This window comes from Anaerobacillus sp. 1_MG-2023 (assembly GCF_030547345.1).
GTDB classification, from domain to species: Bacteria; Bacillota; Bacilli; order Bacillales; family Guptibacillaceae; genus Guptibacillus; species Guptibacillus hwajinpoensis_B.
Genome location: NZ_JAUORD010000012.1, coordinates 115,343 through 173,013, shown reverse-complemented (window position 1 = coordinate 173,013; position 57,671 = coordinate 115,343). Strand labels below are relative to the sequence as shown.

Genomic DNA, 57,671 nt, shown 5'->3' with positions numbered 1-57,671 from the left:
CTAATATGAAGAATCCTTCTCTCCTAATCCTCAAAATGTCACGCTATACCGGGAATTGTATCCACTTTACCAATCAGTATATAGACAGACGATGGAATTGAGTGAAGAACTAGAGAGATTTCGTTCCCATAAAACAGATGAGGGATCGGAGAATCACAAGAGCGTGTCTCATGATTCATTCCAGAGTGTAAAGTCTCTTACCTAAATAGGGTTAGCAAGGACTGTGCTTATGAATCTCTTGTAAGTTAAACATGATAAAAATATTAGAATTAAAAACAGGAAGCTATTACGTAGCTTACCTGTTTTTTTAGTGTGCCCGGCATGTGCACACGCTATAGGGTTCAAGTCCCGAACGGTGAAGGTTGTAGTAACCGTTAGCCAAAGGCAAGGGTCTCCAGGGCGACTTGGAATCTGAAGGAAGCTGAAGGCAAATCTCCGACCTGAGGAACACGAACCTTATAAAAGGCTATCATTCTTGGACGAAATGGCTAAACACATTAAAATCCATACAACCAAAGGGAATGGTAGTAAATAAGGCGGGTATATGGAGAGGAAGTTTGTGCACTTACCCGGGGAGATCTGATGACGAGCCGCACACTCGCGGTAACTGACTTTCAAGAAGCCACTTAGTTATCAGAAGTCAGCCGAGATCGTAGTACCACCCCAAACTCGAGATGGGACAGGAAAGACCGAATCATGAAAAGAGAACAGGTTTCTCCGATGTACGCATCATTCGATGACACAGAACATATCAGCTCAACTTATGAGGGAAGAGTGAAGTCTCGGAGGGCATACGGAGCGTGGAGAATCAATGTCACACAAGGAACGAAACCAGTCACGTGGAGGAAGAAAGCATGTTGGAAAAGATACTTCATCGAGACAATTTAAATGGAGCCTATCGACGAGTGGTGCGTAACAATGGAAGGCACGGGGTCGATCACATTCCCACGTCCGAACTGAAATCCCAGATCTCGGAGTCCTGGAACGACATCGAACCCCAACTCCTGGATGGAACCTATCAACCGTCACCCGTCCGTCGTGTCGAAATCCCAAAACCAAACGGAGGCAAACGGAAGCTAGGAATTCCAACCGCCATGGATCGCTTGATCCAACAAGCTATCAACCTTTATCTTCAACGGATCTACGATCCGTCGTTTTCCAACTCAAGCTTTGGATTCCGACCAGGAAAACGAGCGCACGACGCGGTTCGAGAAGCGCAAGAATATATCCATGACGGATTTCGGTGGGTGGTAGATATCGATTTGGAGAAATTCTTTGATCGCGTTCGCCACGATCGACTCATGCGTCCATTAAGTTATCGTGTTAAGGACAGTCGTGTCCTTCGAATCATTCGGAGATAACTACAAGCTGGAGTTATGGAGAACGGCTTAACATAGACGAACCAAACAGGAACACCACAAGGTAGTCCTTTAAGTCCCCTTCTCTCAAATATCGTGTTAGATGAATTGGATAAAGAGCTAGAGTCAAGAGGCATTCGGTTCGTCCGATACGCTGACGATTGTCAGATTTACGTAGGCTCAAAAAGGGCAGCCGAGCGCACTCTTCGAAATATCAGCCAGTTCATCGAGAAGACATTAAAACTGAAGGTTAATAAAGAAAAGAGTGCGATTGACCGACCGTGGAAACGAACGTTTCTAGGTTTTAGTTTCACCCCATACCGAAGCGCGAAGATCAGGGTCGCAAAGCAGGCGATTCACCGTGCGAAACAGGAATTCCGACGCCTAACGTCACGAAAGTGGAGTATAGCAATGGAAGAACGAATCAAGAAGCTCAACCGATTCATCGTGGGGTGGCGTAACTATTTTCAGCTCGCTGAGACACCTTCAATCTTCAGAGAATTAATGGCATGGTTGAGAAGAAGATTACGGATGATTCGATGGAAAGAATGGAAAACCCCAAAGACAAGGAGAAAACATCTTTTTTCTTTAGGTGTAAGAAAAGCGAAAGCTTTTGAATGGGCAAACACCAGAAAAGGCTACTGGCGAGTTGCCAGTAGCCCAATCCTCCATCGAACCCTAAATGACGACTATTGGCGCCAGTTAGGATTGAAGTTGTTAGAAGAAGAACGTTAAATTTTCATGAAACCGCCGTATACGGACCCGTACGTACGGTGGTGTGAGAGGTCGGGGGTTAGGCACCCCCTCCTACTTGATTTATGATAAATCCAGTAAATCAGTAGAACTATTGTTTATAAGATCTGAGCTTACGTTTTTAAGTGTAAAAATATAAATGATCGGAGTGGGATAATGATGATCGTACCCATTCAGACTAGGTAAATTTCTTATTAAACAAACGTTTGATTAAAATGCTTTTTAAACTAGCCCAACTAATTATATTCACAAAATCTAGGGAAACAATGAAATGAATCGCTTCAAGACGATTCTTCACTCTTACTCTCTACTTAGTAAGATGGCCGTTGTTAGGAGGGAATCACGGGGACGGTTCTCATGATTCACTCCCAATTAGGTTTACCACAGGGACAAGGGGACAGGTTCCTTGTCCCAATCAGTGAAGATAGGTTAAGACCCACCTCTGCCATCTATTTGATCCACTTAGGACAAGAAATTGATCCACTGGTGCCATAAGTGAGCCCTTATGACAAATGAGAGTAGCATTGGTACAACTGTTGTATGACGTGATTTATTCTCATAGACTCTAGCTGGTCCAGCAATTTGAGTGGATCTTGTTAACCAAAATGAGAATCACGGGGACGGTTCTCCTGATTCTATTTTGAAATAATAAAGTCAGGGTTTTATAGGAATGGTTTCGTTAACTAAAGAAATACATACCATAGATCCACCAAGGACAAGAAATTGTTCTCCTCGTGCCATAAGTGAGCCACTTAGGACATCGTCAAGACCAATAACCGTTGTATTAGACTCTCAAAACACCAATGTGCAAGTCTGTTACATCGGTGGTTTTTTGTTATAAAGTATTTAAGAACCATAAATACTACGAATCAAGTAGGTCGATATGATCATTCATTTTAAGTTGCATACAACCATATCGTTAAACAAACGTTTGATTAAATAGCTTTATAACAATCATTCTTAAATATGTAGTGTGGTGGTAATATAAAGAACAACACGAGGAAGGAGTATGAGAATGAAACGTAGAAAGATTAAAATGGATAACAACTACATTCCTCTTCCTAGTCATCTAGGAGATGAAACCTATCCAAACGGGATTTTCCATTTCAATATCTCCAGAATTGTCGAGGACATCGATTCTGGGATTCTTCATGTTGAACGGGAAACGATTGATGTGAAAAGGTGGTTCAAAACACATACACATGGAAAAATTAATGAAACCCATCTTCCAACGGTAGACGTAAGCAGTTCGATTATTCAAGCTGAAATCAGGCCTGGGAGGTTTGAAGTCATAGATGGGAACCATCGTATAGAGAAGGCATACCTAGAAAACATATCTACTATCCCATCTTATAAAGTTAAAGGGGAGCAGCTTATACCTTATTTTAAAGCAAAGGATGGATATATGGCTTTCGTTGAGTATTGGAACTCGAAATTATAGATTATCAAATATTAAATGAGCGAAAGTCAAGATATTCAATATTATGTCTTTGCGAATGAAGGAATTCTTACCGGAAAGAAGAATTAAATAACTAATCATAAAATTAGAAGGTTATTATTATTTATTCCTTGGGAGGGCGTCATGGACTTTATTGATTATCTGCAGATGAGACACACGATAAAAAAAGGAGAGAAACAAATAAAAGAGCGCTCTGCTAAGCAATATCAAAACCGCCTCACCAACTTGCAAAAGAAGAACATATATAATGGAGAAACACAAATCAGGGAAGATATGCATGAGAAAATCCAAAACCATTATAAAGATACAAGAAATCAATACCCCAGAACGATTCAATACTATATCGAATACCTTCAGTTTGATTCCACGAATAAACTTAGTAATTAGCATTTAATCTCTTTTCTATAAACACTTAAACTATCAGCTAGCCATAGTTTCAGCACTTCATTTATACCACCTCATACCAATCCACTTCCATCATTTTTAAGAGAAAACAAATCATCCTCATGCAAATGAATTTAATTGCATCTAGCAACCCTCAGCATTCACTTCGTTGGTGCAATATTTCCATTCATGCTCATTCAAGAAAACAAAATAAAAAGGAGATAATCCATGTCCGCAAAAGTCACAAGCATCGGATTAAAAGGTTTGGAAGGTTATCGTGTTCAGGTAGAAGCGCAGGTAACGGAAGGAATTGAGACGGTTATTATCGTCGGCCTACCGGACGCATCTGTTAAGGAATCGAAGGAGCGGGTGTCGGCAGCGCTTTATAGTATAGGTTTTCCATTAGTTGATTCCAAAGTCGTCATCAATCTCTCGCCATCGGAGCAGAAAAAGAATGGGCCGTTATTTGATCTTCCTATTGCGATTGGGATTCTGAAAGAACTTAAAGCGATCAGAGACAATATCCCTTTGAACACCGGATTTATCGGTGCGCTATCCTTAGACGGAACGATTTTACCAGTTGAAGGAATGATTGCCGCGATTTTGGCCACAAAAAAGTTGCGGCTTCAGACATTATTCCTTCCATTTGACCCCACAATTCCTGCGGTAGAAATTGACGACCTTGAATTGGTCTATGTTCAAACAATTCAGGATGTGATCGATCTTCTTTCCGGTCAACAGATCCTGCCAGTGACTAATCCAAAAGAATCGATAGATGAACTCATCCACTTTCAACGAAATTTCAATCAAGTAATAGGACATGACTTTGCGAAGCGAGCTTTAGAAATAGCCGCAAGCGGAGAGCACTATCTTCTCATGGACGGTCCACCAGGCTGTGGTAAAAGTCTTTTAGCTGAAACGTTCCCGTCTATCCTCCCATCATTATCAAAGGAAGCGCAGCTTGAAAAAATCAGCTTATACCAATTAGCTGGCGCACCATATGATTCTCTCACGTTGCCATCCTATCGCCACCCCCATCATTCGGCTTCATCCGTATCAATCATCGGTGGAGGAACCAACCCAAAGCCTGGGGAAGTTTCGCTAGCCCATCGAGGCGTGTTGTTTCTCGATGAATTAGGTGAATTCTCAAAGAAGACGCTCGATATGTTGCGGCAACCTATGGAGAATGAGAAAGTGACGATCAGTCGTGTGCATTCGACCGTTACGTATCCAGCGAAATTTATCTTCATCGCAGCCATGAACCCCTGTCCATGTGGCTATTGGGGCTCAAGTGACCACTACTGCACCTGCTCAGAAAAACAAATCAGATCTTACAAAAGCCGCGTATCGGGTCCAATTTTAGATCGGATTGACATTCTACTCTCGCTAAAGCCCGTTAATCTAAACGAACACAAATTTGATGGTATCGAATCATCTGAAGAAGTGAAAAAGCGGGTGATGGCTGCAAGAGAGCGACAGTATGCTCGTTATGGCAAAGAAGTTTGCAATGGGAGCGTTTCATTTGAAAAGCTCACAAGCAGTAGACCTCTCACACCACTCCAGCAACAAAACCTCCAATCCGTATCAAGTGCACAAGGTTTTAGCAATCGCGTCCAAATCAAAATCATCCGACTCGCAAGAACCATCGCTGATTTGAACGGCGACGACTTCATTTCAGATGAAGCCATTGAAGAAGCCCTTCTATTAAGGAAACTATCTCTCCGCTCAATCCAATCTTTCCACAAAAAATCACTCACAGGAGAAAATCATAATGTGCACTACCAATAGAAACGTCACCGTCATTTGTCATGCCTCGTAAAGCGAGACAAAAAAGCCGTACAGGAATCTATCATATTATCTATAGAGGAGCAAACAGACAGGAAATCTTTCACGATAATGAAGATCGGCTTCAATTCCTTCAAACCCTCGAAAAGTACTCAAGCCTGTACAAGGTGAAAATCTATGCGTGGTGTTTAATGAGCAATCACGTTCACCTTCTTATGAAAGAAGAGAACGAAGACATCTCTATCACCATCAAACGCATCGCCGTAAGCTTCGTCAAATACTATCATTTAAAATACAACACAACCGGCCATCTGTTTGAGGATCGGTTTAAAAGTGAGAATGTCGAGACAGTGGACTATCTCCTTACCGTCGTTCGCTATATTCATCAAAACCCTCTAAAAGCTAGAATTGTAAGGACTTTGGATGAATGGGAGTGGAATAGCTGTAGGGCGTATTATCAACTAACTTCTGTAACGCGTTTGGTAGATTGTAATTTGATATTAAACATGTTTGGAGAAGACCGAGCGGTGGCTATTGAGAGGTTCAAGGAGTTTAACGAGACAGTAAACGATGATCGGTGTTTAGAGGATTACGACTCTGACAGGAAAAGGTTGACCGATGATGAAGCGAGAGTTGTGATTAAAGGATTACTTGGAAAGGTGGAAATCGCTCAGGTGAAAAGTTTGGCGAGAGAGAAACGGGATCCGATATTGCGAAGGTTGAAAGGTGTAGAGGGATTATCGCAAAGGCAGATGGCGAGGATCTTGGGAGTTTCGCAGACTTTGATTTATAGGGCTTGAATTATTAAATAACTATTCAATAATAGGTGATGTTTAATGGTTGTGGTTTGGTATCTTTATTAATGATTAAAACACAATGAATCCATGTGATTATGTGCCAGTAAGTGAATCAGTAGAAGCTTCTCGGTGATTCACGTTTACTATTTCATGATTGAAATAAATTGAAGGTAAGTTATGGAAAGGGATAGAATACTCTCTAATAAATAAGGAGTAGTTTATTACGTTGTTCATTTAAAAGAACGGAGGAGTGTTTATTGAGAAATTTGTTTGTATCATTAATGGTTCTAGGTATATTTATTTCAGGATGTAGTGATGGAGGTGAAATATCCACCGAAGAAAGTGGTACATCAGAAACAAAGAAGGCAGAAATGCCGGAACAGTCTGTTGAACTTGTAGATAAGGATCAAATGGATACTACTAAGGAAGATGAAAATAAACTCATAAGTAAGGATGATCGAGAGTTTCATACCATTGGTGGTGACGAGAACGGCCCCTTTACAAGAGGGACATGGGGACAGGTACCTCGTCCCACTGGATCTGTTCAAGCAAGCGAAAATATTATACGCTGAAGAAGTAATGAAGGATACCCACTGAGTTGGCTGATGCAGCCGCAGCCGCTTGGTGGGCTTTTTTGTTGTTATGAAATTTTTATTTTGAGACAGGCCTTTTTATTGATATGGTAAAATTATCAAAAAGTTATGATTTATGCTGGGGAATAGATAATGAATGAAACGATCAAACATACTCCAAATGATATACAAATTATTAAAGTCCCTAAAGATGAAGCAGCTAAACTCATTAAACATTATGCTATCCAATATAAGGAGGGACATGGAGACCGATTTCTCGTCTCACCAGAAATCGCGGTACTAGTAATACAGTAATGCTTCAGTAATTGTAGAAAGGTTATGATTATGTCTGCAGTGTTGATCTATTAGTTATCTGCTGGGAAAAGGTACCTGTTTGGATGTCCACTCAGGAATTACTGAGCTAAAACACGACTATTAAGTTTAATCAGTACATGTTTCCCCTACTATTTGCTCATTTTTATGAAAAAAATTAGATTGGAAATAAATTGAATTGGGTAAATGGTAAGATAGGTATCGGGATAAATCCTTTTGTGAAGAGGAATTCATATTGAAGGTATTGAGGTGAACTCATGGGGATTTATGGAGAGTTAAGTAGTCTTCAAGGATTGATAAATGGAAAAGCAAGTGAAATAGCTGATCAATTGCGTAGGTTACGAGAAGCGAAAGCTGAAATTAATCGAGAGCAAAATTTGTTGCTTGGGGAAATTCGGAATTTGCGACGACCTGATTTATCAAATCAATGGGTAGGGCCACTTTCCGATAAATATGATGCGGATCGAGAGGGTTCGTATCAATCCATGGTTCAGATAGGGAATGAACAATATGATTTGTACCAAAGGGATATAGATTCACGTATTCACGCTCTTGAATCGCAGCAAAGTCACTTTAGCTTTCTCGGAAGTCTCGCACATGAAGCTGAATCTTTGTTACATAAAGGCGAAGATTATGCCGAGGACGTCACAGCGAAAATCAATCATATTAAAGGGAGGATTTTCTGATGTATAAAGCCGTTTCAGGAGGAGGATCTTCTACGGAGATTCAACTTCATTATTCAGAAGTGATCGCGAAATTGGAAGAAGCAAAAAATGCCGTTCAACATCTAACGTTACCCGAACCTCCGTCAGGTCAACTGGGTCGCAACAAATTGAACTATACAGATGCCTGGATCAATCGTGAACAAAACCTCCAAAGCTTATTGAAGGATTATGTGACGGTTGTGCAAAAAAACCTTGAAGATACGAAAGCGAATGTGAATTCACTTAAAGAGCAGGATGAAGCTATTACAAGATCTTAAAGAAGGGGTAGTCGTTATAAGTGAAAGTCTATGAAGCTTCAACCTTATTTGATACGATGTCGACAAGAAGAAGGGAATACGAGACGCTAAGAGAACAATTGATCACCCTTCAAAAGGCTTTTCAAGGCATCGTTGAACTTGATGAAGCCCTTAAAGGCAAAGGTGCCGATGCAATCAAAGGCTTTTATCAGGCTCAACTTGATGTGTTAAGTCTATGGCTTCAACTCGTTGATCGAAATATTGCTTTTCTTAGTGAAATTCCTGAAAGGGCTGCGTCAAGAAATCTTGAAAATGAAACAGTTGAGCTTCCTTTTTTAGAAGATGAGCTATCGAACAGCGAGAATAGAGCTAAAGAAATGATTGCAGATCAGCAGGAAGATCTGCAACGGATTTTCGATCGCATCAGCGACATTCAACCACTACAAGTGTTCTCTAGAAACGAAGTCGATCAACAACTTGATGAAGCAAAGATGAAACGAGAAAAGACGATCGAGAGCGTTGAACAATTTGATGAAGAACTAACGAGTAAATACACGATGATGGAAAGCGATGAGCAGGTTCTAACCGCTTTGTTCAGTGAATTAATGAATGCCTCGAGTCAAGGGAATCAGGTGTCATCGATCTACTACGATGCGGAGTCTTTTCATTCCAGTGATATTTATTCTGCGATCGCTGCGAGCCAAGCGGAAGCGACTGGTGTAAAGAAAGAGCAAACCTCACAGGAAGTTGAATCCGCTGTGGAGGAAAATGAAAATCCTTTTATTGAATCGGTTAATAGTTTCAAAGAGATAGGTTCTGATTTCTGGTCTGGCTTTCAAGAGCGTGGAGATAAGAAAATGGATTCTCTTTACGACTTCGGGAATTACCTCACATCTGGATTGTTCGACGGCGTAAGAGGTGCTGTTAATGCAATGGACGAACGATCTGATAAAGCTATGGATTCACCTTATGATTTTGTGAACTACTTGACGAATGGCGGAGCGGATCTTGTGAAAGGTGCAGTAAATCCTGAAGACGATTTTTCTAAAGAGCATTGGTTGAGTAGTTTTGGGCTGGCTGCTATGGTTGCTGGGGCGAAGGTTGGTTTTAGTAATGAGAGCTTGAGACACATTACACCTAATCATTACTCGGATATAAAAACAAAATTGAATATGAAGAGTATGTGGAATGAGATTAGATTAGGCAATAGGGAGATAGATAACAAGTTTCCAAGGAATACTGACAAAACATCTCTTACCATTTCAAACTTAATAGAACAAAATGGATATGAATTAGGAGAAGTAAAAAAATTATTAGATCCCGATCGCATTTTAGATACTAGTGAATTAAATATTGTTAATAATTTAAGAGAACAAATTGGTCAACCTTCTTCAAATACTGTAATGGCTAAAGTGATTCCTCAGAAAGATATTTATAATTATCTTTATAACCCTAGTTTCAAGGGGATTAGAGGCTTTACTGCAGTCAAAGACCATACTAGTAACTTAGTAACGTTAGAAGATAACATTAAAGGTGCTCGTTTGGATTACAACAATACGCCTTTTAAAATCACTAGAGGCATTGATGGTATATCTGAGTCGACTGGTGATCCAGATAGATATTTTGGTGTGATTAATTATAAAGTAAATAACCCTGAACTTTTATCAGTTCCAGACTGGAAAGCTACTCCTGACTCTTATCCTTATACTGGGAGAGGATTTACTGGAAGTAAAGAGATTATCCTTCCAGAATTCTACCAAAATGAGAGGCCTTTTTCTAAAGGGGATATTTTAAAAGTGGTTGATGCTAAAGACGGGCAAGTATCATCAATGTTTATATATGATAAGAAACTGGGCTGGTTGTTAGTAGAATAATTGGAGGATAAATATTATGATTACGAATTATGCAAAATATAATAACAATGTTTATAAGTTAGATATGGACGGTGATATTCTAGAATTAATGAGTGAAGATCCAGCAGATCTAGAAAATGGATTCTCTTTTTATGTAGATGTTTTAGGAAAAAAACACAATGACTTTTTTATAAAAAGGGTTAAAACGGAAGATTTAGATTTAGCATATAATATAAAAGTGAATGTCATTTATAAAGGAGAAGAATTTGAAACATTGTCTTTAGGACCTTTTAATAACCAAGAGGGAACAGTTTCGCTGTTTACAAATGATTATGTAGTGGCAAAAAAATTCGACTTTTATAAGCAAGAGCAGTTCGTATTTGTTAAAGAAGTTCCGCTTCAGGAAATTGAATCTTTAATTGAAATTCATATTCCAATACTCGATTTTAGAGAATTACCGACCTCTCGAAAGGTTATTAAAAGGACTGAAATTAAAAATTACTTAAAAAAATTGTGATTTAAAATCACTAATTTGTTTCATAGGGACTTGGGGACAGGTTCCGCGTCCCACTGAGGAAGGACATGAGTTTAGGTCCACTTCTGCCTCCATTTAGGACAAGTAAAAGATCCACTAGTGCCATAAGTGAGCCACTATCACAATGATAGTGGCTCTAATACTATTTTTGCTGTCCTCATGCCATACTAACTTATTATTGAGACGAGGTACCTTTCGCTCCGTCGGTTTGTCCATTGGTAAATATGGCGGCATAGCCTGGTAAGATTCATGGCGAACAGTGGTAATCAACTATGGGGACAGGTACCTCGTCCCACTATCTGCTGGATTGAACCTCCTACTTCTATTGAGATTATGTCATAATAAAGAAAACGTAAGATATTATGACTTAATCAAGGGAGAAATACCTATGAAAAAGTGTGATCGTTGTCAGAATAGAGAAGCTACAATTGTTTTATCAGATGTTAAACAGGAGCACCTTTGCAATCTGTGTTTTAACGAGATGGTTTCTGATGAAATAGGAGTAAGGTTAGAACCTATGCCTGAAGAATTAGAAGCGACCGATTACTTAGGAACTAGAAGAATCTTTAAGGTCCGGCCGCAACTTTATCCAAATGGGATATTCTTGGAGGCTATTGAGGATATAGCATATGGATACGAGTTTGCTGTGCATGGTGAGCTAGTGTGCAATCAAACAAAGTTAGTGGAGAGACTAATAGATAAAGTAAAACGTGGTGTTTCAACACGGTTTATAAAAGTAGGAGAATTTCCGAATGGTCAAAAATATCAATCCATTTTGGATGATGAAGTAGTTGGGCGTATTGATTACGATGAGATGAGCCCTTCTTCCCCTATGGTTGTGATTGATGGGAAACCTTATACCTGGGAACAGTTAGGTAAAATGGTGAAAAGCTTTGAAGGCTTTCAAGTTCAAATGAAATTTTTTGATAAGACTGCCGATGTGGAATAAGTACATAAAGATTGAAAGAATTTTTTCCTTTTTACAAAGGTGTTGACGGCACAAAGACACATACTCCAGCCGTCACCCTTCTTTTTACGTTTTTCATCATAAAATATGATTTTGTTGAAGGATTCTTTGCACTCGTGTCAAATAAATAAAAGTGCCCCAGTTTCGTTTTGATCATCTACTTTCCCCTTTTTAGAATTCCCTCGAATATGCCGTTACAACATTTGTATTTCACTTTCTGTTTCGGTGCACTATCTCCTTCCTTAGAACGCTAATCTCAATTTCGTTCTTTATAACAGATCTATAAGAGGTGATGTCATCCTGCCAAGAAAAGCTAGAAAGAAAAGTAGCTCTGGGATCTATCATGTTGTCTTTCGAGGGATTAACCGTCAGACGATTTTTGAAGATGAGGAAGACAAGGAAAAATTCTTAGAAGTCCTTGCTCGATACAAAATGAAAAGCGGCATTGAACTATACGCCTACTGCTTAATGGATAATCATGTTCATCTGTTGATAAAGGAGACAGTGGAGAGCATCTCGCTGTTTATGAAGAGGCTAAGCTCGAGTTATGTATATTGGTACAATTTGAAATACGAAAGATGCGGCCATCTATTTCAGGAGCGATTTAATAGTGAAAACGTAGAGAGTGATGCCTACTTTGTGACCGTTTTGAGGTATATTCATCAAAATCCCCTTAAGGCAAAGTTGGTTAGGAGTGTATGGGACAGTAAGTGGACAAGTATCCATGAATATGTACGTATGGTAAAACTAGTTGATATCGACCGGGGCTTACGATTATTTTCTGAAGATCCGAAGGTGGCTCGACAGCGTTTTATCCTTTATATGCAAGAGACAAATGAAGATCAATGTCTGGATATAAAAGAGATAACAAAGGTTACTGATGACCACGTTAGGGACTATCTTCGTACAATTGGCATTCTTAGCAACAGTATGCTCCAGCAAATGGATAGGGAAGAGCGGGATGCTGTTTTAGTAAAGATGAAGAAATTAAAAGGGGTATCCATCCGGCAGATCTCAAGGGTTACCGGAATCTCGAAAAGTGTGATTGATCGATTAAAGTGAGGGATTGAGGCCAGGTTTCCCGTCCCACTGAAGAAGGAAATAAGTTAGGACAAGACTATATTCTCGTAACCGTTATCCAAGTGAAAATGCTCAAGCTATTTGTTTTAACCTCTGAAAATATAATGTGACGAACACCCTCATTGAAAGAGTGACCTTTCGTAAAGTAGACACGATACATAACTTCTTCTCTATTCCCATAGAACAATCACTTCACACAATTTGTTATGAATTTCACTCCTTGCACACATGTCCGAAAAAACCAACGATTAATTGGAAAACAAGAAACCTAAATAAAAAGGAGCCAAACGATGTCCGCAAAAGTCATGAGCATCGGATTAAAAGGGTTAGAAGGTTACCGTGTTCAGGTAGAAGTGCAGGTAACGGAAGGGATTGAATCTGTTGTCATTGTTGGTCTACCAGATGCTTCTGTTAAGGAATCGAAGGAGCGGGTGTCGGCTGCGCTTTATAGTATCGGTTTTCCTTTAGTCGATTCCAAAGTTGTGATTAACCTTTCCCCATCTGAGCAGAAAAAGAATGGTCCGTTATTTGATCTTCCTATCGCGATCGGTATTCTGAAAGAACTTAAAGCGATCAACAACAAAATCCCTCCGAACACCGGATTTATTGGTGCACTTTCATTAGATGGCACCGTGCTACCGGTTGAAGGGATGATTGCCGCGATTCTAGCAGCGAAAAAGTTGAAGCTTCAAACGTTATTCCTCCCACTTGACCCGACAATTCCTGCGGTAGAAATGGACGACCTCGAATTGGTCTACATTCAGACGATACAGGACATAGTCGATCTTCTATCCGGTCAACAGATCATGCCAGTGACGATGCCAAAAGAACCGACAGATGAACGCTTCCATTTTCAACGAAATTTCAACCAAGTGATCGGTCATTCCTTCGCAAAGCGAGCTTTAGAAATCGCTGCAAGCGGTGAACATTACCTCCTAATGGATGGTCCGCCAGGCTGTGGGAAAAGTCTTTTAGCTGAAACATTCCCATCGATTCTCCCGCCTCTATCAAAGGAAGCACAGCTAGAAAAAATCAGTTTGTATCAATTAGCTGGTGCGCCATTCGACTCGCTCACTTTACCATCCTATCGTCACCCTCACCATTCCGCTTCATCTGTATCAATCATTGGTGGCGGAACCAACCCAAAGCCCGGAGAAGTTTCGCTTGCTCATCAAGGTGTGCTATTTCTGGATGAACTAGGTGAATTCTCAAAGAAGACGCTCGATATGTTGAGGCAACCTATGGAGAATGAGAAAGTGACGATCAGCCGGGTGCATTCGACTGTTACATATCCTGCGAAATTTATCTTCATCGCGGCAATGAATCCCTGTCCATGTGGCTACTTTGGATCAAGTGATCATTATTGTACCTGTTCAGAAAAACAAATCAACACATATAAAAGTCGCGTATCGGGTCCCATTTTAGATCGAATCGATATTCTACTCTCGCTAAAACCCGTGAATCTAAAAGAACACAATTTTGGTGGAATTGAATCATCAGAAGAGGTGAAAAAGCGGGTGACCACCGCAAGAGAGAGACAATACGTCCGCTACGGAAAAGAAATCTGCAATGGGAGCGTTTCATTTGAACATCTCATAAGCAGTAGCCCTCTAACACCTATCCAGCAACAAAATCTCCAATCCTTATCAAGTGCACAAGGTTTTAGCAATCGTGTGCAAATCAAAATCATTCGACTGGCAAGAACCATCGCTGATTTGAAAGGCGACTCCAACATATCAGATGATGCCATTGAAGAAGCCCTTCTATTAAGGAAGTTATCCATTCGCTCGATTCAAACCTTTCATAAAAAAGCGTTAACTGGAGAAAACCGTAATGTGCACTACAAATAGAAATGTCACTGTGATTCACGAATATGGCGACAGGTTCCCAGTCCCACCAGAAATCGCTGCGTTAGTATAGAAACGATACAGTAATGGTTTAGTAAATGTAGAAAGTTAATGATTATGTTTACAGTGTTGTTTTATTGGATATTTGCTGTGACAAGGTACCTGTCCCTCGTGGTCCTGAAGGATTGTCTACGATTTGAAGTTTGGCATGCAGGTGACAGCTGCGGGGAATGAAAAGATGGCGTGGCGGTTGAGGAAGAAAGGTAAGCCTCGTACGAAGAAAAAGTGAATAAGATGCGTTGTTGATAAAGGGGTTTTAAGGCCCCGTCACGAATATATATAGAATTGAAATTAGCATAATATGTAGAAAAAAGAGACCACTTTCCTTTTTAATATTGTTCAATACATTAAAAAAGAGATAGAATGGTAAGTAATTGTAATATTACTTTGGGAAGTGGATTAAAATGGTAAAAAATACAAAGGTTATTCCATATGATTATAAATTCAGTCTTCTTAGGAATTTTGGGGTAAAGGAGCTAACTAATTACCTCAAACCAAGAATTCCGGAATATAATAAATTGTTTCGATTGGCATCGGGAAGCAATTCTTATCAAAAAATTCGAACACTGTTGAATGAAAAGGTTGTAAAAGGGTTTAACGATACTGAAATAGATAAGACTTTTTTTGAGGCCATAGTACACTTGTTTCCAGAAAGGTCTTACTACCTTAATATTAATACCGATATAACAGCGGATAAGGCATATGATGAGTTGAATATTTCAAGTAAATTTTCTCCATACTTAAATAGAAAGTTATCTCACGTTCTCCCTCAAGATGAAAAGTTAATTACTATAAGAAAAGAAGGACAAAGAATTATTTTTCTTTTTAAATTAGGTAAGGCAGAATTAGGATTAAAAAAAGAAGAATGTGCATTTTACGTTTCTTGTATATTGGATTTTAAACAAAATCATTTGGAAGTTCGTTTAAATCAATATTTATTAAGAAACGCTAGTAAAGGAACAAGATTGCTATTAAAAGACGTTATTAACTACGTAACTAATTTTGTGAATAATCAGTTACCTATTGCATTAAGTACTTCAAAGTCTGGAGAGGCAAAGATTCACAAGGGTTTATACAAACTTTTTTTAGAGGAATCAAATAAATCCTTAAAATTAATAAAAAAAGAAATTACCAAGAATGAAGCTAAAGAGAGCATAAAGGTGACGGAGAAAGATTTAAGAGAAAATATAGCTAAGTACCTCAAAGAGGAACTTCATATTTCTAACCCGGATCCATTTGTAGAGAAGGTAATGACTGTAAAATACCAAGATACTGCTAAAAATATGGAACAAGTAGACTTTATTAGGGATGGAGGCTATATTTTTGGATTCAGTTTTATTGACCGAAGAATAACCCGTTCAATCAATAGAAATGAAGATCATAAACCGGTATATTACTCTAAGATTTACTGGAGCTTAAAAGATGTGGTCAAGGAATATGAGGAAGTTTCTGAATTGGGGATTTATTGGAAGTTTAATAAAAATGATTTTACAAAAAAACTTAGCGGTAAAGAGGCTGAAAAAGACCTATCTTTTGTAGAGATAGGCCTTAAAGAAATCCACGGTGTATTAGAAATACATTATTATGTTGATTACACACAGGCAGACCCATTAACTACTTCTGTAGAAGAAAGGAGGATTAGAGAAGAATATGTTATACACAAAATTAAGGGATTTGTACAATGAAAATAAAATTTTAGCTGAAGAATATCCTATAGACCAATATTACCCTTTACTACAAAATTTTATTTCCAAAGAGGTTGATTTGGGTGCAGAATATCTCAGCCCTTATAGGTTTGCACTATCCTTTTCTAAGCCTCCTAAAGAAGCGATTCGTTTCTTTTTAGGGCTGACTGACAGTAGTGATATACTAGAGCAATTTTATAAATACGAATGTGATGAATGCGGAAGAATAAATATTATTAAAGATGAAGAAGCACTTATGAATTTTAAATGTAAAGAGTGCGGCTTTGAAGATCACCTTATAACATCAGATCACTTAAGCGAAGTTAAGCTCCTATTTAGGATAAACCAAGAGTTATTAAAGGAAGTAAAAGTAAGTTTAAAGGATAACCCCCTTTCTAAGGTACCAGAATCGGCTTCAGCTGTATTAGGAGGGGGAACAGATATAGAAGTAACTTTTAAAACAGCTGAAGAACTAATATATAAGAATGGCAGACCTATTGGTAAACAATCTGCAGATCGTGCTGAAAGAATGAAAAAATATAGAGATATATTGTAGGAGAATAACGAATGTTTAGTAATAAAGGAAAAAGGGGAAAGTTCTTCTCTCCATTTGAACTAATTCTAATAGTGATTTTTTTGGCAGTATTTGCTTGCTTTTCGCTCATACTATTGATCATTAATCAAAATATTTTAATTGATCAAAATAGCATAGACCTTTTAGATATGTACATAAGAGCAAGTTTTGTATTAATAGGAAGCACATTATCAGGAATTGTAGCTTTTTTTATATTTTCTCTTCAAGAGAATGTAAAGAAAAAGGAAAAGGTAGAAAATGAAATGAAATTCTACGACAATATCAAAGAAGAGTACCATGACAATCTTGAAGCACTAAAAAAGGTGTCAAAGATGATGAGACAAAACTCTATATCAGATTTAGCCAATGATCTAGCTGAGGAAAAGGAAGTAAAAGAGATCCTTCGTGCAGTACATACACAGATGAACTTTACGTTTTACTCAGATTTTCTTAAAGAATTAAAAAACAAAGAATACAGTAACCACATAAAGGCTTTCAAAAAATCACATCAAGTATATAAATACTTAGAATTGATCATTACTAATTTAGAAAACAAGGAAAATATTGAAAAAATATTAGTTTTAATAAAAGATGATATAATTGAAATGAAAGAATTATATGGTAACAGTTCTTCAAATGAAACAGAGGAAGACTAATTTAAAAGGTTGTCGTCATGAGACCTTTTTTTTTGAGTAAATTAATAATTAGCAAGCTTATCTTAATATTTCAAGTTATGCTCATCGCCTCACCTGGTGGTGAGCTTTTTTTGTTACTACGGAAGTACCTAGACTATTATGGTATAATTTAACTATTATTTTAATGAGTATGGGGACTAGAAAAATGAAGCTTTTTGATGTGTTACCAGACAGATTTTTTTCCTTGTTTTCAGGAAGTAATAAGGAAATATATTCCGAAGCAATTCTAGAATTATATGAACAATACAAGATTAACCGAATCGGGATTGACTACGATATTATGAGAGATTTGTTACAAGAGTTGATAGAAGTTAAAGAGGAATCTGGAGTTGAATTCGAATTAGAAGAAGATAGCAATTTAGATTCTAATGAAATAGAAAATTTGCATCGTGCTAAAGCGAATGCGCTATTAAGAAAACTATTATATTTAAAATGGATTGATGTAGAAACCAGGAATAATTTTAAGCAGTATATCATTTTACCGCATTATTCTATTCGTATGTTAAGTGTTCTGCATGATCTTTGCCAGGTGAGATCGATAGAATACCAAAGTTATGCGTTAAGTACGTATCAGCTTTTAAGTAACGATGGGATGGAAAGACAACCTAGTATTGCTATTATCGAAGCGGAACGGATTACAGAGCAGTTATTAGAAGAGTTACGTCTGCTGATTAACAATATGAAAAATCATATGGAACAAGTAATAAGCAAGCAGTCTCTTGAAGAAGTATTAGACCACCATTTTGATGTGTACATGAAAAAAATTGTAGATAAAAGCTATCATCGATTAAAAACGTCTGATCATGTTGCGAGGTATAGGAGTAAGATATTAGAAACGGTACAAAAGTGGTCTTTAAACACAGACTTGCTAAACATAGCAATAGAGGATGCTATGAAATCAGAGCTATATAAAAACGAAGATGAAGCGGAGCTTAAAATTAGGCAATCCTTACAATTCATTGAGGAAACCTATGACAGTCTAGATGAATTATATGAACAAATTGATATTAGGCATCATCAATACATTAAATCGTCTTATGACCGTGCTAAGTATTTAACACAACATAATCAAGGGCTGGACCAGCAAATTGCAACCGTCTTAGAAAGTTATGAAAAAACACAAGATCATTGGGTTGAGTTTTTAAGTAACGTTTTTCGACTACATAATGTAGAACATTTATCAGAAAAATCATTGCTTACTCCGCGTAAAAAGAAAGCTGCCCATCAAGCACAACCGCACACAGTAGTCCCTATCTCTGAGGAAGTAAAAAAGAAAATCAGAGATAATAATATTAAAAGATTAGAAAATGCCATCACCAAGCAAAAGGTTAATGCGTTTGTTTTGGAACGATTAGGAGACCGTGAGGAAATGGGGATGAGTGAGCTAGCACCCCAAACAGTTGAAGAGTATATATATTTACCTTACGTGTACTTATATGGGTATGATCAACACTCGGAGTATCGACTGGTGCGCAAAAAAGACCAACGTATCTTGCATATCGGCGAATACCGTTTTGATGATCGTAATGTTATACGAAATAGCTAAAGAGAAAGAGGTGTTACCCATGTTCACAAGCGTAAGTGAGTCGGAGCAAAAAGAGTTACAAGATGTTATTAGTAAATTAATTTCTACCAACTTTCTTGTGAAAGAGTTGGATCGTGCCTCGTATTATTTAGCGAGTCGTCACAAGGAGAAATTAGAAGAGTTTTTTCAGTTTTTAGGGTGGGATTTTGTTATTGATGATAGGCATGAAACAATATTTGTATCTTCTCACAAGGGGAGCCATCGAAAAAGGCTCAGTCGGGAAGAAAGTATATGGATGCTAGTTCTTAGAATTATTTATCAGGAAAAAAGAGAAGGGCTTTCATTGTCAGAGTTTCCGGTCACAACATTATATGAAATAAGGGCAAAATATGAGACCTTTCGCTTACCAAGCTTCACAAAATCAAAAGTAAGTGATTATATACGTTTATGCACTAGCTATCAATTGTTGGACCCGATAGACTCAAACTGGCATTCAGATGATTGTAGATTTCGCATGTTTCATAGCTGGTTACATATGATTGATGCAGAATCCATTCAACAATTAAATCAAAAGATATTGCGTTATGAAGTGGGAACTGGAGAGGAGGATGAAAATGAAATGGATGAAGAAACTGAAACTGATTAATTGGCATTATTTTAAAGATGAAGAGATTCCGTTTGGGCATCAAACGATGATAACAGGTAGAAATGCTGCAGGAAAATCAACAATTATTGATGCCTTACAAGTCTTATTTATTGCAAACTTGAAAATGATACGCTTTAATTCCTCTGCCCACGATGATGCAAGACGCTCCCTAATTAGTTATTTAAGAGGGAAGATAGGGAGTGACGATCAAAGGTATGTCCGAGAAGGTGATTTTACCACTTATCTGATGGCAGAATTCTTTGATGAGAAGAAATTAGATTATTTTGTTGTCGGTGTTGTTATCGATGTTTATAGAGATGATTCAACTGATCACGAGTATTTTATAATTAATAATTGTAAGTTGAAAGATGTCGAGTATTTAAAAGAAACAGGCCAATTAAAAAACCGAGATGAATTTCATCGCTATGTAAACAGTTTGAAACATCGTTCAGTGTTGGAGAGGACGAAAGATGGTTATCAGAAAGCTTTATTAAATAGAATGGGGCAAGTAAACCATCGTTTTTTCTCTTCTTTTTCAAAAGCATTATCTTTTAAACCAATACATAATGTAAGAGATTTTGTTTATGACTACATTCTAGACAAGAAAGAATTACAGCTGGACATTATGAAAGAGAACTTTGAGGTTCATCAAAAATATAGGCGTGAATTAGATGATTTACGAAATAGACAGACCAGATTAATTAAAATTAAAAGCCTTTTTGAGCAATATAAGAAATTATTAGATACCGTTGAGCAACAGGAATATGTAATCAGGAGATTAACGGTCGCTAAGCAACAAGAAGAACATGAAATATTAGAAAATAAAAAACAACAATTAGATAACAGGATTACGGAGTTAACAAATCAGAAGAACATTACTTCAAATCAACATAATGAGGCAAAAGGCAAAAAAGTAGTAGCTTTTCAAAAATGGCAAAATAACCAGGGAAAAAAGAGAGAAGAAGAGTTACATAAAGATATTGATAAAACGTTAAAAGAGATAGATATTTACAAACAAGAGTTAGTAAGGCTAATAAACGATTTGCATCAGGAAAGAAACATGATTAACAGGTTAACCAACATACCGGATAATGAATACTGGAAGTGGCAGGCAGGAGAGCAAATCAGTCTGAAAGAAGGTTTGCTACTAATAGAATCATTTTCTAATGCGTTAGAGTCATCGACGGTTACAGCAGCACCATTAAAACTGCAAAAGTTAAATCAACTTGGTGAAGAATTATCAAAACTTTATAACCGCTTTATTATTGCAAAAAGTGATACAGATAAGAAAATAGAAGAATTGAAAGCGAAACGGGTCGGGTTAGTAAATGAGGTAAGAAATTTAGAAAATAAGAAAAGAACGTATCCTGCATCTATTAGTAAGTTAAAAGAATTGTTAGTGCGCCAATTGAATGGAAAATCAAAGGTTTGGATACTTTGTGAGGAGATGGAAGTTTTAAATGAAGAATGGCGTAATGCCGTTGAGGGTTATTTACATACCCAGAAGTTTGATTTATTAGTAGAACCGGATTATTTTGAAGAAGCTTTATCTATTTATGAAGCTGAAAAGTTGAATCACAAGATAGAGGGTGTCGGTTTAGTAAATACGCAAAAAGAGAGTAAATACCTTGGCTCTTTGAGGCAAGGATCTCTTGCGGAAGAGCTAGAAACAGTAAATCCTGTGATTCAAGCTCGTATTGAACACTTGTTAGGGAGAGTAATGAAATCTAACTCTGAAAAAGAGTTAAGCCAGCATCAGGCAGCTATAACGAGTAGCTGTATGCTATATCAAAACCTAGTAGCGAGACAAATTAAGAAAGAAAGATATCAAATACCTTTTATAGGCTCTAAAGCTATACCAAGGCAGATAGAACTTAAGAAAGAAGAACTTTATAAAACGGAGCAAGATATTGAAAAATTAGTACAACTGAAAAGTCTATATGAAGATTGGGAATCGCAGCTAATTGAAAAACGTAGCTATTATACTCAGCTGGGAAAAGACATTGAATTACCGAACACTATAAAATCATTAGAAGAAAATCTAGAAAAGTTTAAAAAAGAATTGTCTCAACTAGACCTTAGTGGAATAAAAAAGTTAAAGGAAGATTATTTTTATTGGAAGGATCGGGAGGAGAATTTAGAAGAGAAAGTTAGAGATCTTATTGGCGAGATCAAAGAAAGAAAAGTAAGGTTTAATTCTTTAGAAGATTTGTTAAATCAATCTAAGAGCAACATGGAAGAGTACGAGCAACAAGTAGTTCAATGGCAGAATGAGAACTCAGAAGAAATGTATTGGGTGGCTTTAGAACGTTTAAAAGAAGCCGATAAACAAGACTTACCGTTGGATAAGAAAATAGAAAACTGGGTTAATAACCAAAAAGGTAATCGTACTCAAGCGGATAATAGGTTAAATAAAGATATCAGAAACGAGAGACATGATTATAATGTTAAGCATAATTTTAATGGAGAAGAAGAAGCTCCGCACAATGAAGAGTATCAAATGCTTTTAGAGCAAATCGATATTGACATTGATTCCTATCAAGAAAAGCTAACTGAAGCCCTTAAGCAATCTGAAGAAGAGTTTAAATCGCACTTTATCTATAAAATGAAAGAAGCAATTGAAGGTGCAAAAAGGCAATTTCAACAACTCAATGATGCACTTAAAAGATTTCCTTTTCATCAAGAAAGTTATCAATTTGAATTTAAACCAAGTGAGAAATATAAAAGGTTCTATGAAATTATCACGGATCCTCAAGTTGTAGAAAAAGGCTCTTTATTTGATATACCAGATGATTCAAAAGATCAGTCTTTACATGAACTGTTTGAGATATTAATTAAAGGCGAGGCTGGAGATCAGGAAGAATTCTCTGATTATCGTCGTTACTTAGACTTCGACATCATAATTACTACTACAAATAGTAGAATTAGGTTTTCACAAGTGCTTAAAGAAAAGTCTGGTGGGGAAACACAGACACCATTTTATATAGCGATCTTATCTTCATTTAACCAGCTATATAGCTCCGATAAAACTATGCGCTTGGTTGTTTTTGATGAAGCGTTTAATAAAATGGATGAAGAAAGAATACAAACAAGCTTACGTTTAATTAAAAATATGAACTTTCAATTAATAGCTGCCGTACCGGATGAAAAGCTTTCAAACATGGCAACAGAAGTATCAACGGTGATCGTAGTACATAGAGAAGGCTATGAATGCTTTACGGATATGATAGATAGAGAGGTGAGTGATAGTGAAGGAATTGAACAAGGAACAAGAGAAAATCAAGGAGTACAAGAGCAAGCTTCTCTCTTTGCTTCTGAAGAAGTATGAAGCAAGTAAGGCGTTTAAAACAGGAGAAGTAAGTATGCAGCGACCGCAGATCGCGATAAAGAAACTGAGTAATGCACTTTCTAAAGATTACTTTGATGAGATGAATTATCGGAAAAGAGAGTGGATTCACCAAGCACTCGTGGAACTCCAAGAGCATGAAATTATTGAAGTCAAATGGCCCAAATATAAAGAGGGCGAAGAGATAGACAAAGTATATCTTAACTATGAAGCTATAGATTATGCATATGAAATTGCTGGAATTACTCCTAAAGGACAGAAGTTGAAAGATATCCAATCAATCCTTAGCCCATTATCAGAGCATCCTTGGGAATGGGTAAGGAATTTCCGGGATTACTATAATGAAGCTTTATTGAAGAATCAAACAGCAGGTTTGGAATTTGATAATCCAAAAGGTTATCAGGATTTAGTCAAAACTCTTCTTTTTCTTCCGACAATGGATGAGGGGACGATGAAAAGAGTGCTTAGTCATCAATTGTTTAATGATACTAAGTATATAGAAAAACATGTACAGAGTAGATTAATTTCTATATATAAACGTTTTGGTAACATAAAGCTGGATACTGATATCGAATACCTGGACTCAATAGGTATTGTGGAAAACCCTCAAATAACTTTAGTTTCAGGTCCTTTGATATTTAGTAGTAAAAGTTCAAGTGTAGATGTTGCTGAATTACCAGGCGGAATTGGACTTTCATTTGAAACTATTAAAGAGTTAGAAATCAAAAATATAAATGCAAAGGCAATCATCTTTATTGAAAACTTAACTGCTTATCATGAATTTTTAAATGGGAAAATAGTAGAAGATACTTTAAGTTTTAGTAATTTTAAAAACTCTGATCATATACTAACCATTTATACAGGTGGGTATCCTCATCATGCTTTACGTAAGTTACTATATAAACTTAAGGGTTTTATACAACAATCAAACAATTCTGTTGAGGTCTATCACTGGGGAGACATAGATTACGGTGGTATATTAATATTTGAACATCTGCGTAGAAATTATTTCTCAAATATAAAGCCTTTATTTATGGACGAGTACATATATAATAAATACCTTAAATATGGCATGCAGTTTTCACCTGAGTACGCCAATAAACTAACAGCACTGCTAAATGATGATAGTTATGATTTATGGCATACGTTAATCGAAGCTTTGTTAAGAAATAAGATACGGTTAGAACAAGAAGGCTTAGTAATTAATATGAATATAAAATAAGTATGAAATAGAAGCTCATCACCTTGAACCGGTGGTGGGCCTTTTTGTTTGCTTATTTCTAAATACATCTATCACCCATAATATCTATTTTTACAAAAACATCATTATATAAAGATGAAAAATAGTAATTAGATACACTATATAGAGTTTCATTAATAGATATAATTCTATATATAGTTTTTTATCTAACTAGTATCATAGGGTCCTTTTTTTAGATGAAATAGCCGAATTCACGAAAAAGACACTCGACATGTTAAGACAACCTCTTGAAAGCGGAAAGGTAACAATCAGCCGCGCGCATTCAACCGTTAGCTACCCCGCTCAATTTATTTTGATAGGTGCGATGAATCCATGTCCCTGTGGCTTCCTTCATTCGTTGACCCACTATTGCACCTGCACTCCAAAACAAATTATCGCCTACCAAAATTGACTCTCAGGTCCAATTCGTAACCGCTTTGACATTCACTTATCCCTAAAACCAGTAGATCTGCAAGCAGAACAGGAAAACGAAAAAGAAAGTTCCAATGAATTTCGAAAACGAGTAACAGCAGCAAGACAAAGGCAGTACGCTCGATATGGTGAACAAATCTGCAATGGCAGATTCTCATACGACAGATTAACAAAAAGCAATTTTGTATCAAACAGCCAGCATCAAATGATTCGCCAGCTGTCCTTAAAGAACCATTTAAGCAACCGGGCACAGATAAAAATTTTAAGGCTGGCTCGGACCATTGCTGACCTCCAGCAGGTTAAGGCGATTTCTGATGCTCATATTTAGGAGGCTGTGAAGCTCCAGAAGAGAGGGGAGGAGAATGTACATAGAATGAAAGTGATGAAGGGATAAGGCATTTTGTCATAAATCTAGAAGTGCTTTATTTATAGACGTTCGCCGGGACGATGTACCTGTCCCTCCGTCCCACTATCATTTTAAATACAACACATCCGGCCATCTATTTGAGGATCGATTTAAAAGTGAGAATGTCGAAACAGTGGAATATCTCCTCACCGTCGTTCGCTACATTCATCAAAACCCTCTAAAAGCTAGAATGGTAAGGACTGTGGAAGAATGGGGGTGGAGTAGCTGTCGACAGTATTATCAATTAACTTCGATTGCGCGTTTGGTAAATTGTGATTTGATATTGAACATGTTTGGAGAAGACAGAACGACGGCTATTGAGCGGTTTAAGGAGTTTAACGAGACAGTAAACGATGATCGCTGTTTAGAGGATGTAGATACTGATAGGAGAAGGTTGACTGATGATGAAGCGAGAGTTGTGATTAAAGGATTACTTGGAAAAGTGGAAATCGCACAGGTGAAGAGTTTACCGAAAGAGAATAGGGATCATATTTTACGGAAGGTGAAGGGTATTGAGGGAGTTTCGCAAAGGCAGGTGGCTAGGATATTGGGGGTTTCGCAGACTTTGATTTATAGGGCTTGAATGATTAAGCGCATGTTTATATAAGGTGAGTGGTAATGGTTGAGAATTTGTTCCTTACCTATTTTTTTGTATAGAGTGAATCACGAGAACTGTCCCGGTGATTCTTAAGTAGTGGTGCAAAAGAATTATTAAAAAGTAATATTATGTTTATATTATCCATATTAAAGATAATTTTAGTATATAATAGTAATAGGTTTTGTAATAAATCGTGACTTAAGGGGGATTAATAGTGGGGTTAAGCTGCTATATTCATGAAGATCAATCATCCATCGGGACTTGTGTAGGCTGTGGCAAATTTATTTGTCAGGAGTGTAACACAGAAGTAAAGCGCAAAAATTACTGTAAAACTTGTATTGGTGAAATCATGTCAGAAAATCAAAGTAAGATTGAAAGACTAGAAGAAAGTAAAAATAATTCAAACCCTATGGTCTTTATGAATGCTGGAGGCGGAGGAGGAGCTTCGAGTTCTGCAGCTAGTTCAAGCGGGTCAGTCGAAAGAGATCAACCGATCTTCTCAAAAAATCGAATTGCAGCAGGCGTGTTAGCTATTTTACTTGGTTCAATTGGCGCACATAAGTTTTATCTTGGTAGATGGGGTTGGGGAATTATATATCTATTGTTCTCATGGACCTGGATTCCGACAATTGTTGGCATTATCGAAGGAGTTATCTATCTCTTCTCTAGTGATGAGTCATTTGCCGCAAAGCATGATCGCAACTTCTTCAGACGAGCGGCTTGACGTTGAAAAGCCTACAACGCTCTTAATTCTTATAACTTTATTCGTGTACCTAAATCGAGGTTATAGTTATCAGCATTAGTACCATGCTGAAAGTCCAGATGGACGGACCAAATATATCTCAGTCATCAGAGAAGAATTAAATGGGGATGAATAGAGATGAATGGAGATGTTCTATAATGTCATTATTTATTTTTGCTATTAGTATGTTAGGAATTCTGATTGTAGGTGTTATCACTATTGTAGGATTAGTGAAGCGAAATGGAAAAGGAAAAAGAAATGGGCTTATTTTATTAGCGTTAGCTATTGTATTTATATTTAGTGTAACGGTGCCAGGTGGGGGACAAACAGAAACCGCTTCATCAGAGCCAACAAAAGAAGTAGATGCCGAAGAGAAGAAAATTGCTGATGAAGAGGCGAAAGCTAAAGAAGAAGAGGAGGCAAAGAAGGTAGAAGAAGCAGAGAAGAAAGCTGAAGAAGAAAAGCTAGCAGCTGATGAAAAGAAGAAAGCGGAAGAAGAAGCCAAAGCTTCTGAAGAGAAAGCTAAGAAAGAAGAGGAAGAAAAAGTAAAGAAGGAAGCTGAAGAAGCAGCGAAAAAAGATGCCGAAGAAAAGGCTAAAAAAGAGGCTGAACAAGAGGCTAAGAAAAAGGCTGAAAAGAAATCAGAAAAACCAAGTCCTACATTGGCACAACAGAATGCAATTGGGTCAGCAGAATCATACTTATCCGTTATGGCATTTTCGAAAACCGGCTTGATTAAGCAATTAGAATTCGACGGATACAGTAATGCCGAAGCTGCTTTCGCAGTGGAAAACATTACTGTCGATTGGAACGCCCAAGCGGTGGAAGCGGGGCGAACATATCTTGATGTCATGTCATTTTCAAGAAGTGGCCTGATCGATCAACTCGTATTTGACGGGTTTACCCAAGAGCAGGCAACTCAAGCTGTAGATGAAATCGGGCTTTAATCACGGGGGACGGTTCCCGTGATTCTTTTTTGTTTTAAAGCAAGAAACACAATTGTGAAAGAACAGTTGAGCTAACCAATTTGTTAAGTAATTTAACTGTTTTTATACAAGAAAAATGAATCAGTAGAACTGCTACAAATATCACCTAGAATTTAGCAGTTGTCAGGAAATAAGTTCTAATAACTTCCGATAATTAAAATTAATACATAGAATTACTCCTCTGGGGCTGTACTAGTTGATTCCGGGTTTTAGAATGACTAGTTAATTGAGTTGTTTCCATTTGATTCTTCCATCGTTTTCCGTATTCTACTAATATTTTCTATCAATACAGCGAAACCCATTATTAGAGCAGAAAGAAAAATCCCCCCAACTATTGAAGCTACACCTAGTAGCCAACCGTGAGGATCCAAGGCAATGATTAACGTAATTGCTAGAACGAACCCTCCGAAAAACGATATCCAACCAAACGTACGGAGAGCTTCTACATTTGTACCTGATTCCATTAACAAACCTCCTATATGAATTTTTGTCCCTACAACGCATCTTATTTTGACTACTAAGTTAATAGAACACTTGCAGAGTGATTTTTCTATGAATAGCGTGGATGGTCCGAGACTGGTGAAAAAGTCTAATTTTTTTTAAGAAGTGTTTTAATGAAAGAAAAACGAGCCCTTAGAATTGCTTATAAGGCTCGTTTGCAATACGGAGAGATATTTTAGTATCCCCTAAATAGCTTGTTTTTTGTGAAGTGATTACTTTTTCACTGATCTCGAACCGTCCCGGTGATTCACTATGAACCAATATGGCAGAGTTGATTTGGATAAAGAAAGGTAACAAAGAGGGAATCTTACAATTTTTAGGTTTGAATTTTTTTAATAGGGTACTTAATTAGTGGGGTATGTAATTATTTGTAAAAATCGTTTGGAGTATATAAAAAAGGATCAAGATTCACTTTTTCTAGTAAAATAGAATCGTTTAATAGATCAGCTAATTAGTTCAAATAGACTATTTTCAATTAATTGGCAACCAGGTCACTCAGTCACATTAATCTCATTTATACTCTATTAAGAAAGAAACAAATACAAATACGAAATAGGAAGAACTGAAAAAGGAGCTACTTATGATTAAAAAACGTTTCTTACTGACTGGCATCCTTTGTAGTGCATTATTTTTAGGAGGTTGTTCTACTTTGACTAATTCGAACGATGAGACGGGAAAAGAAAATGAACAAAAAGCTGATAAAAAGACTGAAGAAGAAATGATAGAGGACAAATATTTTGTATCAGTTCAAGATTATACAGGGGAAGAATATACGCTTGATAACGGTGAAGAGACAGATAAAATAGCTGAAGAAAACCGAGATGAAGTGGAGAGAGCAATAAAGAAGTACTTCAAGGAAGAGTACAAAACAGAGGTTAAGGTACATAACATTGTAGGAGCAATAGATGGTGCCACTGTATTTGTAGAATCAGTTGGCAAGCCACAATTTTATTCCTATGCGATTATTCCAATAGATAAAGATAAAAGAGAAGTAGATACTGAAGGTGTTTGGTCGCAAGAAGGCCAGATTGAAACATCGATCGTTAGTGGTTTGTATGCATGGATTTATGAAAACGAGTTTAAAGAACTTGATAAGTTTGTTGAGAAACTTCCAGAAGAATATCCTATTGTTGGCATAAGAAAAGAAGTGAATGAGAATGTCGGAGGAGGTTATTATACAACTCCTTATTATAATGTCACTATATTTGGAGGTCGTATCAAAGAGTTACTCCCAGAATATCTGGAAAACCCTAATAAGGGAATTGAAGAATGGAGAAAGATGGTGAATAATTCTCAGCTTGATCCTTCGATGATTTCAATTTCGATTGAGATGTATATGAACGAAAAAGATGTTGAACCTGACAAATCTGCTTTTAATGAAATTGTAGACAAATTAACTGAAAAAGAAGGTTTGCCTGCTGGTAAGTATAGTTTTTACCTTCATGATAATCAAATTAATAAAACAAACGGACAGAATAATAAAGAAAATTCTCTTGAAAAGGCTGCGCCTCATTATCTTGTAAATGATTAATGAAATATTAGAGCTCTTTGCAAAATTGCTCAACAGTACAATTAGAAGCATCTATTCACCGTCTGATGGAGGCAGTCAAAAAGAAGTTAGAAGCAATCATCGGTTTTGGACTAAAAGAGAGTCATTCCTCTGAAAATATGAAGTGAACTTAAGGAGTAAGCAGACTCCTACACCGAATTGAAAGAACTGAAAAAAGGAGCTTGTATGACTAAAAAGAGATTACTATTTCCTGGCCTCCTTTGGGGCCTATTGCTTTTGGCAGGATGTTCTGCGTTAACTCATTCAGTTGATGAGTTAGAAAAGAACACACAATACGAGGAGACTAACTCGAGTGAAGATCACTATTATAAACCTGTTCAGACATATACTGGAGAAGAATATTCTCTTCCGAATGGTGATCAAACCGATCAAATTGCTATGGAGCATCAAGAAGAAATACGTGATGCCGTGAAAGCTTTTTTTAAAGAGACTTATCATACAGAGGTTAAGGTACATCACATTGTTGGAGCGGCAGGTGGAGCATCTGTTTCGGTAGAGTCAATCGGTGAACCGCATTTTTACTCGTACGCCATTATTCCTATCAACAAAAAAAACAAAGAAATAGACCCTACAGGAGTATGGTCGCAAGAAGGACAAGTTGAAACTGCAATCGTCAGTGGCTTATATGCGTGGATTAATGAAGAAAAATTCAATAAGTTGGATGAGTACATAGAGAAAAAAGTGAAGAAACATCCTATTGTCGGAATTGATGAAGAAGCTCTTCAAAACGGTGTGGGAAATTATCATACCACTTCTTATTACAAAGTCGTGATTTATGGTGGGGTTGTGGAAGAAAAGCTTCTAGGTGCGTATATGGATCAGCCTGACCGATCTAAAGAAGAGTGGGCTGATAGATTAGCAGGTGAGAATGTCGATCCGTCGATGATAGGAACTCTCATACAATTGTATATGGAAGAGCCGAAGATTGATCCAAGCAAAGAAATATTTGATGAAATCGTTAAGGATCTGTCTGATATGGAAGGATTAGCTGCAGGGCAATATGGTTTTATTCTACATGACAATACAATCGATAAATACAGTGGGGAAAATATAAAGGACAATAGTTTAGAACGAACTTATCCTGATGAGATTATTAAAAGATAACCGAAACTTGGAAATGATAAAAAGAAAACCTTCTTAAGATATTGCTTATCAATCAAAACAACAACATAACCAATAAAGAAGGTTTTCTAGACTTAAGTACCTATTAAAAAATGCTTTCAATTGTTCCACTATAAGGATCTACATAATACCAGCCCCATGTTGCTGTGTGAGCTGCTTCCGTACCTTCATCCACTAGTTCATAGACATGGATGACGTACCGTTCGCCTTCATCATGGTCATGCTCCACGATTAATTCGGGATGATCCGCAATGTTTTCATGTTCAATCACCGCTTCAATAGCTTCTTCGGGCGACATTTTGTTACTTTCTCTTTCCTTGCGATCTTTTTCACTTTCAAATTCTGGACCGGTATACATGACATAGGCATAGGCGGGCTGATCACTTGGTTCTACCTTAAAATAGTTTTTAGAACCTTCAATATAATAATAGTTTCCATCGCCTTCTGTCGTTTGGTTAGACAATTGACTGAACCAACCAGTCGATTTAACTCCTGAACTCACTTCAAATATGATCGATTTAACACTGTTATTGTAGTAGCCAATATATAATGGCCCATACTCCGTCACGTGATCATGTGACTGCATTTCATCCCGGTCAGACCCTTCATACGTCGGGGTTCCAAGTTTGTTCTTTACTTGTTCTAACGTCATGCCTAATGTAATTCCTTCAACTGAAAATTGACCATTTACAACTTCAACACCGCTTGGGTTGATGCTAACAGGATTTTGAACTTTTTCTTTTTGTTCTTCTTTAGCAGGTGGATCTTGGGAAGTGGTTTTTTGCTTAGTGGAAGAAGGCTTAGACTCTGTCGTATCAGAAGTCGCCTCTTTCTTGTCTTGATCCTCTTCTTTATCATGATCAATTAGAATAGAATGGTTCTCTTCTTTATAAAATTGGTCATAGATTTTCTGATAAGTGCCATCTTCTCTTGCTTTAAGCAATTTTTCATTTAACAATTTTAATAATTTCTCGTCTTCACCTTTGACGAGATAGACCCAATAGCCCTGTTCTTTGTCATCATAGTAATAGGAATAAGTCATTTCAAAGCTAACATCACTATCAGAGTACTTCTCTTCGTCTGGCACTCCTGTCATCACATTGATGACATTGTCCTCAAGTGCTGATTGAGAATCCTTGAGGCTTCCCATTTCCTTTGATTCGATTTCTACTTCACCGTCTTTAAATACTGCTTTTAACAGCGCAGTTCCAAATTTGTCATTATTGTCAGTTACAATTTTTTCTGTTTTCTTTGGTTGTTGTTTGGTAGAAGGATCTGCTTCGGTTTCTTCATTAAATGCACAACCTGAAATTAACAAACAGAAGGTTAATATGGATAAAAACCTTGGCAACTCATAACTCCCTTTCCTTTTGAATTGGTTAGTAGTTCTATAGTAACATGATAAACTGGTAAATATATCAAAACATAGAATTTTAGCTGTAGAACGAACTAGAAAAAGCTAATCCAATTAATAGTTTTAAAAGTTATCAAATCTGTCTAGACAACGCGGTGTTCTAAATCAAATCGCTCGCTAATCAAACGTTTGTTTAATGAAAAAATCGAAGGGGCTTTATAAATGATGATTCGTAAAAATAATGAATTAAGCAATTCTTTAAAAGAAATCTTCAAATATGCAGATGGTGTTCACGTCCTAAATCCTGGAGTGAATCTCAATCATATAATAGAAGTTGAAAAGGAATTAGCTATTACTTTTCCAAAGATCTATAAGGATTTTTTACAAGTTTGCAATGGTGGGGAACTATTTATTCCTGGTTCCATTTTGTCAGATTTGTATCACCCTGACCTTGGTGTAATGAAAAAGGGCACGTAATACATTAACGAATCACTCAGTGATAGGTTAAACGGAACAGTGCTGCATCAGAGAGTAATAAAGCCTATCCCTGGAACATCTATTCATTAAAAGTTTGATTAACTTTTACCTAGAGTAAAGTTTTAGTGATCTTTTTTGAGCAATTGTCTTCAGGTTTAGAGTTATCGTCAAACTTGCTTGTAAAATGACAATAAAAACAGGTATGCTTCTCCGGATTGAGAAGCAAACCCTGTTTTATTCTTTGGTGAACGTTCAAAATTGGGATTTGCTTCTTTGGTTTTTGTTTTGTATAAGTAAGTGAATCTACAGAACCCTTCCACTGATTCAAAAAGGAGCTACTTATGACGAAAAAACGATTCTTACTTACTGGTATTCTTTGCAGTGCATTATTATTAGGAGGTTGTTCTGCATTACCTAATTCAAATGATGAGACCGGAAAAGAGAAGGAACCAAAAAGAGATAAAAAGACTGAAGAAGAACGAATAGAAGATAAATATTTTATGTCAGTTCAAGATTATACAGGGAAAGAATATACGCTTGATAACGGTGAAGAGACAGATAAAATAGCTGAAGAAAACCGAGATGAAGTGGAGAGCGCAATAAAGAAGTACTTCAAGGAGGAGTACAAAACAGAGGTTAAGGTACATAACATTGTGGGAGTAATTGATGGTGCCACTGTATTTGTTGAATCAGTTGGTAAGCCACATTTTTATTCTTATGCAATTATTCCAATAGATAAAGATAAAAAAGTGGTAGATTCTGAAGGTGTTTGGTCGCAGGAAGGACAGATTGATGGAGCTATTATAAGTGGATTATATGCTTGGATTTACGAAGATAAATTTAAGAAGCTTGATCAGTATTTAGAAGAAAAGGTGAAAGAGTTTCCTGTAACAGTTATCTCTAAAGAAGCTAACGAAAATGGCGTTGGTAATTATCATACAACTCCTTACTACTCAGTTGCTATATATGGTGGCGTTATGGAAGAGAAACTTTTAAAAGCATATATGGATAACCCTCAACGTCCAAGAGAAGAATGGGTAGAAATGCTAGATGGAGAAACACTCAACCCTGCGTTCATAGGGATCCTGATTCAACTGTATATGGAGGAACCAGAGGTTGAACCCAACAATGAAATTTTCGATCAAATTGTGAGTGACTTATCGGAGATGGATGAACTACCGATTGGAAAGTATAGTTTTTTACTGCATGATAATACGGTCGATAAGACAAATGGGCAAAACAACAAGGAAAATACTTTAGATAGAGCTGCTCCAAATTATATTATTAAGGAATAATGTCTTAATATTCTTTGAAAAGGTGGACCTTAGCTGCAAAATCTTACTTAAGACTCCAGATTCCCACTTCTCAGTAGATAAAAACGGGGAAGTGTGGCACTAACTTATTATTTAGACGAGAAACCTTTCTCTCTGTAATCGGGAGTGAATAGGAGACCGATCGAGAGGGGGATTGGTTTCCTAATTTTTGTATAGCACGTGGGGAAATTGTGGATTTGGATTTGGCAATAAGGGTATTTAATAAAATAACATGTAATTATTTGTAAAATAGATTTTTGATGTACAAAAAAGGAAAGAAGAACCATTTTTCTAGTGAAGTAGAATCATTTAAAAGAGAGATTAATTGGTTCTAATGGATTATTTTCAATTAATTGGGAATCAGGTCGCTCTGCCTCATGAATCTCATTTATAATCAATTAAGGGAAGAAACAAATACAAATATGAACTAGGAAGAACTGAAAAGGAGCTACTTATGACGAAAAAACGACTCTTACTTACTGGCATCCTTTGTAGTGCATTATTATTAGGAGGTTGTTCTGCTTTGACTAATTCAAATGATGAGACGGAAAAAGAAAAAGAACAAAAAACAGATAAAAAAACTGAAGAAGAACGAATAGAAGATAAATATTTTGTATCGGTTCAAGATTATACAGGGGAAGGTTATACGCTTGATAACGGTGAGGAGACAGATAGAATAGCTGAAGAAAATCGAGATGAAGTAGAGAGAGCGATAAAGAAGTATTTCAAGGATGAGTATAAAACAGAGGTTAAAGTACATAACATTGTAGGAGCTATCGATGGTGCCACTGTATTTGTAGAATCAGTTGGCAACCCGCATTTTTATTCTTATGCGATTATTCCAATAGATAAAGATAAAAAAGAGGTAGATTCAGAAGGTGTTTGGTCGCAGGAAGGTCAGGTTGAGACGGCGATCGTTAGTGGTTTATATGCTTGGATATATGAAACAGAGTTTAAAGAACTTAATAAGTTTCTTGAAAATATAGCTGAAGAGTATCCTGTAATAGGTATTAATGAAGAGGCAAATGAGAATGTAAGGGGAAGTTACTTTTTAACACCTTATTATAAAGTTACTGTATACGGCGGATTATTTAAAGATTTACTTCCTGATTATATTCAACATCCTAATTGGAGTAGAGACGATTGGCAACGATTGTTGGATAGTAAATCGTTAGATGCTTCAATGACATCAATAACAATACAGATGTATATGGAGAAACCAGATGTAGATCCAGATAAAAAAGTTTTTGAAGAAATTGTTAATAAAATTACTGAAAAAGATAACATTCCAGCAGGTAACTATAGCTTTATACTTCATGATAATACGATTGATAAAACAAGCGCTCAAAATAATAAGCAAAACTCTCTAAAAAAGGGTGCACCTAATTATATTGTAAAAGAATAAATGAAAAAAATTCAAAATGCACTATTATTGGAGTGATTTAAATGCCTTCTCTACACATTGATGTAAGTGATCAAGATTTAGTGGAATTGTCTGGATTTCATGCATATCGTAAACCTGAAATTGATGATACTATTTCAGTTAACGGAAATTCTTATTTGGTACTGGACCGAATAGATAATAAGTTTACTGGTTTAAATGCTTTCACTGTTCAAACTGTTATTGAAGGACAAGAGGCTCCTGAATACGCAGTAATTTATGTAGGTACAAACCCTAAGGATATGAATGATGTGTTTACTGACCTCCAATTAATAGGTGTAAATGTTCCTGAACAATTACAAGGAGCGAATCAATATTTTGAGGAGATGGAGAAGCAGTTCGGCGATATCTCTTACGTAGCTGGAAACTCCCTCGGAGGTGCACTTGCAAACTCAATCGCAGTACAAAATCAAGATGTTAAAAGTGTAACTTTGAACCCAGCCATTTTACCTGGTGAACTAATCCCTTCTTCAAACTTAAACGTAAATAGCACCAATTACTTTATGGAATACGACCCGTTGACAAACGGAGAGGAAGCTTTGGATCTTGGTGATCGTATCCCCGGGAAAGTTTATCGGATTGGAGGGGGGACGCCGACAGGATCTCTTCTTTTAGGTGCTAACCATACAGGTTACCTAGAAGGTGATATGAAAGATCAACAAGTAGAAGTTGGTACCAAGGGCGATGTCGGTTACGGGTTTATTCGCGTTGGTGCTGATGAACACATTGTCACGAGTATTTGGACAGGAGAATCTCTTCACGGCGGGAATACAAGTCGAATCGAATTGAATGCAGATACGATCAATACGCTCTATCAAGGAATCTATGATTTGGTTGGAAATCGTCTATCCCTTTCTTCCGAATACATTGGGAATTCCGTGAGTATCGTCGAGGACGAGAGAGCTAAATTTGAAGAACGTGTAACAAATTTAAAAGAAACGTTCTCTACGTTTGTGGAGGATCTAACTTCGTCCCCTGTCTTAAAAAGTATTACCGCAACCGGTTACCTTATCCAGTTTGAACTGGATAGTATGAGAACGATGTTAACGATGGCCGAGGAACGTTTTAGAAGCTTGAATGCGTTCCTAAATTCCCCCCCAGCAGAAATTGCTGAACACCTTCTTAATATGGATGTGAGTGTGGAAAGCATTTTTGGAGAAATTCGCAATAAAATTAATGAGATCGAAAGTTCATTTGAAGATCTTATACAGCATGTCACTTACATAAGAGAAGAGAAACTACCTGAATTATTTGAGGGCGGAACCGATTTTATTTATGATGCTGTGGTTGGGGAATTAGCCTCTCATTATGACATCATTAACCAAAATAACGGTTTATTGTCACAGCAAATCATGAGTTTTGGAACAAGTGTCTCAGAAACGGCAGCTTCCCTTTTCGATCGAGAATTATCTTTAGCGGATTCCATTAAGTCTAAAGTGAATCAAGTTCAAGATATAGGGAAAATATCAAAAGTAGAAAAATCACGTTTGCTGGACTCTCACTATTTACCAAATGGCCTCTCGATTAAAGAAAAGGTATTAGAAGAAGGAACGGAGACATTTATCCAAGCGATTTGGCAGTTAATTATTCCGCCTCTATCAGCGATTAAAAGTGTCCTTTCTTTATTCGGGAATTCATTGACTCTATTGATTCAAACAATCCGATTCATTAACGTCCAAGCTACCTCTTCTTTGCCAGCAAAATTAGTAGGTTTGTTTAGTAACTTTGATGAGCAAATTAATGAGCTCATTTCCATCACGCTCACGCCATTAAAGCAACTACAAAATATGGTGGAAGGACTTGAAGAAGGTACTCAGCAATTGTTAACCAATTTCCCAGATCTGATCGATCGCTTCAAGCCTTATATTGATACAGCACTGTTTAACATTAGTAAATATCAAGATGTTCGCTTGTACAATTTAAGTTCGAACACAATCTTAGAGGAAATGATTCTATTATTCTCAGATATCATCAACCAGCTTTCACATCAAAAAGCAGTATCTGTGGAAGCCCTTGTCGAAGAGTCAGAACAAGTGGTAGAGAATCTTAAATTGTTTCATTCACAGGTTGAGAGAGGGACGATTTTTTAACAGGGGGCAAAGCTAGGGAATCGGCGGGACGGTTCTCATGATTCATTCAGAAATTTTAGATAGTAGATAATAAATTACTGGTGGATAGGTGGAAAATCGCCTTTGATTTTTTTAACCTCAAAGAAAAACCAGATGATCTAATCAGTAGATTAGATCATCTGGTTTATTTAAATTTTGTGTGAAAATGAATCAGTAGAACCGTCCCGGTGATTCCCCTAAAGAGATTGGTACTGATTTTTGGTCTGGCTTTCAAGAGCGTGGGGAAAAGAAAATGGATTCTCTTTACGACTTCGGGAATTACCTCACATCTGGATTGTTCGACGGCGTAAGAGGTGCTGTTAGTGCAATGGACGAACGATCTGATAAAGCTATGGCTTCACCTTATGATTTTGTAAACTACTTGACGAGTGGCGGAGCGGATCTTGTGAAAGGTGCAGTAAATCCTGAAGACGATTTTTCTAAAGAGCATTGGTTGAGTAGTTTTGGGCTGGCTTCGATGGTTGCTGGGGCTAAGGTGAGTGTACCTACTAAACGTTCTGAGGTTCCGTCTAATTCTATTTTGAAGAAACAACCTAGTTTTACGCAAAAAAGTATAGGTTTAGAGTATAGGATTAAGCTATCAGGTTGGAAGTATAGTCCAACGGAATATTTGCATGATAAGTATAGCAGAATTATAGGTACTCCAAAGTACTTTAATCAACCTAGTAAAGGTTTGGGAGGGGAACTTGGATTAGCTCCTAATGTATTGAATGATCCAATTGTTAGGGTTCAAAAACAATTAGATAGTAAGCATTTAATAAATGAAGGTGAAATTGATTTCAATAATAAAGAAATCGGCGAGGTAAATAACAAGATTAATGAAAATGATATGCGGCAAGAAGATCTAAATAACAATATAAGTACAGATGTACAAGATCATATTGGATTCATACTAGGGAAATACGAGATGGACTTTGAGAAATTCAATACCTTAAGAGTAAAAAATGCAACCGAATTGAGTAAAGAAGAAGTTAAAGTATTAAAGGAGGCACGCGAGGCGATTCCCGCTATAACCTCCGAAACTCTTATTCAAAAAACAATCCCTGCAACAGATATAGAAAAGTACTTATCAGGTGACTACGCTGAAATTGGTGGTTATGTTGCCAAATTCAATGATGTAAAACATATAAAAAATTATAACGAAGTAGTGGAATCTTTTCGTCTAGATTATACTAGTTGGAATGGTATAAGGCCATTTCCTGAGGACGGTCAAGTATATGGGAAGATAAAATTCACTTCCAATAATGTAGAGAATATAAAGATTCCTTATGGTGAAAGATTTGGTGGAGATAATACTGATGGTCCACCTTGTACCCTAAATGGGTTTACAGGATCTAGAAACAATGAAATCGTTCCAGAATGGCAGTTTAATGATAGGTATTTACCTGAAGATGGGGCCACACTCCATCGTGTAGATGGTGGAATTGAAGAGTTGGTAGCTATTTTTGATGCAGATTTAAAGGTATTTGTGCCTGTAAAGTAAAGGAGGAGTAAGAGATGGAGAAAGGTGTATACGCTAGATATAACCAAAATGTATATAGCGTTAGTAAAAATGATTTAAATTATATTAGAATGGTTAGCAAAAATAAAAGTGATCTGAATAATGGATTTGTGGAAAAAACCTATCCAAATAATATTAAAGATATTAAGAATCTTCCCGAAATTTATATTAAAGAAGTAAAAAGATCTGAGGTTGAACAGTTATTTAAATTAGATTATAAGGCAAAGTATAATGGACATATTTTTAATGTTGTTTTTCCAAAAGATCAAACAAAAGTAAAACTCGGAACTACAGATGCAGAGCTTGCAAAAGAAAATGATTTTGAACGAACAGATAAATATTATTATGAGAAGTTAGTGGATGTACAAGATGTGAAACTAATTGAGCTAAAGCAGGAACTTTAATCATTATGAGTAACGTCTAGACGGTTGTTTCGAAAGTTAAAAATGATGTCCTCCAGAGTAAGTGAAAAAACAGGTCGATGTGTGTTCTAATACGTAGCACGCCTGTTTTTTCTGTATATTAAAGCAAGTGTATCATTAGAACTCTCCTTGATTTCCTTATTTAATCAAACGTTTAATTAACTTGCTTTTATTAAATATTTGCTGGGACAAGGTACCTTTCCCTTTGTCCCGAGAATGGATAAAAGAAATTAGAGAGGTTCCTAGTAAGTAGGAGGATATAATGGCAAAGAAAAAGCAGTTAATTGAACAAGTCAAAGTTGTGTTAAATCATCTTGAAAATAATTACTCTAATAAAATTAATAGTGGTGCACTACAACTTATTTATAAAAGATATAATGATGCACTAGAAATATTAGAGAATGATAAAAATATCAAAGATATTAATATAGTTGGTGGTATTAGGGCATATTTGGATAGCTATAGCGACTATGAAAATCCGTTATTAGGAGAAATGCATAAAGCCGAAAAACTATATCAAAATTTATAAAAGTAATTGTGTAAACAAAATAGGAATTACGGGGACGGTTTGAGAGCAGTGAAAATATATAAAAACACCAAGTGAACCATTTAGCGATTTAGTGTTTCAGGTGTTATATAGGGACAAATGGACAAGGTTCCACGTTCCAGAGGGAATTGCGGTGTAAGTATAGAAACGATACAGAAATGCTTCCGTAATTGTAGAAAGTTTATGATCAGATTATGTCTGCAGTGTTGTTTATTAAATATTTACTGGCACAAGATACTTGTCCGTTTGTCCCCCCAAAAAACAGTTGAGAGCATCTTTCTAATGATGTGCTTAACTGGTTTTTTTTTGAGTTTTTTACAAGAAAAGAAAACAGCAATCCCGTCGTGCTATTTCCTGACTATCTCTAAAAGATAGTCAGAGAGATAATGTAACATGATTGTTGAAGACGATTTTTGTTCATGCAAAAATACTTATAATAATAATTGTCAGATTAATTAACATTTTCTAAAAATAAGATTATGGTTCTGAAAAGTGAAAGGGGAAGTTGGAATGGATTCGATGTTTTTGATGAATAGTCTTTGGGTGATGTTCTCAGCAGTACTCGTTATTTTGATGCTAGGTGGCTTCATTTTACTTGAAGCTGGGTCAACACGAATGAAAAATGCTGGCCATATTGCTGGTAAGACGATCTTCACATTTGGGATTGCCTCATTGGTGTTTTGGGCAGTGGGATATGGTTTAATTTTCGGGGAAGGAAATGCTCTCTTCGGTTTAACGGACTTTTTCTATTCAGGTTATGAAATTGAGGGATTAGGACTTTCGGCTCCAGTTTTCTTCTTATTCCAGTTAGCGTTCGCAGGTATTTCCTTAACGATTGCATTTGGTGGCTTTGCCGAACGCGCGAAATTAACAGCTTATATTCTGTTTGCGGTTTTATTCTCAGTCCTCGTTTATCCTGTGATTGCCCACTGGATTTGGGGCGGCGGCTGGTTAGCTGAGCATGGGAAACAGGACTTTGCTGGTTCCACTGTTGTTCACCTTACAGGTGCGATGGGAGCTTTTGCCGCAACGATTCTTTTAAAACCACGAATTGGTAAATACAATAAAGATGGTTCTCCAAACAACATTGCCGGACACAACCAGGTATTTACGGCACTTGGTGTGCTTGTTTTATGGGTAGGTTGGTTCGGATTTAATGCAGGTAGTACGTTATCTGCTGACGCTGCATTCTTTGGATTTGTTGCCATGAATACAAACTTAGCAGCAGGTGCTGGAGCGGTAGCCGCTTTAGTTGTGGCGTGGGCCGTAACAGGAAAAGCGGATGTGCCAACGATGTTAAACGGTGGATTAGCAGGATTAGTTGCCATTACAGCTTCCTGTGCCTTTGTCGACACGTGGGCAGCGGTTGTGATTGGATTAGTTGCCGGAATGATCGTATTTTACAGCATGAGATTTTTCGAAAAACGGAAAGTGGATGACCCGATCTTTGCTTTATCTGTTCACGGTGTAGCAGGCGTTTGGGGTACGTTATCAAACGGTTTGTTCGCAACGCCAGAACTTGCAACAGTAGGTCAACCAGGACTTTTCTACGGAGGCGGTTTCGAACAGCTAGGCGTTCAAGCACTTGGTGTTGGTGCGAGTGGGGCTTATGCCTTTGGTGTTTCGTTTATTCTTTTGGTGATCATTAAGAAAGTGCTAAACGGTTTACGAGTCACTGAAGAAGAAGAGATTATTGGTCTTGATCTCAGTGAGCACGGTAGCTATGGCTATCCAGAATTCTTGCAGACGAGCGAACAGCCAGTACAACAAGGTGGAAAAAGCTCAAAATCCGGTTAATTGAGATGCAAAGGGGCTGTCGATATGGATGATGGTGTTGAAAATTATGAGGATCTAAACAAAATGAGAGAACAACAAATCAAGAACGTTGCGACAGATCATTTTGCACTGAATCACTTCCATGATCAGCTGATGAGTCAAATCGTGCATCTAGCAGTAGAGAAAGTGAAAAAAGAGTGGGGGCCACCTCCCTCTCCTTTTTCATTTTTTTTAATGGGAAGCGGCGGGCGGTTTGAGCAAGCGCTATGGAGTGACCAGGATCATGGGATTGTCTATGAAGTTACGAGCGAAGAGGCGAGTAACTATTTTCTTAAGCTTGGAAAAGAAATCTCGGTTGGTCTCAATACGGTTGGATATGAATTTTGTGATGGAAATGTGATGGCGTCTAATCCACTTTGGTGTAAATCAGTGGAAGAGTGGAAAAGGCAGCTTGAAAATTGGATGGATGATGAAAGTTTTGAAGCCATTCGTCATTTATTGATTTTTATTGACGCGAGAGTGTTAGTTGGTCGGTATAAGTTTATTGAAGATTTAAAGCAAGGGATTCACTCTAAAATAGAGGAATCACCATACTTATTAAAAAGAATGCTGAAAAATACAATGAGGCTTCAAAAAGGGATCGGTGTATTCGGACAAATACTCGTCGAAACGCATGGTACCCATACTGGAGAAATCAATTTAAAACAGACGGCTTTATTTCCCTATGTTAATGCAGTGAGGCTTCTTGCATTGAAGGATAGCGTGATGATGACGTCTACTTTAGCAAGACTTGGTGCATTATCAGAGAATAGCCGTTCAGAATGGAAGCAGTATGAAGATAAATTTAGGCAGCTTTTACAGTTTCGGCTTCGTTATGGAAAACAAGAAGATTATGAAGCCGTTCATTATGTGACGATTGACTCCCTTCCTAAAGAAAAGAAGAAAGAGCTCAAGGAGATTATGAAAAAAGGGATTGAGTTTTACAATGACACCACAAAGCACATCGAAAAGGGTGTTACTAAATGAAGATGAATCAAATGGTTCAATATTTAAAGCAGCTGTCCGGTAAGGTGAATACGAGCATGTACGCATCAATTCAAGATCAATCAAATCCTCATCATATTTCCATGCTAAGACAGATGCAGAAAGAAATTAAAATGAAAAACACGTTAGAAGTACCCTTAAATCAATTACGAGTCGTTGTGTTTGATCTTGAAACAACTGGGTTTTATCCGAATAAAGGGGACGCCATCCTGTCGATTGGGGCGGTGAAAGTAACCGGTGAAACCATCGAAAAAGATACTTTTTATTCATTGGTTCAGTCTAGTAACGCACCATCCGAAGAGGTTACTGAATTAACGGGCATTAAGGCGGAAGATCTGGATTCCGCACCGCCCCTCTCAGATGTGCTCGCTCGATTTTATAAATTTATGAAAGGACATACCTTAGTTGCACATCATGCGAAGCATGAACAAGCCTTCATGCAGCACGCTACCTGGAGTTTGATGCGTGCCAGTTTCGATCATCGTATTGTGGATACTTCTTTTTTAATACGAATTGCTGATCCTGAGCTAAAAGGATTTCAATTAGAAGAGTGCTGTACAAATTGCGGAATTGAGGTGAAAGATCGCCATCATGCCCTGGGAGATGCAAAAATGACAGCGGAGCTTTGGTGTCATTACTTGAAGAGAATTCAGGAGATGGGGTTTACGAATTTGCGTGAGGTTTATGAGCGGTTGGCGCGGATGGGGTAGTGGTGACAGGCACCGTGAAGACTGATCTATGCCATTAAATAAGTCAACACTTTTAGTAAAGAGTGTCTTTCTATAGTACAAAAAAGCCTTAGAAGGATTCTAAAGGCTTTTTTGTTTTGCAAGTGGTCTTTTTCGTCAGCCTTGGAATTTGAAGCTGATTCAGTGGAACAAAAAAGTAAGAACAAATATTTAAGCATGTTCCATACTTTCCATAAACTATTAAGAATATAATGGAAACGATCGTAACCACTGAGTTGATATGTCAGTTTAAGACAAACACTAACCTTGAACTCAGGGTACTAATTGTTATGGATTAATATACCTTGTATTTCCTGCACCATCCCTAATTTCTAAATGTCCAGTCTGTTAGCCGAAAATTGTTTCTTATAGTTGGTGTTTGTGATTTACAGTGTAAACAAAAGTTAATAGGGCGAGATTACTATTATAATTTACTTGTTAAATTCGAAAATCAATTCTTCTGGAGTATACAAATCATTCAGATATATGATACGATTATACAGAGTTGTTCTTTTTAAAGAACAGATTGATAAAGAAAAATAAAACGATATGTAATTTTTGATTATGGAAACAGAATGCAAATACTTCGTAAGGAATTCAATTCGGTATAGATAAGTGAATTTGTTAATGAATGATAACAACGTCCAAAGCTCTAATCAATATAGTTAGCCGTTTCCTCAAAATAGTTAGTTATTATTTAGAAACTGCCGTATACAGAAAGTGTTAATCAGGCAGGAAAAAGGAGCACAAACATGAATGAAATAAACATTCTAATTCTTAGTGCCGGGAGAAGGGTAGAACTCGTTCAAAGTTTTCAAAAAGCAGCAAAAAAGTTGGAAATACCAAGTCTAATCATAGCCGCAGATTGTTCTGAAACTGCCCCAGCCTTATATGTTGCCGATAAAGCATGTTTGTTACCTCCTATTAACAACTCCGATTATGTAAAAGCCATTATTGAGACTTGTTTAACAGAAAAAATTTCTCTAATAGTCCCTACTATCGATACAGATTTACTAATACTTGCAGAAAATCGAAAAGTAATCGAGGAAAGCTCAGGTGCTAAAATACTGATTTCCGATTTAGAAGTGATTAAAATATGCCGTGATAAAATTAAAACTCAATTGTATTTGGAACAACATGATTTTAAAATTCCAAGAATGTATTCCGTTGAGGAAATCACTACTGGGGATTATGAATTTCCATTATTCATTAAACCGAAATCTGGGAGTTCCAGTATTAATACATTTAAAATTACAAATCTTGATGAATTGAAAAATGCCTTAAGTATTGTTCGAAATCCGGTCATTCAGGATTTTATGGAGGGGAAAGAATATACAATTGATGTCTTTTTAGACTTTGTAAGTAATGTAATTACGGTAGTCCCAAGGTTAAGGCTCGCCACGCGTAGTGGCGAAATTTCAAAAGGTGAGATCGTGAAAGACATGGAAGTGATCAACGAGGTTAAGAGATTAATGGAAGTATTGAAGCCGATTGGCCATATAACTGTTCAGATAATGAAGACTGATAAAGGGATAGAATTTATCGAAATCAATCCAAGATTTGGTGGAGGCGCGCCCATGAGTATTCAAAGTGGTGCAGATTCTTGTGAGAACCTCTTTCGGATTCTATTGGGAGAAAAATTAAGCTATCACGAAAATTATAGAGACAATATTAAATTTGTGCGGTTTGATAGTAGCATTTGTCTGGATGAAAATATGGAGATAGTGAAATGGTGAAAGTGGTTTTATTCGACTTAGATGATACCTTAATTTCGGAACGCGACTATATTCAGAGCGGATATTATTATGTCTCCAATTTAATTAGCCATAAACATCATCAAACTGCCCGTGAAATCAATCTCTTATTAAACGAACTGTTTATTGAAAGTCCGAAGCATGTGTTTAATCGGCTATTTGATCATTTTGGTATAGAATACACAAGGTCTACAATTATGGAGCTTGTTGAGGCTTATCGTAATCATAAACCAATGGTAACCTTCTTCGATGATGTCTTGCCCTGTTTAGAAATTTTAAAGGACCAACACATCCAAACAGGAGTTATTACGGATGGTTATGCTGAGGGGCAGTGTCAAAAATTAAGGGCTGTAAATGGTTTTGATCACTTTAATGAAATTATCATAACAGATCAGTTGGGAAGAGATTATTGGAAGCCCCATGCTAGGGCATATGAGATGATGAAAGATCTATTTAACGTTAAATATTCTGAGATGGTTTATGTAGGAGATAACGTGAGTAAAGATTTTGTAACACCAAATAAGCTTGGAATGAAAACGGTACAAATTAATAGAGAAAACGGCATTTACAGCACATCCACGATCTCCTATGAAAAAGAATTCTATGCACAACACTCTATTAATTCTTTATATGAATTCTTAAATTTATTCTGTTTTATAGAATATCACCCCGTAGGAGATGGTTAGGATGAAAATACTATATTTAGCTAGATTTTTACCGGAAGAAGGTTCAACAACACATATGTATACTCTTGTGAAAGGAATGATAGAACGAGGGCATGAAGTTCATATGATTTCTGCAGGACCAACTAGTAACAAGGGTTCCGTATCTATTTTTAATGATGTCATTAATGATGGTTTGAACCACCATAAGGTCCGATTTCCGATAAATACAAGCTATAATAGTGTGGGGAAAATCATTCAATTGCTGATATATCTCTTGGTGACTCCCCAAGTCCTTTTTCTTCTCTTGAAGTTGAGACCAGACATTATTCACGTTCATTATCCTGTTACATCCTATTTGGCAAAACTGTATAGTAAGGTAACTGGAGTGAAGTACGTAACAACTCATCATATTTCAGGTATACCAAAACACCCCCTTCACAAAAAAGCCGATTACGTTGTGGCGATTAGCAGAGAGTTAAAAGAGGAGTTACAAAATCAATTTCACTACACAGAAGACCAAGTTAAGCTTATATTTAATGGGGTTTCTGTCGACCGTTTTAGCCAAAAAATAGATAGGACAGACAAAGAGGAGTGCAAAAGAAAAATTGGCCTATCAGGAGATGAGGTAGTTATTGGTTTTGTTGGTAGTCTATCACATAGGAAGGGAATAGATGTATTAATAGAAGCAATTGCTAAACTTGATAGGGATTATCATGTTGTTATTCTAGGAGATGGGGAACTAGAGTGGGTAACTTCTCTTGTGAATGATGCTGGGTTAAAGGAAAAGGTTACATTCGAGGCATTTCAGGATCCTATTAAGTTCTATCAAATGTTTGATGTGCTGGTATTACCATCTAGAAAAGAAGGTTTTCCTTTAGTCCCTCTAGAGGCCATGATGATGGGGATTCCAACAATTAGAAGCGAAGTTGAGGGAGCAAGAGATCAAATTGAGCATGGAGTCGATGGTTATCTATTCAGAAATGAAGATTCAGGTAATTTATCTGAATTTTTGAACTCATTAATAGAGGATGTAAATCTAAGAGAAGTGATGGGTGAGAGGGCGAGAGAGAAAGCCGTAAATCATTTCTCTGAGAAAACAATGATAGATCAACTTCTAAATGTATACGAAATAGCAAATCGAAAAGCTAAACAAGTTTAAATTGCAATGATTTCGTAAAACCGGGCTTTAAGCCTGTCACATACTTGTCCTCCAACATATTCTGTAAAGAACACAGCATTTTGTTGTGTATCAGTTACAGTTGAAGGAGGACGTTTGCTTGATTAAAGTAGATGATTTTTCAGCGTCGAATGATGCAGCTATGGTTCAAGCTGCAATCGATTTTGCAGCTGAAAATGATGTTAAAAGTGTACAACTTATTGATAGAGATTACTCAATTACGAAGCCTATTCTGATTAAAGAAGGAGTATCTCTTCATTTTAGCTATGGATCTCGATTTATTGTAACAGGGAGTTTTCGAGTTATTGAGCTTCAACGGAATGCAGCTTTATTTGGTGCATACATTGCGATTGATGATCCTAAATTTAATGCACCCGTTATCTTTTTAGATGGAAAGAACAAGTTTTATAATTCGTGGTTTAAAGCTCAAGTAAAAGATGCGGTTATCTTGAATTGGAGCGGTTCGCATAAGGGTGTTGGTATATATCTCTATGCTAATGGATCAGGCCATGAAATTTCATTTATGAACTTTCAAAACGTGAAATGCATCGGATTAAAAACGGCAGTTCATCTTCAAGCGGTAAAAGCCCAAAGTGGTTTTAGCTATATTAACGCTAATAGTTTTAATGATCTTGTGATAGATGATTGTGTGAACGGTATCCAATTATTTTCTTCTGAAACGATTCCCAATGAGTGTAGTGGTAACACATTTAAAAATATACAATTTCAATCTTCCGGTGTTACTTCTAATATGCTAACCGTTAATGGTCAATTCAATGATTTTGATGGAATGGTATGGGACTTATCTAACATTCCACATAATAATCCAATCATCCGTCTTACGCAGACAAGCTCACATACTCTCCTTGCCATGAAAAACGTCCCATTACAACGAATAGATGATAAAGGAAAGTCGAATAAAATAGAAGTTCTTTAATATTTATCTTAAGCTATCCGTAGGAATTGGGCGGGTGGTTTTTCTTCTTTTTACAAAAAGTAAGAGAGAAGGGATATGAAAGGTAGAAAGAGAATGCTATAAAAGTATTGTCATCAAAGCAAAACGCAGAAAGGAGATAAACATGAACAGAAACAAAACTGTATGGATCTTCTTATTAACTGCTATGACCTTCATGATTATATTTAGTTTTGTATTGTGGTCCAAAGTTAATAGTCAAGCGAGTCCTATAACTGTTCCCTCAGATGACTTACAAGCCGATGGGTTTGTGACAGCAGAACAATTTGGTGCAAACGGGGAGGATGCTAATGATGACTCTGAGGCTATTCAAAGGGCCATCGACTACAGTGCAGAAGTTGGTATAGGGAAGGTGCGTTTAACTGGCAACAACACCTACTATCTGGCTCAAGGCTTGATTATTAAAGAGAAGGTAGAACTCAAAATGGACCAAAACACCCGTATATTCATTGAAGGAAATTTTCGAGCTTTTGAATTGAAACGCAACGCTTCCTTATCAAATGGAACGATCGAAGTGACATCTCCTAAATTTCGTTCGGAGGTTATTTATCTTGATGGACAAGAGCAGAATTGGTCCACTGAACGAACAAGAGTAAACAATGTAACAATCTTTAATTCAAGTGGATCACATCTGGGAACGGCTATGTTTTTCTTTGCCGGTAAGCCGGGAGATTATATCAGCTTTGTTAATGTTTCCGACGTTAATATAATCGGATTCTACCAAGGAATAAAGATGGAGGCTAGTCAGTCTGGTGCAAATAACCAATATACATGGATTAATGGGAATCGTTTTATCAATATCACTCTTGATGATTGTGTGCGTTGCATTGAGTTGATTGGAGAGGTATCTGTTCCAAATGAAACATCTGGAAACCAGTTCAGCGAGTTACAAATACAAATTTCGAAAGTCACAGAAAAAGCTATTATTTTAAGTGGATCATCAAATCAGATTAATGGAATGATATGGGATGCTCACCTTGCTTTACAAGAATCTCTAATTGAATTTACACCTCAATCCTATGGTAACAATGTAAACCTTAATCTACTAGATGATAGAGTGATCAATAACGGGAGGAGTAATATATATAATGGAGGTCCGTAAATACCTTTGGTATGAGAATTGACTATATTTTTTGTTTTCTATAATGAACAAGAAATAAATTTTGTTCTTTATGGAAAACGAAGAAAATTTAAGGGAAAATGAGATAAAGAGTTCCACAGTACTGTAAATGCCAGAATATAAGTCTTAACAGGAGTTTTAAATCTACTATAAGACTATTATACTAAGTGTGTAGTTCTCTAAAAAGAACGTAATTGTCATTTATAACACTCGATAGGAGGATATTATGGAGCAAAGGATGGACTTAAAACAATTTCTTGAGGTTCTGAAAAGAAGGCTTATAGCGATTATCTTAACTACTCTGGTCGTGTTTGGTGTTTCAATCGTCGTTTCCTTATATGTTATTAAACCAACATATCAGGCTACAGAATACATTTTGATCGGAACATTTTCTGACGAAGATGCTTTGGTGAACTCTCAAAAGATTGATCGTCTTCTTGCTTCATCAATTGATTTCATTGAAAGTCCAATTGTTGTTAATACCGTGAAATCAAAATATGGTTTTGAAAATGAAGATATTGAAGAAAGTGTATCTGTACAGAATAGTAGAAACTCTCAAATAGTGAATGTTATAGCTCAAAATAGTGATCCTGAGAAAACAACTGAGTTAGCACATGCTATTGCTTCAACATCAGTAGAAAAAATGGAAGATCTGTTAAAGGTTGATCAAATCGAGCTATTAAGCAATAAGGGAGGAGAAACGACATTAAAGCGTATAGATAATCCAATTGTAAATATGGTTATTGGATTAACCGTTGGTTTATTTATGGGAATCGGTCTAGCACTTATTAAAGAGCATTTTGATGATACAATAGCCAACTCTAATGAAGTGGAATCTCTTTTAGGGCTAAGAGTTCTGGGGGAAGTGGATGCAGTAAAGGCTAAGATGGAGAAAAAAATGATAAAAGAAAATAAAAGGAAGATTGAAGTCAGCCTTGCTGAAAGGAAGGGAGGAGAGATTCGTGCTTAAAGAAAAAGACAAACTTCTAGGTATCGTTAAAAAAAGACGTGCTCGTGATCAGTCGAGGAAAAATCAAATTAAGGTTATTCGAGCCAAGCTTCAAAAGAAACAAGAGAGCCCTACAAGCATTCTTGTCACTACTGCCGATAAAGGTTTTGATCATTCTATAATCTCCTATGAATTGGCACAGTCATTTGCTACACAAGGAAAGAAGACCATTTTGATAGATGCAAATTTTCAAGAGCCAGTACTTCACAAGTGGTTTGATAAATCCCTTGGGCTCGGTTTAATTAATGCTATCCAAAGAGGAAATATTCAAAGGTATATCATTCCAACCAGTCATTCGAACTTGTCCTTTCTCCCATTTGGAACGATGACTTCTCACTCTTTAGAAAGCTGGCAGTCAGAGCGACTTCAGAAAACCATAGATTATTTGAAAAGTAATCATGATGTTGTCATTTTTGAATCACCATCATACTTAACTTATTCAGAAACGCAGCTTCTGGCCTTCTATAGTGACGATATTATTGTAGTTGTAAAGCAACATAAGGATAAAATAAGCAGGTTACATCAAATGAAGAACGATTTGAAAGCTGTAGAACGAAGTGTAGCAGGAGTGATTTACCAATCGAATTAATCTACTCAAGGTGGCAACAAAAATGAAGACAACAACTGGAAATTCTATAGCCATGAACATTCTTCACCTCTTATACAGCACCGTTCTAGCAAGTGTCTTAAATGCTAGTGCTCTTATCATTCTTGCATCTTATCTTAAAACCTCTAACTATGGGATGTTCAGTGTGGCTCTAGCATTCGCGATGATTATGGCCTATTTCACTGATAGTGGCTTGAGTCAAATTGTATTACGTGAAGGATCAAAAGAAAATGCAAATATCCCAGTTGTTATGTCATCATATATCAAATTAAGATTATTTCTACTAATTGCAACATTTCTTTTAGGGTTTATCATCCTCAATACACTACATTCAGAAAATGCTATGCTTTTGAAAACTTCTTATTATCTTATTTTTCCTTTTGTTATTGGTGTTTCCATGCAGAGTATTGCATCCACATATTTTCAACTCATAGAAAAAATGCAATTCTCGGGTATTATTCGCATGATTTCGTCACTGCTACTTGTTCTTTCTATTACGCTAGGTATGGTCTTCGATTGGCATCCATTTATAGTTTACGGTGCTTATGGCCTTTCATATGTCGTGGCTGGATTAGTAGGAATAATTCTTATGCTAAAGTTTACCTCCGTACCAATGCGATCTAATTTCCATAGTGGCTTATTTAATCAGCTTTTATCGTTTACCATAACGGGATTGCTATTTGTCATTCTTCCACAGTTAGGACCTATTCTATTGGAGAGAACAGTTTCTCTTAGCGAAGTTGGGTTATTTGCAGTAGCATATAGAATCCCACAGGCCCTTCAACAGTTACCCTTTATAGTCGCAGGAGCTTATTATCCAGTCCTTTTTCGTTACTTTAATCAAGGAAGTATACTGGATCATCAGCGATTAAATATGATTGAAATGAAAGCAATGGGGCTAATTGGTATGGCAATGACTGTGCCGCTTTATTATTTTTCTGAACCTATAATTGCTCTATTATTCGGAGAAGAATGGATTAGTTCTGCTAGTCTATTAAAGGTGATTTCTTTGGTATTGTTTCTTCAAGGCATTAATATAGCCTTAGCAGATGGCTTGACTACCAGGGCTCTTCAAACTCAACGTATGATTGTCCAATCAGTAGTTGTTGTTTGTGCAGCTGCACTATTTTGGGTACTAAGTCAAAGCATAGGATTAAATGGAGCAGCATATGCCTGTATTATGATTGAAGTCTTTGCCTTCTTTGGTTTTTGGATGATAGCACCTAATCGTATCTATATAGGTAAAAGCATTCTCCCCTTTATTATTATCCTTGTAAGTGGGTTGATGATAAGTGACTTTTTATTCAATACTATCCCGCTTTTAGCAGCAGGTGTTCAATACCTTATTATCGGTGTATTTCTTTTCGTTGATAAGCAGCTGAATCAATTTATTTTTAACCTCCTATTACGAACAAAACTTGCTGGGAAATGGAAAGTGAAAAGGTCTAGGAGGGTGGAAGATGGGCTATAGTTTATCTGAATCGGCTCCACAACGAAATTTCTCTTTATTTCTTTTAATTTTGCTGGTTACGATGGGCAAATATAACATTTATGTAGGATTTGCAATTAAACCCTATATGATTTTCTGTATTCTGTTTTTATTCTTTCACCTTATAACGTTCCGTTTTCAGCGTTTCCATACTTTTGAAATATTTTTCTTTCTATTTTATTTCATTTATATGTATTCTGGAGCATTTTCGCTCTATTCTATCTCTAGTGCTCGCGCTGTTTTTGGCCTCATGCTCTATATGATTTGTTACCTCATTATCAAAGATGTTATTAACCAGACAAAAGCTAGTGTGATCGAGACAGCCATTGCTTATGCTGGAATAGCCTTTAATACAATCAGTTTAGTTTTATATATCATTGGTTTAAAACTACAAAATTTTGTGCTAAATGGGGATGGAATTATATCTTTGGGTGTACTACTTGATCGTGGATACCCTCGATTGATTGGACTTCTACAAGATCCTAATTTCTTTGTTTTTTATAATACACTGTTTTTCGCATACTTTTTATGCCATCGGGATTCACTCAAAAATAAGATCGGCTTTTTCTTAAGTCTTGCTACTACAATACTTACCTTTTCGAGAGGCGGTATTTTAGCCTTAATTCTCATATTTTGTATCTATATCTTAATGAATAAGCCTGCTGAGCAATTTAAACTGATAGGTGCTTTACTGTTATCACTAGGATTAATGGCATATATAGCTATTGCTCAATTAAAATTCGACGTATTGGGTTTATTAGAATCAAGAGTCGAGGACTTTTCAAGTGACGGAGGCAGCGGTCGTTTTGAATTATGGGGGCGTGCATGGGAATATTTCTCTTCAAACATAACGATGGGGATAGGCGCCTTTAATTTCTCTGAATATAACCTCTTTATTTACGGTGATAATCACGTTGCTCATAATACCTTTCTTGAAATACTTTCTGAATCAGGAATCATCGGCTTGTTTTTCTACTTATTATTCATTTTACTAGTTTTCGTTCAGCTGCTCCAATCGCAGCTTTATCGTACGAAGCCCTATCTTTTCCTAGTTTTTATCGGTTTTTTGCTTCAAATGGTATCGTTATCTCTTGTACTGAATGATATGTTCTTTCTGTATCTTGCTATCTTATCAGCTTATCTTTCACAGGAAGAATATAAAGATTCTATGTTTAAATTAAAGGTGGATAAAGTATATCCGTTCCATTTAAATTGAAGGGGGTAATGCAGGTGAATGTGTTAATGTTAACTGATAAATTGATTCACGGGGGAGCAGAAAATTATTTTTGTCGACTTGAAAATGAACTTCCTAATGATAAACTGACACTTTACACCGTTGCAGGTCCAGGGGAACTGGAATCGCAGATTAAACATAAGGAAAAATTCTATTCCATTAGCCGTAAAAGGCACCTTCGCAATATGATGATGATACGAAAATTAATTGTGAAAAAGAAAATTGATGTAATTCATGCTAATAGTTTACGTATGGTTCTTTACCTCATCGCAATTACAATGAATCCAATAAAGAAAAGAACTATCAAAGTGGTTTATACAAAACATAACGTTACTTCTCTAGAAAAGTATCCAACTTTGTTCTCTTGGATTTTAAATAAATATGTTGATCGTATTATCGCTGTTAGTGAATTTGAAAAGGAGAATATCATTAAAAATGGAGTCAATGAATCTAAAGTGAAAACTGTTTATAACGGAGTCGATTTAAAGAAATTTCGCTTCCAACCTAAGTTAAAAGGAGAACATTATAAAGTTGGTATATTAGCAAGACTATCGGAGGAAAAAAACCATAGTTTTTTTATCGATATAGCAAATGAATTTCGCCATATGAGCAATCTAACTTTTTATATTGCAGGAGATGGTCCAGAATACCAATCGATAACCGAAAAAATAAATTCGATGGGTCTTTCGAATAAAGTGGTTTTAGTAGGAAATGCCCGTGAACCTGAGAAGTTTATTGCGGAAATGGACCTGATGTTATTAACATCTAAACTAGAAGTATTTCCGATGGTGATGCTGGAAACCATGGCAGTCGGTACTCCTATATTAACAATCAACGTGGGTGGAATTAAAGAAGCTGTTATAAATAATGAAACGGGGTTTCTAGTGGAGAAATATTATGTGAAATCTTTTTGTGACATTATTTATCAGTTGATTGAAAATGATGATCTTAGTCACCAGTTAGTCCAGCAAGCGAGAAATAAAGTTGAAATAGAATTTTCCATGGAAAAAATGGTGGAAAGTACGTTAAATGAATATATGCAGGTAAGTCATATGTGATTGTTCTTTATAAGGAACGAATACAAGTAGATAGGAGAGGGAAAATGAAACGATTCGTTGATATCCTTTTTAGTATTAGCATTCTTCTATTATTGTCCGTTGTTATTCTAGTGACGTTCCTAGTCATAAAATTTAAAATAGGTTCACCAGTTTTATTCAAACAAAAAAGAATTGGCTATAAAGAAAAACCATTTACAATCTATAAATTTCGCACGATGACAGATCAGCGAGACAAAGAAGGAAATCTTTTACCAGATTCAGAACGGCTTACGGATATAGGGCGTTTCTTAAGAAAGTTGAGTATCGATGAGATTCCTCAATTATTCAATGTATTGAAAGGAGATATGAGCCTTGTCGGGCCAAGACCGCTATTAATAAGATATTTACCTTATTACACTGACGAGGAGAGGAGAAGGCACCAAGTTAGACCGGGAATAACTGGACTTGCTCAAGTGATTGGTCGAAATCATCTCGCATGGGATCAGCGTTTGGCCATAGATGTTGAATACGTTGAGGAGTCATCTTTCCGGCTTGATATGAAGCTTATTGCTTTAACTATATTGAAGGTTTTGAAAAGTGAGGATGTAGTAGAAGATCCAGGAGAGCACATGTTGGACTTTGATATAGAACGGAAATTGAAGTGTTAATTAGAAAGGGGGGGGATTTTGTTGAGTGGAGTTATTATAAAACCGCTACATACTAGAGATGTGGAAGCTGTTAGATCCCTTCTCCAGTCTGGAATTCGAAAAGAAATATTCCCATTGACCATTTATAGCTCAAAAAAATATGGCAGGTTTATAAGCAGCAGACTCCATCAATCAGAAGTGGTGTTTGTAGGAGCCTATCAGAACAAACATCTTATTGGGTATGCAGAATGGAGAATATTAAAGGACACGCTCTTTTTAAATAATATTTATGTCAGTTTTGCTCAAAGAGGATTAGGGATAGGCGCTAAACTTTTACAATATGGGGTCACAGAGTTTTTGAACGACTCAACAAGGTTCTTTTCTCTAGATGTGTTTGAAGATAATAACAACGCTATGTTGTGGTATAAGAGATTGGGATTAGAAAAAGTGGGAACAGCCTATTGGAATGTTGGTAAACAAAAAAAAACGTTAAGAAGTCGCAAGGAGTGTATTGGAAAGATTTCAAACTGGACTGAAGCTGAAAATCATCAAAACCAATATGGTTTTTCAATGCTCCACATTCAAACAAGTACAGGTGACTACCGTATCGGTCGAATTTCCAATACCCATTATCGTATTCATCAAGAAGAAGCTTTCAAGGACAGAGAATTATTGCTCGCTCTATATGAAAATGATCGACAACGAGAAATTCTGTTTATTAGTCAAAACCCATTTGTGGATGACTTCGAAACGGTTTGCATTAGTAATAGATTGACAACACATCTATCAATTCAAATGGGAGGATTAAATGGGTATCAAAATCTTAGATCTTAATCAAAAAAAGAAATGGCATGAATACCTCAATCGTTTAGAGCATAGAGATATCTATTTTACTCCTGAATATTGTGAGATTCATGAGAGGAACGGAGAAGGGAAGGCACAACTCTATATTTATGAAGAAGAAGAGAATTTTGTGATTTATCCTTTTCTGTTAAGAAACCTAAACACTCTACCTCACTTAAAAACGGTCATTGAGGATTATGGTGAACTTTACGATATTACAACGCCTTACGGATATGGCGGGCCGATTACTAACGTAAAAGAGAAAAAAAGAGTTAAAGAATTATTAAGCTTATTTTCTATCTCCTTTAAGAATTACTGTAAAACTTCAAATATTATTACAGAATTTGTTCGTTTTCATCCCTTATATCAAAATCAAGAGTGCTATCCAGAAATTGAAAAGTCCTATATCAGAGATACGATTTATGTTGATTTAACAAGAGAATATGAGGAAATTTGGGCGAATTATGATACGAAAAATAGAAACCGTATTCGAAAGACTAGGAGTTATAATCTACAGATCAAGCATCGCAATCCTCAAGAAAGAAGTGATTTTCTTAAGCTCTATTACGCAACAATGGAAAGAACTGGTGCGAAAGAATACTATCATTTTTCAGAAGCATACTTTGATAATACATTTGAACTTCTAAAAGATCGTATCGAGTTAATCGAGGTAGTTTGCGATAAGGAAAAAGTTGTGATGTCAGTTATATTCATGTATGGAAACAAACATATTCATTATCACTTACTAGGTTCCGATCATGAATATTTGCCATTAGCTATTAATAATTATGTTGTTGATTATGCGATTCAGTGGGCGAAGAAACAAGGATTTGAATCGATGCACCTGGGTGGAGGGTACACAGGCAACGACGATAGCCTTTATAAATTCAAAAAACATTTTAATAAAACAGGTGCGCTTCCATTCTATGTAGCGAAACAAATACACAATCAAAAAATCTATCAAGAGCTTTCTTCTACAGTTCCTAGAGATGTACAAGGTTTTTTTCCAGTTTATCGGCATGCTGATTTACTTCACGTTACTTCTCAAGGGTAAAATTGAAACTTAATTAGGAGGTGGGCAAATGAATCGTAATAAGAGAATTTATTTATCACCGCCACATATGACTGGAAGAGAAAAGGAGTTCATTGCAGATGCATTTCAAACAAATATGATTGCTCCGCTTGGTCCTAATGTTGATCGATTTGAAAAGGATGTTATGGACTATACAAATATGAGTGGAGCGGTTGCCGTAAGTTCTGGCACGGCTGCAATTCATCTGGCTTTACGGTTGCTAGATGTTAAAGCGAACGATCGTGTGTTTTGTTCGACATTTACCTTTATCGCGAGTGCAAACCCAATTCTCTATCAGAGCGGAGTTCCAGTCTTCATCGACTCTGAACCTGAGACGTGGAATATGTCTCCAGATGCTTTACTGACTGCATTTAAAGAGGCAGAAGCTGAAGGAGTACTTCCGAAAGCTGTCATTGTTGTTCATCTGTATGGTCAGAGTGCGAAGATGGATGAAATTCTAGAAATCTGTGATCATTACAAAGTGCCTGTCATTGAAGATG

The 57,671-nt window shown here is 36.7% G+C and carries 52 protein-coding genes and 3 pseudogenes (1 of these 55 cut by a window edge); 53 read left to right on the top strand and 2 right to left on the bottom strand.

The features are described 5' to 3' along the window. Positions 1-854 precede the first annotated feature (854 nt). The 27 genes and pseudogenes from ltrA to Q4550_RS18285 all read left to right on the top strand — a co-directional run bounded on the left by ltrA (position 855) and on the right by Q4550_RS18285 (position 27,580). A pseudogene (gene ltrA / locus Q4550_RS18415) lies at positions 855-2,093 on the top strand (group II intron reverse transcriptase/maturase). Positions 2,094-3,126: 1,033 nt separating this feature from the next. Then, positions 3,127-3,552, top strand: coding sequence for a hypothetical protein (locus Q4550_RS18410; protein WP_303535151.1), 426 nt, complete (start codon positions 3,127-3,129; stop codon positions 3,550-3,552). 141 nt (positions 3,553-3,693) lie between these two features. Next, positions 3,694-3,957, top strand: coding sequence for a hypothetical protein (locus tag Q4550_RS18405; protein ID WP_303535150.1), 264 nt, complete (start codon positions 3,694-3,696; stop codon positions 3,955-3,957). Between the two features lie 225 nt (positions 3,958-4,182). After that, on the top strand, positions 4,183-5,742 hold the full coding sequence (locus tag Q4550_RS18400) for a YifB family Mg chelatase-like AAA ATPase (RefSeq protein ID WP_303535149.1): 1,560 nt from the start codon (positions 4,183-4,185) through the stop codon (positions 5,740-5,742). A 20-nt stretch (positions 5,743-5,762) separates the two neighbouring features. After that, positions 5,763-6,539, top strand: coding sequence for a transposase (locus Q4550_RS18395; RefSeq protein WP_303535148.1), 777 nt, complete (start codon positions 5,763-5,765; stop codon positions 6,537-6,539). A 254-nt stretch (positions 6,540-6,793) separates the two neighbouring features. Next, positions 6,794-7,108, top strand: coding sequence for a hypothetical protein (locus tag Q4550_RS18390; protein WP_303535147.1), 315 nt, complete (start codon positions 6,794-6,796; stop codon positions 7,106-7,108). A gap of 153 nt (positions 7,109-7,261) precedes the next feature. After that, a complete protein-coding gene (locus Q4550_RS18385) occupies positions 7,262-7,423 on the top strand; it encodes a hypothetical protein (RefSeq protein ID WP_303535146.1) in 162 nt (53 codons plus the stop codon). A 275-nt stretch (positions 7,424-7,698) separates the two neighbouring features. Then, positions 7,699-8,127, top strand: coding sequence for a DUF5082 family protein (locus Q4550_RS18380; RefSeq protein WP_303535145.1), 429 nt, complete (start codon positions 7,699-7,701; stop codon positions 8,125-8,127). Beyond that, the gene (locus Q4550_RS18375; protein ID WP_303535144.1) at positions 8,127-8,423 is read left to right on the top strand and encodes a YwqI/YxiC family protein; all 297 of its coding nucleotides are present in this window, start codon (positions 8,127-8,129) and stop codon (positions 8,421-8,423) included. Before Q4550_RS18380 ends, Q4550_RS18375 begins: the two co-directional genes overlap by 1 nt. A 20-nt stretch (positions 8,424-8,443) precedes the next feature. Continuing rightward, complete coding sequence (locus tag Q4550_RS18370) at positions 8,444-10,276, top strand: T7SS effector LXG polymorphic toxin (protein ID WP_303535142.1); 1,833 nt, start codon at positions 8,444-8,446, stop codon at positions 10,274-10,276. Positions 10,277-10,292: 16 nt separating this feature from the next. Beyond that, positions 10,293-10,772 carry a hypothetical protein gene (locus tag Q4550_RS18365; protein ID WP_303535141.1) on the top strand — a complete coding sequence of 160 codons (480 nt, stop codon included), beginning with the start codon at positions 10,293-10,295 and terminating at the stop codon, positions 10,770-10,772. 406 nt (positions 10,773-11,178) lie between these two features. After that, complete coding sequence (locus Q4550_RS18360; protein WP_303535140.1) at positions 11,179-11,739, top strand: DUF7713 domain-containing protein; 561 nt, start codon at positions 11,179-11,181, stop codon at positions 11,737-11,739. Between the two features lie 300 nt (positions 11,740-12,039). Beyond that, positions 12,040-12,414 (top strand): annotated as a pseudogene (locus tag Q4550_RS18355) (transposase); the annotation flags it as partial. An 81-nt stretch (positions 12,415-12,495) separates the two neighbouring features. Further along, complete coding sequence (locus tag Q4550_RS18350) at positions 12,496-12,819, top strand: hypothetical protein (RefSeq protein WP_303535138.1); 324 nt, start codon at positions 12,496-12,498, stop codon at positions 12,817-12,819. 308 nt (positions 12,820-13,127) lie between these two features. Beyond that, positions 13,128-14,687 (top strand): YifB family Mg chelatase-like AAA ATPase, encoded by a 1,560-nt coding sequence (locus tag Q4550_RS18345; protein WP_303535137.1) that lies wholly within the window; start codon positions 13,128-13,130, stop codon positions 14,685-14,687. A 461-nt stretch (positions 14,688-15,148) separates the two neighbouring features. Next, positions 15,149-16,429 (top strand): hypothetical protein, encoded by a 1,281-nt coding sequence (locus Q4550_RS18340; RefSeq protein WP_303535135.1) that lies wholly within the window; start codon positions 15,149-15,151, stop codon positions 16,427-16,429. Further along, positions 16,395-16,985 (top strand): hypothetical protein, encoded by a 591-nt coding sequence (locus Q4550_RS18335; RefSeq protein WP_303535133.1) that lies wholly within the window; start codon positions 16,395-16,397, stop codon positions 16,983-16,985. The genes Q4550_RS18340 and Q4550_RS18335 overlap by 35 nt, the downstream gene beginning before the upstream one ends. Before the next feature lie 11 nt (positions 16,986-16,996). Then, positions 16,997-17,659, top strand: a complete 663-nt coding sequence (locus tag Q4550_RS18330) for a hypothetical protein (protein WP_303535131.1) — start codon at positions 16,997-16,999, stop codon at positions 17,657-17,659. A 184-nt stretch (positions 17,660-17,843) separates the two neighbouring features. Further along, on the top strand, positions 17,844-19,244 hold the full coding sequence (locus Q4550_RS18325) for a Wadjet anti-phage system protein JetA family protein (RefSeq protein WP_303535129.1): 1,401 nt from the start codon (positions 17,844-17,846) through the stop codon (positions 19,242-19,244). Positions 19,245-19,263: 19 nt separating this feature from the next. After that, on the top strand, positions 19,264-19,869 hold the full coding sequence (locus Q4550_RS18320) for a DUF4194 domain-containing protein (RefSeq protein WP_303535127.1): 606 nt from the start codon (positions 19,264-19,266) through the stop codon (positions 19,867-19,869). Beyond that, positions 19,838-23,197: an ATP-binding protein gene (locus Q4550_RS18315; RefSeq protein WP_303535125.1), complete on the top strand. Its 3,360-nt coding sequence runs from the start codon at positions 19,838-19,840 to the stop codon at positions 23,195-23,197. Before Q4550_RS18320 ends, Q4550_RS18315 begins: the two co-directional genes overlap by 32 nt. Then, the gene (locus Q4550_RS18310; RefSeq protein ID WP_303535124.1) at positions 23,118-24,437 is read left to right on the top strand and encodes a Wadjet anti-phage system protein JetD domain-containing protein; all 1,320 of its coding nucleotides are present in this window, start codon (positions 23,118-23,120) and stop codon (positions 24,435-24,437) included. The genes Q4550_RS18315 and Q4550_RS18310 overlap by 80 nt, the downstream gene beginning before the upstream one ends. A gap of 211 nt (positions 24,438-24,648) precedes the next feature. After that, positions 24,649-24,867 (top strand): annotated as a pseudogene (locus Q4550_RS18305) (ATP-binding protein); the annotation flags it as partial. Positions 24,868-24,879: 12 nt separating this feature from the next. Further along, positions 24,880-25,215 (top strand): magnesium chelatase subunit ChlI family protein, encoded by a 336-nt coding sequence (locus Q4550_RS18300; RefSeq protein ID WP_308809531.1) that lies wholly within the window; start codon positions 24,880-24,882, stop codon positions 25,213-25,215. Between the two features lie 211 nt (positions 25,216-25,426). Further along, positions 25,427-25,876: a helix-turn-helix domain-containing protein gene (locus Q4550_RS18295; RefSeq protein ID WP_303535123.1), complete on the top strand. Its 450-nt coding sequence runs from the start codon at positions 25,427-25,429 to the stop codon at positions 25,874-25,876. A gap of 229 nt (positions 25,877-26,105) precedes the next feature. Continuing rightward, positions 26,106-26,615 carry a TM2 domain-containing protein gene (locus Q4550_RS18290; protein ID WP_303535121.1) on the top strand — a complete coding sequence of 170 codons (510 nt, stop codon included), beginning with the start codon at positions 26,106-26,108 and terminating at the stop codon, positions 26,613-26,615. Positions 26,616-26,791: 176 nt separating this feature from the next. Next, positions 26,792-27,580 (top strand): Ltp family lipoprotein, encoded by a 789-nt coding sequence (locus Q4550_RS18285; RefSeq protein ID WP_303535119.1) that lies wholly within the window; start codon positions 26,792-26,794, stop codon positions 27,578-27,580. A 257-nt stretch (positions 27,581-27,837) separates the two neighbouring features. Here Q4550_RS18285 and Q4550_RS18280 read toward each other — a convergent pair whose 3' ends face one another. Next, the gene (locus Q4550_RS18280; RefSeq protein WP_303535117.1) at positions 27,838-28,083 is read right to left on the bottom strand and encodes a carbohydrate kinase family protein; all 246 of its coding nucleotides are present in this window, start codon (positions 28,081-28,083) and stop codon (positions 27,838-27,840) included. A 617-nt stretch (positions 28,084-28,700) separates the two neighbouring features. On the opposite strand from Q4550_RS18280, the gene Q4550_RS18275 reads away from it, so the two are divergent. Together Q4550_RS18275 and Q4550_RS18270 are read left to right on the top strand one after the other, a co-directional pair. Further along, positions 28,701-29,651 (top strand): DUF1672 family protein, encoded by a 951-nt coding sequence (locus tag Q4550_RS18275; protein WP_303535115.1) that lies wholly within the window; start codon positions 28,701-28,703, stop codon positions 29,649-29,651. A gap of 204 nt (positions 29,652-29,855) precedes the next feature. Continuing rightward, positions 29,856-30,794: a DUF1672 family protein gene (locus Q4550_RS18270; protein ID WP_303535113.1), complete on the top strand. Its 939-nt coding sequence runs from the start codon at positions 29,856-29,858 to the stop codon at positions 30,792-30,794. A 103-nt stretch (positions 30,795-30,897) separates the two neighbouring features. Here Q4550_RS18270 and Q4550_RS18265 read toward each other — a convergent pair whose 3' ends face one another. Beyond that, on the bottom strand, positions 30,898-32,163 hold the full coding sequence (locus tag Q4550_RS18265) for a hypothetical protein (RefSeq protein WP_303535111.1): 1,266 nt from the start codon (positions 32,161-32,163) through the stop codon (positions 30,898-30,900). A gap of 225 nt (positions 32,164-32,388) precedes the next feature. Here Q4550_RS18265 and Q4550_RS18260 point away from each other — a divergent pair, with 225 nt between their 5' ends. From Q4550_RS18260 to Q4550_RS18145, 24 genes are all read left to right on the top strand, one after another. After that, positions 32,389-32,643: an SMI1/KNR4 family protein gene (locus Q4550_RS18260; RefSeq protein WP_303535110.1), complete on the top strand. Its 255-nt coding sequence runs from the start codon at positions 32,389-32,391 to the stop codon at positions 32,641-32,643. A gap of 341 nt (positions 32,644-32,984) precedes the next feature. After that, positions 32,985-33,938, top strand: a complete 954-nt coding sequence (locus Q4550_RS18255; RefSeq protein WP_303535108.1) for a DUF1672 family protein — start codon at positions 32,985-32,987, stop codon at positions 33,936-33,938. 472 nt (positions 33,939-34,410) lie between these two features. Continuing rightward, entirely contained in the window at positions 34,411-35,361 is a 951-nt protein-coding gene (locus Q4550_RS18250; RefSeq protein WP_303535106.1) for a DUF1672 family protein, read from the top strand. Between the two features lie 41 nt (positions 35,362-35,402). Then, on the top strand, positions 35,403-37,487 hold the full coding sequence (locus tag Q4550_RS18245; protein WP_303535104.1) for an SA1320 family protein: 2,085 nt from the start codon (positions 35,403-35,405) through the stop codon (positions 37,485-37,487). Between the two features lie 346 nt (positions 37,488-37,833). Beyond that, a complete protein-coding gene (locus tag Q4550_RS18240; RefSeq protein ID WP_303535102.1) occupies positions 37,834-39,009 on the top strand; it encodes a hypothetical protein in 1,176 nt (391 codons plus the stop codon). 14 nt (positions 39,010-39,023) lie between these two features. Next, on the top strand, positions 39,024-39,431 hold the full coding sequence (locus Q4550_RS18235) for a hypothetical protein (protein ID WP_303535101.1): 408 nt from the start codon (positions 39,024-39,026) through the stop codon (positions 39,429-39,431). Positions 39,432-39,711: 280 nt separating this feature from the next. After that, a complete protein-coding gene (locus tag Q4550_RS18230; RefSeq protein WP_303535100.1) occupies positions 39,712-39,978 on the top strand; it encodes a hypothetical protein in 267 nt (88 codons plus the stop codon). Between the two features lie 528 nt (positions 39,979-40,506). Next, entirely contained in the window at positions 40,507-41,793 is a 1,287-nt protein-coding gene (locus tag Q4550_RS18225) for an ammonium transporter (RefSeq protein WP_194218524.1), read from the top strand. A 24-nt stretch (positions 41,794-41,817) separates the two neighbouring features. After that, positions 41,818-42,798 (top strand): DUF294 nucleotidyltransferase-like domain-containing protein, encoded by a 981-nt coding sequence (locus tag Q4550_RS18220; protein WP_303535099.1) that lies wholly within the window; start codon positions 41,818-41,820, stop codon positions 42,796-42,798. Next, complete coding sequence (locus Q4550_RS18215; protein WP_303535098.1) at positions 42,795-43,526, top strand: exonuclease domain-containing protein; 732 nt, start codon at positions 42,795-42,797, stop codon at positions 43,524-43,526. Before Q4550_RS18220 ends, Q4550_RS18215 begins: the two co-directional genes overlap by 4 nt. A 770-nt stretch (positions 43,527-44,296) precedes the next feature. Further along, a complete protein-coding gene (locus Q4550_RS18210; protein ID WP_303535097.1) occupies positions 44,297-45,280 on the top strand; it encodes an ATP-grasp domain-containing protein in 984 nt (327 codons plus the stop codon). Continuing rightward, on the top strand, positions 45,274-45,984 hold the full coding sequence (locus Q4550_RS18205; RefSeq protein WP_303535095.1) for an HAD family hydrolase: 711 nt from the start codon (positions 45,274-45,276) through the stop codon (positions 45,982-45,984). The genes Q4550_RS18210 and Q4550_RS18205 overlap by 7 nt, the downstream gene beginning before the upstream one ends. Position 45,985: 1 nt before the next feature. Then, a complete protein-coding gene (locus tag Q4550_RS18200) occupies positions 45,986-47,122 on the top strand; it encodes a glycosyltransferase family 4 protein (protein WP_303535093.1) in 1,137 nt (378 codons plus the stop codon). A gap of 118 nt (positions 47,123-47,240) precedes the next feature. After that, positions 47,241-48,077 carry a hypothetical protein gene (locus tag Q4550_RS18195; RefSeq protein ID WP_303535091.1) on the top strand — a complete coding sequence of 279 codons (837 nt, stop codon included), beginning with the start codon at positions 47,241-47,243 and terminating at the stop codon, positions 48,075-48,077. Between the two features lie 142 nt (positions 48,078-48,219). Beyond that, positions 48,220-49,215, top strand: coding sequence for a glycoside hydrolase family protein (locus Q4550_RS18190; protein ID WP_303535089.1), 996 nt, complete (start codon positions 48,220-48,222; stop codon positions 49,213-49,215). A 244-nt stretch (positions 49,216-49,459) separates the two neighbouring features. After that, on the top strand, positions 49,460-50,203 hold the full coding sequence (locus Q4550_RS18185) for a YveK family protein (RefSeq protein ID WP_303535088.1): 744 nt from the start codon (positions 49,460-49,462) through the stop codon (positions 50,201-50,203). After that, positions 50,196-50,831, top strand: a complete 636-nt coding sequence (locus tag Q4550_RS18180; RefSeq protein ID WP_303535086.1) for a CpsD/CapB family tyrosine-protein kinase — start codon at positions 50,196-50,198, stop codon at positions 50,829-50,831. Before Q4550_RS18185 ends, Q4550_RS18180 begins: the two co-directional genes overlap by 8 nt. 22 nt (positions 50,832-50,853) lie before the next feature. Then, the gene (locus Q4550_RS18175) at positions 50,854-52,320 is read left to right on the top strand and encodes an oligosaccharide flippase family protein (protein ID WP_303535084.1); all 1,467 of its coding nucleotides are present in this window, start codon (positions 50,854-50,856) and stop codon (positions 52,318-52,320) included. Next, positions 52,310-53,554, top strand: a complete 1,245-nt coding sequence (locus Q4550_RS18170; protein WP_303535083.1) for an O-antigen ligase family protein — start codon at positions 52,310-52,312, stop codon at positions 53,552-53,554. The genes Q4550_RS18175 and Q4550_RS18170 overlap by 11 nt, the downstream gene beginning before the upstream one ends. A 14-nt stretch (positions 53,555-53,568) precedes the next feature. Continuing rightward, positions 53,569-54,630 carry a glycosyltransferase family 4 protein gene (locus Q4550_RS18165; RefSeq protein ID WP_303535082.1) on the top strand — a complete coding sequence of 354 codons (1,062 nt, stop codon included), beginning with the start codon at positions 53,569-53,571 and terminating at the stop codon, positions 54,628-54,630. A 44-nt stretch (positions 54,631-54,674) separates the two neighbouring features. Next, positions 54,675-55,277: a sugar transferase gene (locus tag Q4550_RS18160; protein WP_303535080.1), complete on the top strand. Its 603-nt coding sequence runs from the start codon at positions 54,675-54,677 to the stop codon at positions 55,275-55,277. A 21-nt stretch (positions 55,278-55,298) separates the two neighbouring features. Further along, positions 55,299-56,090 carry a GNAT family N-acetyltransferase gene (locus Q4550_RS18155; RefSeq protein ID WP_303535078.1) on the top strand — a complete coding sequence of 264 codons (792 nt, stop codon included), beginning with the start codon at positions 55,299-55,301 and terminating at the stop codon, positions 56,088-56,090. Beyond that, entirely contained in the window at positions 56,065-57,153 is a 1,089-nt protein-coding gene (locus Q4550_RS18150) for a GNAT family N-acetyltransferase (protein WP_303535077.1), read from the top strand. The genes Q4550_RS18155 and Q4550_RS18150 overlap by 26 nt, the downstream gene beginning before the upstream one ends. Before the next feature lie 28 nt (positions 57,154-57,181). After that, a protein-coding gene (locus Q4550_RS18145) for an aminotransferase class I/II-fold pyridoxal phosphate-dependent enzyme (RefSeq protein WP_303535076.1) crosses the window boundary here: on the top strand, positions 57,182-57,671 show its 5' end (the start). Its footprint extends 686 nt past the window's final position; 490 of the gene's 1,176 nt are visible here — the first part of the coding sequence; its start codon is at positions 57,182-57,184; its stop codon lies beyond the right edge, outside the window.

What these genes read in the sequence shown, in the direction of transcription:
- Q4550_RS18410 (WP_303535151.1), top strand. Translation starts at nt 3,127, where the DNA reads ATGAAACGTAGAAAGATTAAAATGGATAACAACTACATTCCTCTTCCT.
- Q4550_RS18405 (WP_303535150.1), top strand. Translation starts at nt 3,694, where the DNA reads ATGGACTTTATTGATTATCTGCAGATGAGACACACGATAAAAAAAGGA.
- Q4550_RS18400 (WP_303535149.1), top strand. Translation starts at nt 4,183, where the DNA reads ATGTCCGCAAAAGTCACAAGCATCGGATTAAAAGGTTTGGAAGGTTAT.
- Q4550_RS18395 (WP_303535148.1), top strand. Translation starts at nt 5,763, where the DNA reads ATGCCTCGTAAAGCGAGACAAAAAAGCCGTACAGGAATCTATCATATT.
- Q4550_RS18385 (WP_303535146.1), top strand. Translation starts at nt 7,262, where the DNA reads ATGAATGAAACGATCAAACATACTCCAAATGATATACAAATTATTAAA.
- Q4550_RS18380 (WP_303535145.1), top strand. Translation starts at nt 7,699, where the DNA reads ATGGGGATTTATGGAGAGTTAAGTAGTCTTCAAGGATTGATAAATGGA.
- Q4550_RS18375 (WP_303535144.1), top strand. Translation starts at nt 8,127, where the DNA reads ATGTATAAAGCCGTTTCAGGAGGAGGATCTTCTACGGAGATTCAACTT.
- Q4550_RS18365 (WP_303535141.1), top strand. Translation starts at nt 10,293, where the DNA reads ATGATTACGAATTATGCAAAATATAATAACAATGTTTATAAGTTAGAT.
- Q4550_RS18360 (WP_303535140.1), top strand. Translation starts at nt 11,179, where the DNA reads ATGAAAAAGTGTGATCGTTGTCAGAATAGAGAAGCTACAATTGTTTTA.
- Q4550_RS18350 (WP_303535138.1), top strand. Translation starts at nt 12,496, where the DNA reads ATGGTAAAACTAGTTGATATCGACCGGGGCTTACGATTATTTTCTGAA.
- Q4550_RS18345 (WP_303535137.1), top strand. Translation starts at nt 13,128, where the DNA reads ATGTCCGCAAAAGTCATGAGCATCGGATTAAAAGGGTTAGAAGGTTAC.
- Q4550_RS18340 (WP_303535135.1), top strand. Translation starts at nt 15,149, where the DNA reads ATGGTAAAAAATACAAAGGTTATTCCATATGATTATAAATTCAGTCTT.
- Q4550_RS18335 (WP_303535133.1), top strand. Translation starts at nt 16,395, where the DNA reads ATGTTATACACAAAATTAAGGGATTTGTACAATGAAAATAAAATTTTA.
- Q4550_RS18330 (WP_303535131.1), top strand. Translation starts at nt 16,997, where the DNA reads ATGTTTAGTAATAAAGGAAAAAGGGGAAAGTTCTTCTCTCCATTTGAA.
- Q4550_RS18325 (WP_303535129.1), top strand. Translation starts at nt 17,844, where the DNA reads ATGAAGCTTTTTGATGTGTTACCAGACAGATTTTTTTCCTTGTTTTCA.
- Q4550_RS18320 (WP_303535127.1), top strand. Translation starts at nt 19,264, where the DNA reads ATGTTCACAAGCGTAAGTGAGTCGGAGCAAAAAGAGTTACAAGATGTT.
- Q4550_RS18315 (WP_303535125.1), top strand. Translation starts at nt 19,838, where the DNA reads ATGAAATGGATGAAGAAACTGAAACTGATTAATTGGCATTATTTTAAA.
- Q4550_RS18285 (WP_303535119.1), top strand. Translation starts at nt 26,792, where the DNA reads ATGTCATTATTTATTTTTGCTATTAGTATGTTAGGAATTCTGATTGTA.
- Q4550_RS18280 (WP_303535117.1), bottom strand. Translation starts at nt 28,083, where the DNA reads ATGGAATCAGGTACAAATGTAGAAGCTCTCCGTACGTTTGGTTGGATA.
- Q4550_RS18275 (WP_303535115.1), top strand. Translation starts at nt 28,701, where the DNA reads ATGATTAAAAAACGTTTCTTACTGACTGGCATCCTTTGTAGTGCATTA.
- Q4550_RS18270 (WP_303535113.1), top strand. Translation starts at nt 29,856, where the DNA reads ATGACTAAAAAGAGATTACTATTTCCTGGCCTCCTTTGGGGCCTATTG.
- Q4550_RS18260 (WP_303535110.1), top strand. Translation starts at nt 32,389, where the DNA reads ATGATGATTCGTAAAAATAATGAATTAAGCAATTCTTTAAAAGAAATC.
- Q4550_RS18255 (WP_303535108.1), top strand. Translation starts at nt 32,985, where the DNA reads ATGACGAAAAAACGATTCTTACTTACTGGTATTCTTTGCAGTGCATTA.
- Q4550_RS18250 (WP_303535106.1), top strand. Translation starts at nt 34,411, where the DNA reads ATGACGAAAAAACGACTCTTACTTACTGGCATCCTTTGTAGTGCATTA.
- Q4550_RS18245 (WP_303535104.1), top strand. Translation starts at nt 35,403, where the DNA reads ATGCCTTCTCTACACATTGATGTAAGTGATCAAGATTTAGTGGAATTG.
- Q4550_RS18240 (WP_303535102.1), top strand. Translation starts at nt 37,834, where the DNA reads ATGGACGAACGATCTGATAAAGCTATGGCTTCACCTTATGATTTTGTA.
- Q4550_RS18235 (WP_303535101.1), top strand. Translation starts at nt 39,024, where the DNA reads ATGGAGAAAGGTGTATACGCTAGATATAACCAAAATGTATATAGCGTT.
- Q4550_RS18230 (WP_303535100.1), top strand. Translation starts at nt 39,712, where the DNA reads ATGGCAAAGAAAAAGCAGTTAATTGAACAAGTCAAAGTTGTGTTAAAT.
- Q4550_RS18225 (WP_194218524.1), top strand. Translation starts at nt 40,507, where the DNA reads ATGGATTCGATGTTTTTGATGAATAGTCTTTGGGTGATGTTCTCAGCA.
- Q4550_RS18220 (WP_303535099.1), top strand. Translation starts at nt 41,818, where the DNA reads ATGGATGATGGTGTTGAAAATTATGAGGATCTAAACAAAATGAGAGAA.
- Q4550_RS18215 (WP_303535098.1), top strand. Translation starts at nt 42,795, where the DNA reads ATGAAGATGAATCAAATGGTTCAATATTTAAAGCAGCTGTCCGGTAAG.
- Q4550_RS18210 (WP_303535097.1), top strand. Translation starts at nt 44,297, where the DNA reads ATGAATGAAATAAACATTCTAATTCTTAGTGCCGGGAGAAGGGTAGAA.
- Q4550_RS18205 (WP_303535095.1), top strand. Translation starts at nt 45,274, where the DNA reads ATGGTGAAAGTGGTTTTATTCGACTTAGATGATACCTTAATTTCGGAA.
- Q4550_RS18200 (WP_303535093.1), top strand. Translation starts at nt 45,986, where the DNA reads ATGAAAATACTATATTTAGCTAGATTTTTACCGGAAGAAGGTTCAACA.
- Q4550_RS18190 (WP_303535089.1), top strand. Translation starts at nt 48,220, where the DNA reads ATGAACAGAAACAAAACTGTATGGATCTTCTTATTAACTGCTATGACC.
- Q4550_RS18185 (WP_303535088.1), top strand. Translation starts at nt 49,460, where the DNA reads ATGGAGCAAAGGATGGACTTAAAACAATTTCTTGAGGTTCTGAAAAGA.
- Q4550_RS18175 (WP_303535084.1), top strand. Translation starts at nt 50,854, where the DNA reads ATGAAGACAACAACTGGAAATTCTATAGCCATGAACATTCTTCACCTC.
- Q4550_RS18170 (WP_303535083.1), top strand. Translation starts at nt 52,310, where the DNA reads ATGGGCTATAGTTTATCTGAATCGGCTCCACAACGAAATTTCTCTTTA.
- Q4550_RS18160 (WP_303535080.1), top strand. Translation starts at nt 54,675, where the DNA reads ATGAAACGATTCGTTGATATCCTTTTTAGTATTAGCATTCTTCTATTA.
- Q4550_RS18150 (WP_303535077.1), top strand. Translation starts at nt 56,065, where the DNA reads ATGGGTATCAAAATCTTAGATCTTAATCAAAAAAAGAAATGGCATGAA.